Source organism: Spirochaetota bacterium, from assembly GCA_004297825.1.
GTDB lineage: Bacteria > Spirochaetota > UBA4802 > UBA4802 > UBA5368 > FW300-bin19.
Genome location: SCSX01000089.1, coordinates 1 through 57,671, shown reverse-complemented (window position 1 = coordinate 57,671; position 57,671 = coordinate 1). Strand labels below are relative to the sequence as shown.

Below are 57,671 nucleotides of genomic sequence, written 5' to 3'. Positions count from 1 at the left end.
GCGGGGATCGGTGAAATACCTGGTCGTCCGATCCAGGGGAGAGCTCAGCGACATGCTCTCGCTGGCACCCTCGCAAAAACTCAGGATTCCCTCCCTGTGCCGTTCTATCAGCGTGTGGGTGTACGGCATGAACACGGGCGGCGTTCTCTCCATGATCGTGCGCGACAACCGGGACGCGCGCCACAGGATTTCTTTCGGAACCCTGAATTTTCTCGGATGGAAAGAGCTCACGGCGGCGATCCCCGACGAGACCCGCCAGACCAGCGACGCGCTCGGCCAGTCTCACGAAATCGAGATCGAGCGAATCAACTACCAGAGAGGCTCCGGCGTGCAGCGGGACGAGATTATCGGCTTCTTCCTGGACGAGATCACCGCCCTGGTGCGCGAGGAATACAAGGACCTCAAGCGCAAGGAGTGGTAGCCGTCAGTTGCGCACCTTGATGTATTCCATTTCGGCGACGGCGTCGCTTTCCCCCGCGGCGAAGAGGCAGTACACGCCGCGCTCCGGGAAGAGTTTCGTTTCGGCGGGGGGAATCCTGTTGAGGACCACGTCGCCGTTCACGAGGAGCTTCGCGTGCCGGCCGTCCTCGCTCTCAAGCGTGAACTCGTTCCAGTCGGAGGATTTAACCGGCACACGCCTCCCCGAGAGGTCGAGCTCACCGTCGCGCAGGCGCAGATAATACGCCTTCCCGTTTCTGAGCGCGTATGCGAAAACGACGACGGACTCCCCCGCTTTCAGCCTCGCCCGGGCGCGCAGGGTGAAAGCGCCCCCGGAGTCGAAGCGGCGGTAGAGGCCCGCCAGTTTGTCCGCCGGGCAGTCGATTTTCATGATCTTCGAATCTCCCTTGACCGCGAATGAAAGCGCTCCCTTCTCGCCGCCCGGAACGTGCATCCAGTTTTTGGGCGTGTTGGAATCTTCCCAGTCCTTGAAGTAGTCCTCGATCGCCCAGGTCTCCTTGCGCGCCGCGGGCTCTATCTGGGCGACGTCCACCGGCGCCAGGAACTTTCCAAAAATCCAGCCGCGCAGTCCGGCAAGGCTCGAGACGCGATACCAGTGATCGCGCACGTCGCCAACCTGCGCCGTGTCCATGGATTTTTCTATCTGGATGAGCAGCTCATCCTTCTTCACCTTCCCCACCACGCCGCCGCTCGTCGCCGGGGAGTTGCGCAGGTTAACGTCGTTTCCGGCGCAGGTATATATCTTCTGGATTTCCGCGCTCGTCGGGTAGCGGCGCGCGAATTCGAGCACGAGCCCCTTCACGAGGTCCTCGCGGCCCTTCACGCTCACGTTCCCGTCGTTCAGGGCGCGGAATATCATCTTCACGATGTGGGAAAGGTAATAGGTGTTCGGGTATTTTGCATAGAAGTTCGCGACCGCCGCCAGCAGCTTGTCGTGCTCGGTGCGCTCGATCTTCTGGAGCTCCTCGAAATCCAGGTCCTCGATGAAGCGGCTCCCCTTGTAGCGCGCGATGAACTCGTCGTAAAACCGCCCCCGCGAGACGATGCGCCCGGCTTTTTTATCGGCCATGAGCTGGAGGTCGCCTTCGATTTCCTCGTTTATGGATGCCAGCTTTTTTTCCAGGTACCGTGTTTCCTTCTCGCGCGCGTGCGCGTTTTCGTTCTCGGTCCCGATCTCGCCCAGCTCGTCGGCGTACTTGCGCTCGAGCTGCGCGGCGAGGGCGTTGATGGCGCGCGCCTTGTAATAGCAAATCTTCTCGCCGCCGTCATAGTCGGCCGTTTTCTGGAGCTTGTTCAGGAGCACCAGGGCCCCGCGGTAGTCTCCCCCGTCGTACCGGTCGATGGCGTTTTCGATGTCGCCCTTTCGCATAACGAGCGAAACCAGGAAGACTATGAGCGCAAGTCCGCCTAGTACGCCGCCGGCTATCTTGAGATACAATAAAAAGCCGCCCCTTCTCTCGTCGTTAAATCCGCCCATGCAGCATGACCTCTAGTAATCGGTGTCCTTCTTCGATGAAAATTCCCGTGGCCGCCGCGCGCTCCTCGCTGAAGGCGGTCGCGGCGGGCGAGCCATATGCCCCGCCGGCGAACCCGTCCCTGCCGCATATGCAAAAGGGAACAGGGTCCGCGGTATGCGTGCGCAACGACACCGGGGTGGGATGATCGGGCATTACGAGCAGCGCGTAGTCCGGGAAACGCGCGAGCCCCTCCATCACGGGCGCGACCACCCGCGCGTCGAAATCCTCTATCGCCTTGAGCTTGTGCTCGAGGTTTCCCTCGTGTCCCGATTCATCCGGGGCTTCGATATGCAGGAACACGAAATTGTGGGACCCGAGCGTTTCGAAAAGCGCGTCCACCTTCCCCTGGTAATTCGTGTCCAGGTAGCCGGTCGCGCCCTGAACGCGCATTGGCTCTAGCCCGAGCGCGCGGCCGATTCCGTGTATAAGGTCAACCGCCGAGATGGTGCGGCCCTCCAGCCCGTAGCGCTCGCGCAGCGTGGGCATGGAGGGACTGCGGCCCGCCCCCCAGAGCCAGATATCGGTGGGGTCTCCCTTGAGTGTGGCGCGTGCGTCCCTGATCGGGGCTGAACGCGCGATGATGTTCCGGGCCTTGTTCATTATTTCATTGAGCGTATCGGCGCCCTCGCCGCGAGGGAGATGGGCGTCGATACGCTTCCCGTGGATATCGTGCGGCGGTGTGGTGGAGGCGATGTCCCTGAACGGGTAGTTCCTCCAGAGCATGATGTTGCGGTACGAGACCCCCGGGAAAAATTGTATATCGGCCCCCCCGATCTCCTTTCCAACCTCCCCGAGCACGAGCGCCGAGTACGCGGATTCCACGTGGTCCGCGCTGAAGTCGCGCATGATCCCGTCCGTGCCGATATTCACCAGGTTGCAGCGGAACGCGACGTCGCGCGGCGTCATGGGTATTCCCATGTTGAGCGCCTCGAGCGGCGCGCGCCCGGTGTAGTACGTGCGGGGATCGCAGCCGAATATGGAGAGGTTCGCGGTGTCGCTGCCGGGCGCCATCCCCGCCGGGACCGTGCGGGCGAGACCGAGCACGCCGCGCGAGGCGAGGTAATCCATTGCGGGTGTGCGCGCATACCCCAGCGGGGTCCTGCCGCCCAGGGAATCGATGGGGAAATCGGCCATGCCGTCTCCCACCAGTATCGCTATTTTCTTGTGCATCGTGCCGGCTCCCCGCCTCCATTGTCCCGATTCGACCCGGCGCATGGATAGCATTGTATCCGCGGACCGTAAACCAATTTTTATGGGACATATCAAAAAATGCTTGCGCGGGCCGCCCCGCGGGATTACCTTTTTTGCAAGGGAACGGATTCTTCCCCATTCCACCTATGATCACGGAAATCGAACAGAGACGGCAGTTCAGGCTTTCGCAGTGCAGGGACAAGCTGCAGCTCGCGGCGCTCATGATGGCGCAGCATCGCTATAACGAGGCGGTCATCTATTCATACCTTTCCATGTTCTACTCGGTACGCCTGCTGCTTATCGAGCACGACGACGACTCGGACGATCACGATAAAATCCTTGAGCTGGAAAAACGCTATTACGAACCCTGCGGATGGACCGGCATCGACATCATGGCGCTTTTAAAAGATACCAAATCGTTTCGCGACTCGATCTCAAAATCCCCCGGCCACCGGGTGAGCGAGGACGACGCCGAGAAATTCTACAGCAACGCGATGACGGTTATGAACGAGGTGTTGCAGCATTTGAAGATCAAGTCCTGACGCACCGCGCCCGGTTCGGAATCACGAACACCCCCGGGGCGTTTTTCGGAATTGTTTTCCCCGCCCATTTATTTCCCGCCGATCAATCAGTGATTCTCCGGACATGCGTATAGACACTCATGCGGTCGTTTCGCGCGAAGCCCACCAGCGTCATGCCCAGCTGGTCGGCGAGATCGATCGCAAGCGCCGTCGGCGCGGAGCGCGAAACTATCACCGGCACGCCTATCCGCGCCGCCTTCGTCAGCATCTCGGACGCGATGCGGCCGCTAAGCACAACGGCCATCCCGGATGTATCCACCGCATTCCTGAACGCGTACCCGAGAATGCGGTCCAGCGCGTTGTGCCGGCCGATGTCCTCGAAACACGCGACAAGGCCGCCGTGGCGGGCCAGGGCCGCTTCATGGACACCTCCCGTCAGTCTGAACGCCTCCGACGCTTCGTTAAGGAGGCTCGCAAACTGCAGCACCTCCCTCACGGTGAACCGCACCTCATGTTCGATCGGACAAAGCTGCTCGTAATCGTTGAGAAAATGAAGGGCGGGCCTGCCCTTTCCGCAACAACTGGCGAAATTCCTTTTAAGAAAGCCGTCAAGATTCCGGACGCCCCGGGTCGTTACCCATACCACGCCCTGCTCGGGACGGCTGGTTATCTCCAGCAAATCTCCCGGCTCCCGGAGAAGTCCCTCGCTCACAAGGAATCCTGTTGCAAGCAGCTCGAATTCGTAGGGGGAGCAGACGAGGGTCACCAGTTCCTCGCCGTTGAGCATTATGGTGACGGGCATTTCATTGACGACCGGATCCTCTTCGATTCTCCGGATGTCCGGCCCGCACACGGACCGCACACGCCTCTCGTACATGCCGATCGAGCCCGTTTTCATACCACCTTTATCCGCTCAACGCTTCTCATAAAGCAGCGCCTCCGGGTTTCAGTGCAGCATGGCGGATGTAGGGAGACTCACCGGCACAGTTCTTGCAGACAGCGCCGTGATTCACGGGATACGCCTCTCCGCATGCAGGGCACACAGACACAGGCCCCATTCTGTCGCGCTGAAGTTTCGCCGGTTCAACCTTGACTTTTTGCATGCCGAGAAGGTCGTGTCCGGCCTGTTTTATCTGGCTTACGAGAAGGTCGTAATCCTGTTCCCGCTTCGACTTAAGCTTCATGAACCAGGTGTATACCTCCGGCCAGTTTTTCAGCTTTTCCACATCGAGAAATACGCGAATTCCTGCGCCGCTCTTTTTCTCGTAGAGCGTTACGGCAAATCTCCCGAAATCGAGTATCTTGAGCCAGCCGTTGCCGATAGTGCACGGCGTGAGCAGCTGGACGGAATCCGGGAGACACACGGGCGTTTCACAGATCGCGTCAAAGAACTCTCCTTCCGGGAGATTTTTCAAAGCCAGGTCGACGATAAATCCACCTATAAGCAATCCGGGCGCCGGGCTGCCGTGAAACGATGTAACCAAGTGGACATATTCCTCGTACGAATAGGTACCGATATTCATACACAATCACCTCAGCGTGCCTGATATGCCGGGGCGAGCCGCGGTTCACGCGCTGCCCTGGTTGAGCGCCCCGAAGGCATACCCCGCAAGACCGAACACCGCATCCAGGGCCGCGGCGGACGCGAATGGTTTCTCATGCGACGGCTCCGGTTAAAAAAAGCATACCATCTATTATGTCAGAAATGACATAGTAAATGCTCGTGTCAATCTCTTATCGCCGTGAAGATAATTTTTCATATTCGGGCGGGGGTGCCGATGCATTCGCCTCCGGTATAATGAACGGTGGGGTTCGTGAACCAGTCAACACAATCGCTACACGGGGCGTTTCAGCCTTTCAACCATCGTCACGGCCCTTTTCGATGCGTAATCGGCGACATCGTCATAAAATTTTTTAAATTCTTTCATGAATAGAATTCCGGATTCGGTAAGCTTATATCCTTCCTTGTTGTTCTCCTTGTGAAGGAGCTCCTTCCCTACAACCTCCTCGGTCTTCTTGATTTTCCCCCAGGCGGCCCTGTACGAAATGCCCATTTTTTCCGCCGCAAGCTTCAGAGAACCGAGCGAATCAATGAGACGAAGCAGCTCAAACCTTCCCGGTCCGAAAAACACGCCCTTTTCGTCCTCGATCCAGAGGTGAAGTCGTACCTGTGGTGTGCCTTTTCCCTTTGTGGATTTATCCGCCATATTCCTGTTCGGTACTCTTCAAATAGTGTTGTTCCGATATCGCTTCGGGCAAGGGTCGCCTCTCTGCGACTACTAGATTACCCGATGCTGGACAAGTAAAGAATAATATGCGTCCGGACCGATGCCATCATGCCCGGCGCGGGTTGTATGCACAAGCACCATGCCGGGGAACCCGGGCTGCGCATGCTTCCCTCCGGCAAGACTTTTTTCCTGCGGGGAGACTCAAGTCAAGGACTAATCTGCCGGCCGAACGGACGCAGCCTACCCAGCCCATACCGGCAGGTAGTTCAAATACCGTCCCCGCCCTGTCCGCGCCGGCGTGCAGGCCAATAGCGGGTATTTATCAACATTTATCCAAATATAGATATTATAAAATATTATGCTAATAATAACACATAAAAAGAAATGTATATTAAAATAAAAACTATTGACATCGGCTATTCTGTTTTTATTTTGTAGTTAATTCCTTAATAACGTCACGATGATCTCCAGGAGGAAAAGGATGCAAATATCACGCCGGGATTTGCTGAAAATTGCCGGGGCCGGGGCCGGGGCAATAGCCCTTGGCGGCATTGGCGTTAACTACCTGACTTCGAAAGCGTACGCGAAGGACCTGAAAATAAGCGGCGCCAAAGAGGTCATATCCATATGTCCCTTCTGCGCGGTAAGCTGCCACTTCATTGCACACGTCAAAGGCGGTGAAGTCATCAGTACCGAAGGCGATCCCGGCTACCCCGTCAGCGAAGGCGCTTTGTGCGCAAAGGGATCGACGATGCTTTCAATGATCAACAGCGATCACAGGGTACTTAAGCCGATGTACCGTGCGCCGTACAGCGAAAAGTGGGAGGAAAAAAGCTGGGGCTGGATGATCGATACTGTTGCGAGGCGAATAAAAGACACACGCGATAAGAATTTTTTGGAAAAAAATGCCGAGGGGCAGGTTGTTAACCGCAACGACAGGATGTTTCACATGGGTTCTTCCCAGATGAGTAATGAAGAGGCATCCGTTGTTGTGCAGGCTATGCGCGCAATGGGAATCATGAGTATCGATCATCAGGCTCGAGTTTGACACGGTCCCTCTGTCGCCAGTTTGGCGGAATCGTTTGGCCGTGGAGCAATGACTAATCATTGGATCGATATCAAGAATACCGACTGTTGTATCATAATCGGCAGCAATGCCGCGGAACACCATCCCATCTGCTTTAAATGGGTTCTGAAAGCCAAAGAGGAGAGAGGGGCAAAGATCATCCACATTGACCCTAAATTCTCACGGACCTCCGCACGATCAGACTTCCATGTACCGCTCCGCTCAGGAACGGATATTGCTTTCATGGGCGGCATGATCAACTACATACTGACAAAAAATAAGTATTTCAAAGAATATGTCGATCTGTATACAAACGCTTCGTTTATTGTCAGTGAAAAGTATTCTTTCAATAATGGACTTTTTTCAGGCTATAATCCTCAAACAAAGAAGTATGATAAATTAAACTGGCAGTTTGAGGCGGATGCCGACGGCAAGATAAAAAAAGATCCCACGCTAAAACACCCCAGATGTGTAATGCAGCTGTTACAGAATCACTACTCAAGATATGATTTAAATAAGGTTTCGTCGATAACAGGGGTGTCGCAGGAAAATCTTCTCAAAACGTATGAGGCTTTTGCCGCAACGGGAACACGCGATAAAGCCGGTACAATTCTCTACGCCCTGGGCTGGACACAGCACACAGTGGGGGTTCAGAATATCCGTACAAGCGGTATTGTCCAGTTGCTTCTCGGCAATGTCGGTATCGCAGGCGGCGGTATTAATGCATTAAGGGGAGAGCCTAATGTTCAGGGAACCTCCGACCATGCGATTCTCTACGATATACTTCCCGGCTACCTGGCAATTCCCAGGGCGAATATGCCTACCCTGGCGGATTACAAGAAAATGACAACGCCTGTCTCAAAAGAACCCGCAAGTCTAAACTGGGCGGGAAACAAACCTAAGTATATAACAAGCCTTCTTAAAGCATATTTCGGGGCAAAAGCAAGAGAAGAAAACGATTTCGGTTATAGCTGGATTCCCAAGGCAGACGTGTCAAAAAGTGAAGAAATAGGTGACCACTCATTTCTTTATACATTTGATAGAATGTATAAAGGAGAGCTGATAGGTGGGTCAATATGGGCTACAAATCCCGCCCAGGGATTCACCAACAGCAACAAGGTCAGGAAAGCCCTGGCGAATCTCGACTTTCTCTTCATGGCGGAAATACATCTGAATGAAACAACCGAATTCTGGCATGGGCCGGGGGTGGATCCTAAAAAAGTCAAAACAGAAATGTTTCTCTTCCCGTCATGCCACCGTGTTGAGAAGGAAGGAAGCATCAGCAATAGCGGACGATGGATGCTGTGGCATCACCAGGCTGTCAAGCCGAAAGGAAAATCCAAATCCATGGGACAGATAATGGTAGAGATCATGAATGAAGTGAAAGATCTCTATGAAGATGAGGGCGGTGTATGTAAAGAACCGATTGTAAACCTGAACTGGTATAAAAAATACGATGCCGACAAGGTGGCAAAACGTATAAACGGTTATTTTACAGACGGTCCCAAAAAAGGCCAACAGCTCACAGGGCTTGCCGATTTCGCAGAAGACGGGTCAACGGCATCCCTATGCTGGATGATGGCCGGAGTTTATACCGACGAGTTTGGAAACAAAATGAAAGCCCGCAGTTTGGAGCAGACTCCCCTGCAAAAACAGATTGGGCTCTATCCGAATTTCTCATGGTCATGGCCGATGAACAGAAGGATCATATACAATAGGGCCGGTGTTGACAAAGACGGACAACCATGGGATCCGGGCCGTACAGTTATCAGGTGGGACGGCACAAAATGGGAAGGAGATGTTGCCGACGGTGCCCAGCCTCCCTTATCAAAATCGGGCGGTAAAAATCCTTTTATTATGACCAAGGACGGTTTTGGACAGCTTTACGGCCCCGGCCTGAATGATGGTCCGTTCCCGGAGCACTACGAGCCGGTTGAGACCCCGGTGACAAATCACGGTTTCTCGGGACAGCTCAGGAATCCATGCGCAAAAATTGTTGTGAGCGATATGGATATACTATCCGCCGCAGGCGATCCTAATTTTCCGATAGTTCTTACGACATACAGCATGACTGAACACTGGTGCGGAGGGAGCGAGACAAGAAATGTTCCCTCCCTTCTTGAAGCTGAACCGCAGTTATATGTCGAGATGAGCCATGAACTTGCGGCGGAAAAGGGGATTAAAAACGGAGACCCGGTTATTGTTGCAAACCTGCGCGGCAGGGTTGAAGCAGTAGCTATGGTAACGGTACGAATAACGCCATTCAATATTCAAGGGAGGACAGTCCATTTAATAGGGATGCCATTCGCATTCGGATGGACGAAAAAAGGTATTGGCGACTCTACAAACAGGCTGACCGTTTCGGCGGGTGACGCAAATACTTCAACACCTGAAACTAAAGCATGCTGCGTAAACATTCGAAAAGCGGATCCAAAAGAGCTGACTGAATTAACTTACGAAGACGCAAACGTTGCAGGAGGAAAACATGTCTAAGACATTTTTCATAGATACGTCGCGATGCACCGCGTGCAGGGGATGCCAGGTTGCGTGCAAGGAATGGCAGGATTTTCCCGCCAATTATACAAAACAGCTCGGCTGGGGAAGCCACCAGAATCCGCCGGATCTGAACCATTTCAATTATAAAATCGTCCGTTTCAGCGAGCATAAAATAAAAAACCGCGTCATATGGAACTTTTTCCCCGACCAGTGCCGCCATTGCACGGAACCCCCGTGCAAGGCCGCGGCGGACGCCCACGTCAAGGAGGCCGTGGTGATTCACCCGGACTCGGGAGCCGTCATTTTTACCTCGCGTACGAAAAAAATTTCCAAAGACGGATTTACCATGATGCGCGAGTATTGTCCCTACGAGGTTCCGCGGAGAAATGAAACGACCGGGGTAATTAACAAATGCGACATGTGCTTCGAAAGGGTTGAGACCGGGCTTCTGCCCATGTGCGTTAAAACATGCCCGACGGGCGCCATGAATTTCGGCGACCGGCAAAAAATGCTTGTAATGGCAAACGCCAGGCTCAGCGTTGTACGCAGCGAGTTTCCCGATGCCTCATTACTTGATGAAGACAGCGTGAGGGTAGTTTACCTGATTACCCACAAGCGCACCCTCTATCATAAAACGGCATCGGCGACGGACGTCAGGCAAAAAGGCACCCCCACCGCATAACGGCAATCATGTTCACCGCTGCGCGGGGGCATCGTCCCTCGCGCAGCGCGTCGATCGCACTGTATCCAACCCCAGGAAAGGCATCGCCATGAATAGCAGTCCCAGTTTTCCGTCCGACGAGATCAGGAACGCGGTCGAAGAGATAACGAAGAAAAAAGCCGATTACCGTCCACTGCTCGACCTGTACGGGCGGATTTTCATCGCCCAGGAAGAATCGAAACCCTCCCTCCGCCTGGATGAATTCCGCATACCTGAAGAAATCCTATCGGTGAAGAAAAGGGGAAACTTTCCGCTTGTCGAGGTGTCGCAATTCAGGGTGGATGGACGGGCGTTCGGGGCGCTCTTTCACGAGATAAGCGGCATCCTGTTGCAGGCCGGGGGCGAACTGTCGGAGTACGTGAAAAAAATTCTGGCGATGATCGAGACCGGGCAAGAGGGAATGAGCGAACTTTTAGCGGCACTGCTCGCGGGTAACGAGTCCCTGTTTGACCGTCTTGAGGATGAATTCCAGGTAGATAAAAAAATGCTCGGCTTTTTATTGTATAATAGCGCGAAGCCCTCCCTTTCACTTTTCTCGATGAAGATTTCGGTGTATCGCGACGGCGAAGTACCGTGGGAAAAGGGTTATTGTCCCGTCTGCGGCTCAATGCCCGAGATGTCGATTTTCGAGAAGGATGGAAAGCGTTCGTTGCAATGCGGTTTTTGCGGACACACCTGGACTTCCAGGAGGGTATATTGCCCGTATTGCGAGAATACCGACCATGAGACCCTGCGTTACTATACTATTGAAGATGAGGAAGAATACAGGGTTGACGTGTGCAATAAATGCAAGACCTACATTAAAACTATCGACCTTCGCTCTGTGTCAAGGACCGTATACCTTCCATTGGAGATAGTATCCACGCCCTATATGAATATCAAATTCGAGGAGATGGGCTACAAGCCCGGCCTCGCGACTCTCGTTCCATAAGGGGTCCCGCATCGACGGCGGGCACCGTGGCGACCATCGCCACGCGCTGCCCTGTTTCCCCTACGGCCTCTCGGAAACCCACATCGACCCGTCTTCGAAGAATTCCTTTTTCCAGATGGGCACCGTCTTCTTGATCGTGTCGATTATGAACTGGAGCGCCTGAAATCCCTCGGCGCGATGGGGGGTCGATACGCCTATGAAGACGCTCGGCTCTCCCAGGCCCACCTCCCCGGTGCGATGCACGATGACGCAGTCGGAGAGCGGCCACCGGGAACAGGCTTCGTCCGCGATCCTACCGAGCTCTTTCATGGCCATGGTCTCGTAGGCTTCGTAATGCAGGTATAACACCGATTTCCCCATGGACCCCCGGCGCGCCGTGCCAATGAACGAAAGCACCGCGCCGTCTTCCTTCGTCCCCACGGTCCGGATGAGCGCCGCGGTATCGAGGGGATTTTCCTGGATGAGTATCTTTTTCACGGTGCACCCCCTCTCACCCGCCGCTCACGGGCGGGAACATGGCGAGAATGTCGCCTTCCGCGAGCACGGTGTCGGGGCGGGCGTACTCCTCGTTCACGGCGTACAGGAGCGAGCCCTTCCGGGCCGCGAGGCCCTCAAAACTTACCGACAGCCTGCGCACAACCTCGTCGATCGTGATTCCCTCCGGGACGATGATTTCCTTTTCATCGAACCCGGCTGCGTCCCGCAGGGAGGCAAATGTTTTAATCGTTATTTTCATCCGGCTTTCCCCCTCCCGCGTCGCCGGGGCCCGGCCCGAGCTCGCGGTATTCCTGCACGGCCTTGCGAATATCAGGCCGCAGGTAAATGAGTTTCTTATACCATTTCCGCGCCTCTGCCGTCCGGCCCTGTTCCCTGAGCGAGCGCGCGAGCGCGAGGTACGAACCGGGGTCGCTGATATATTCCATCGAGTCGGCAAGGTCCCGGACACCCCGGGGATCCCCGCGCGCGGCCAGGAGCACCCCCCTCCCGAGGTACGCGCGCCCGTTCCACGGGTAGTACCCGAGCGCGCGGGAGTACAGGTCCCCGGCCGCCATCCCGCCGGCCTCGGACGCCGCGGCCGCGCGCGCGCTCCAGTAATCAGATGCCGCATAACGATATCCCCACCACCCCCAGGCCGCGAGCACCGCCGCGAGCGCGGCGGCCGGAACCCGGGACGGGACGCACACGCCTAAAACCGGCCGCGCGGATGACGCGACGAGCGCGAGCGCGGCGATAAAAAGGATCTTGCTGAAGGGAATGTAAAAGGGAAACGACCAGAGGCAAAACGGCAGGTAAATAAGCGGCACCAGCGCGATGAAGGAGGCGTGGTCACGCCTGCGCGCACGCGCGACACCCGCGTAAATCGCGGCCCCCAGCATCGAGAGAAACGCCGCCGCGGCCGGCATTCCCGAGTCGAAGGCTATCTCGATGAGGTCCGAATGGGCGTGGTCGATGTCGACCAGATGAGAAAGCTGGAAGCGGTCCAGGGGGACGCTGTTGATGTAGCGGCCCTGGTATTCCAGGTACCGGTACCCGAACATGCCCGGCCCCTTCCCCGCGACGCCCGCGTCCCCAAGCATGGAAAAGCCGGTCGCGTAGAGGACCCTGCGCTCGAACAGGGGTGTCGTGCGGGAGAGCGTAAAACTGTTGAGCACACGGTCCGATTGCGTCGAACCGCTCATGAAATGAAACGCAAAGAATGCGCCCGTGATGAGCACGATAGCGCCCAGGGATCCAAGGAGCCATGCGCGGGCCCGTTTCGGGGAAAATGGAATCATGAGCAGCATGGCGCACGCAAGCACGAACCAGGCGAGCCGGGAATAGGTAAAGTACACCGCGAGCCCCATGATCACGAGGGAGACGAGCATGAGCCGGTAGCGCCGGAGCGCGGTGAAGAAGGAAACGGAGAAAGGAAGCGCGAGCACCAGGAATTCCGAGAGGTAGTTCGGATTGTCCATGGACGCGACGACAGGATAATGGTACGTCTTGAAGAGCTCCCTTACTCCCCGGGGAACGTCGAACTCGAAAAAATACTGGAGCAGCCCCCAGCCGGCGAGCACGAGCGCCGCCGCGGTCACCGCCCCCGAGAGCGCGACGATTGGCTCGCGTGCATCCCCTTCCCCGTCACGCATCACTACGCGGCAGAAGACATAGAGCGCGGGGAACGCTGCCTCCAGGAGGACCGCGGTCGATGAGACCGCGCGGTTGGACGACACGATCCAGGAAACCAGGTAGAGCGAATAGAACAGGAGAACGAGAACGTCCAGAAGCGCGGGGCGCAGATAAATCCTTGAGCCGCGGTACAGCCCCCGGGCGCACCACCACGCGCCCGCCGCGAACATCACCCCGGCCGCGAGCAGCCTGGGGCCGTCGAATTCCGGGAGCCGATCCCATCCCACGAGGGGAACGAGCATGAAAACGACAAGCCCCGCCGGGAGGACCAGCGGGTTTCTCAGATAGACTTCGGGTTTGAATGAACGCAGCCGGGAAATGAGCGTCACCTCACTTCGCGCCGCGCTTCACCATGAAGATGTAGTGCTTTATATAGGGCTGGATTCCCTCTTCGTAGTCCGCTATGTCTATTTCAAGGGGATAATGGAGCACCGCGTCGAGCGACGATTTCGTGATTTCCTCGGCGCTGGTATCTATGAGGGTCTTGAAGCGCTTCACCACTTCCTTGTCGACGGCGTCGTGCACGCGCTTGTTCATGTCGGAATAGAGCTTGTAGAGATTCGTTTTCCGCTTGTTCTTTTTCTTGCTCACAGGCTTCGCGCTTTTCGCGGGCTTCGCGCTCTTCGCGGGTTTCGCGGGTTTCGCGCTCCGTGAAGCCTTTGCATCAATCTTTTTCTTTTCAGCCATTACGTGTTATACCTCAAACCGAAATAATCGGAGAGAATAGTTACCCGCCCCCGAGTTGTAAACAACAATTTTTCGCGGCAACTGCCTCCCCTTCGGGGTCCCCGCGGGCCCTGCGCCGGACGCATGGTCCGTGAAAGTGAGCCATTTTTTTCTTTCGGGCCTTCATGGTCCTGCCGACACTGTAATAGACACATCCGGTACAGGTACGAGGTATCATCATGAAATGCTCTAAATGCGGGACTTCGCTCAACAAGCTCAACCACTATTTCGTTCCGTCCCCGAACGGGAAGGACGGGCGGCGCTACTGCATCACGTGCGCCCGGGAAGAACGCATAATCACCCTGGTGTGACTCGTGCTCAGCCCAACAGGGCGCGCATGACCGCCAGGCTCTCCTCCACGGCGTCCGGGTCCCCCGAATCCGGGAGGCGGGAGCCGGTCATGACCGCGTAAGGCACCAGTTCCCTCACCACTACCGCGGGAAGAACCCCATCCGCTACCACGCCGCGCACGAAATTCGCGAACACCCGCACGGCGTCGCACAGCGCCGCCTCATCCGCAACCCTTGATCCGTCAAATGAATACGCGTCGATCACGTGCGGCAGGAGCACGTCGATGCCGCCCCAATCCAGGTGCGCGTGCAGTGCGTTCCCCGACCCCGCGGCGTTCATGATCTCCATAATGCCCACGGTCGCGGGGTCCAGTCCCAGATCCCCGGAGAGTATGTCCTTCTGTTCGTATGCAAGCGTCGACGGGTAACGCGAAATATACACCCGGGCTCCCGTAACCCGTGGTACGCAGGCGGGAATGATCGACCCGGCCTGCCTTGATCGGGACGGGAAGACCTTCACCTCCATCTCTCCCTTCCCCGTACCGTAAAAGCCGAAGCGCCTGAGCGACAGGCTCGTATAAAAGCCCATGGGCTCGAAGAGCGCAAAAAGCGTTTCCCTGACGAAGTCGGTGGCGTAGGAATGCGCGGCATGCGTGACCCCGCGCAGATCGAGCGCGCTGCGGTACGGGCGCGCGGAGAGGGCCGGCGCCATGAGGAGCGCAAGCTCGACCGCCGAGCTGTAGGGATTGGTTTCGAATGAATATATCCCGTGGCGCACCTGCCCGGGTGTGAACACGAGATCGTCCCCGTTTATGTCGAACGCCCCCAGCCGGAAGGAGTCTATGAATTTCTCCCAGTCGGAAACCAGGGGCTGGACCTCGGGCGTGGAGTCGATGAAGGCGGCGCCCCCCCGGACCAGGACCTCGCGCTCCGCGAGGAGCGCAGCGGCCAGGACCTGGCGGAGCAGGACATGATCGCAGCGCCGGGGTGCTATCTCTACCATGTCACCGGAAGTACGGCTTGAGCGCCTCGGGGATGTCGATGTTCCCGTCGGCGGTCTGGTAGTTTTCCATTACGGCGGCAAGCGTTCTCCCGGCAGCGAGACCGGAGCCGTTCAGGGTATGCAGGAAGGCGGCCTTCTCGCCCTTGGCCTTCCGGTAGCGGATGCGCGCGCGGCGCGCCTGGTAGTCGATGAAATTGGAACAGGAGGATATTTCGACGTAGCGGTCCAGTCCCGGCATCCACACCTCCAGGTCGTACGTCTTCGCCGATGACGCGGAGGTATCGGCGCTGCAAAGGAGGGAGACGCGGTAGTGGAGCTTGAGCCGCCTGAGGACCTCCTCGGCCGCGGCGACGAGGCTCTCAAGCTCGTCGTACGAGGTTTCGGGCTCCACGAACTTCACGAGCTCGACCTTCTGGAACTGGTGCACGCGGATGAGTCCGCGGGTATCCTTGCCGGCCGAGCCCGCCTCCCTCCGGAAACAGGATGACTGCATGGTTACATATTTGGGCAACTCCTCCTTGTCCAGGATTTCGTCGCGGTAGAGGTTCGTGAGCGGCACCTCGGCGGTGGGAATGAGGGAGAGCCCGTCCCGCTCGATGCGGTAGTACTCGTCCTTGAACTTGGGGAACTGGCCCGTCCCTATCATGCTCTCGTCATTGACGATGAACGGGCCGAATATCTCCGTGTAGCCGTGCTCTTTCGTATGGAGGTCGAGCATGAAGCTGATGATCGCACGCTCCATGCGCGCGGCCAGTCCCCGGTACACATAGAAGCGCGCCCCCGCGAGCTTCACGCCGCGCTCGAAGTCGAGAATGCCCAGGGTAGTGCCCAGGTCGTAATGCGGCTTCGGGACAAAATCGAACCTCGGCTTTTCCCCCCAGGTGCGCACCACGACGTTGTCGTCCTCGCCCTTCCCCTCCGGCACCGATTCGTGCAGCACGTTGGGAAGCGAGAGGAGCATATCGGTAAACCGCGCCTCGATCTCCTCGACCCTGGATTCCAGTCCCTTGATCTCGTCGCCCGCGCCGCCTATCTCCTTCATGAGCGCCGAGGCGTCCTCCCCCTTGCCCTTGAGCCTGCCTATCTCTTTCGAGACGCGGTTGCGCTTCTCGCGAAGCTCGTCGATCTTCTGGATGACCGACCGGCGCTCCTCGTCCACCTGTGTGAACGATGCGAGGTCGACGACCCCTTCCATGTTGCGCTTTTTTAGAATCGCGCGGATGTAATCGATGTTCTCTCGGATGAGCCTGGCGTCTATCATGGTCCTTACCCCCGGTGCGTTTTTGGGCACGCCCACGCTATCCGCGCGGACCGTTTTGTCAAGAAATGAACGGAAATTATTTTCGCCGTCCGGGAGGGTGTGAATTAATTTCGGATGTTTCGCATTGATAATCCATGAAAATGCTCATATTTTCATCCCCTCCTTCGTATCTATTTCATACGCTCCACGTTTTTCCTGGAGGAATATTGAATGCTGCGAACGAGCATCAACATGAGAAACGACATCTTCTTTAAGATTGGCATCGCTGCTGTCCGGCTCGGAATATCCCAACGCGAGGTCGTGATTATGCTTCTTAGCCGCATACGGGGCGATATCGATCACTTCCAGGGTGGCTTTACCCTAGTGAAGTACCAGCCGCGCGATCCCCGGAAGCTCTGGCACTGCTTTCCGATTTGCTTCAGGGAGGCGGAGAGTGAGCTTGTTGCGGATTTTCGTAAGCTCAGTAGGTTTTCTGTCTCCTATCTGGTGGCGATCGCCACGGATAGATATATGGAAGAGATGTTGCAGGGAAAGAAAAGCAGACATAACTATGTAAATTTTTCTCACTATGCCATCGGCCGGAGGATCGAAAATGGCATCATTTGCTGGGAATTGTACTGGGGAGACCCCGGCGACACGCCGAAGGGGAAAATACACCGCCGCACATAGTACTCATTTTCTCAAATACAAAATTCACACCCCGTCCGTGACGTGCGATCTCGGTCAATACGCCCGTGAAAGCTCCAGGCCTCCCGAGCGCCGCACGAAACCGTAATCGATGAAAGCCCGTGCGTAACCGCTCTCCTGCGAAGGGAGGGAATTGATGGTCGTCACCAGGACTGTGCGCACCGGGTTGAAATCGCGCGAGAGGAGCGCGCGGAACAGGCCCAGGTACCGGGGGATGGCCGGGGAATCCGGCGGCGCGTCAATCTCGCAGTCGCTGCCGTTCTTGCGCGCGGTGAGGACCAGGCGCGCGCCGTGAAACACGAGAAACGTGGAGGCCAGGCGCGGGGGCAGATTCCCCTTCAGCGCGTCCAGGCGCAGTCCGCAGGGGGATGCGGGATCAGCGGCGCTCATCCAGTAAACCGCGTCGTCGGGAAGCCCGGATGCGATCTCCCGCACGGCCTCCGGCGAGGCGAACTGCAGGCCGGGAACGCCCTCGAAAAACCTTCCCGACACGATCTCGCCCGAAAGCTCCATGAGGCGCAGCGCCCGGAAGACGCGCCCCCATTGCATGCAGGGAAGCTCGTGCGCGAGGAGCTCGCGGAATATCACCCCGTAGCGCGCCAGGAGCGTCCGCGCGCGGTCCCGCGCGAGCTCGTGCTCCTCCAGGGCATCGCGGTCGCGGCGCGCGGGAAGCGCGTACCAGCTTCCGGTCACGGGCCTCGTGGACGACCAGCGCCCCAGGCCCGCCCTTCTCCCCGGCCGCCGCCCGTGTGCGGTCGCGGCGTCCTCGGGGGTGAACTCGGTGAGGATGCCGCGGCGCAGGGTCGCGAAGGCGTCGTTGGTGACCTCCCCGCGCCACGCCGCGTCCCAGAGCTCCGCCGCGGCCCGCGCGGTGGGAAGTCCCATATTTCGCACAACGTCGAAAAACCCGTGGCGCCCCCCGCCCGGGGGCAGTATCGGAGCCCGTGCCTCGACTCCTTCGCTTCGCGGGACATCTTCCATAAACAGGTCGAGGTCCTCCGTGAACGCGAACGAGGCGCGCCTGTTCCCGCACCCGAACCAGACGAGCCCGCTCGAGGCGCACAGGCTGTCGAGCCAGGCCTGGTGGTACACGGAGAGCCGCGCGGGAAGGATGTGCTCCTCCCACGCCGCGGCGGGCGCGGGAAACCCGAAGAGCGTCTCGATATCATCCTGTAAATCCTCGATGCGCCCGCCGGGCGAGGCGAGGCCCTGCCAGGAAGCGAGAAAAAGGGGAAGCTGGTCGATCGGCCGCGCCTCGATGCGGGGCTCGCGCGCGCGTCGTGCCATGCGCAGCAATATTTCGAGATTGTCCGATACGCATACCTCCGTTTCCCCGGACTCCTCGCTGAACGAATCGATCACGACCTCGCCCCGTTCCGCGAGGGACGCGAGCAGCGCATCGAGCTCGCCGGACGGAAGCCCGAATATCGCGCCCAGGCGCCCCGGCCCGACCGGCCCGCAATACGCGAGCCATTGCGCGATGAGCTCATCGGGCCCGGTGGGCTCGGGGGCCGCTTCGCCCCGGGACGCGCGCGACTCCACGAGGGAGAGCGCCTCCCGCATGCGCGAATCGGTTTCCATGCCGCCAAAGGCCGTGAGGCACGCGGCAAAGTCCGTTATGCGCAATGCACCGGCGACGCGCGCCGCCGACTCCACCGAGATTACGGACCGCATCGGCGCGCCGGGCGGCGTAATCCACGCGAGCTTGTGTTCCTGTCCTTCGAGCATCGCGGGGAGCGCAATCCCGGAATCGCGCGCAACGGCCGCGTCGAGCGCCTCCCACTCGTCTTCGGGAATGAGGGTGCGCTCCTTCACCCAGTCCAGCGCCTCGTCGGCGGAACGCGGCGCGTACCCCTCCTCCGTGCGCGCGAGCCTTCTTGAAAGCAGCGCGATGATCTCATTGGGAATCCTGGGGCGCAGGGAGGACGAGTACAGTATCTCACGGATGAGATCTCCCCTGAGGCTCGAGGTTTTTCCGCCCGCGGGGGCGTCGTCCTGGTACATGTAATGGTTCGTCTCGCGCCATATCACCCCCGAGGCGAAGGGGGAGGCGCTTTTCGTGAACGCCTCACTCACGCGGATCGTGCCATTCTGCACCTCTGCGAGCAGCTCTTTGAGATGCTCCAGGTCGAACTCGTCCCCCATACAGGAGCGCCAGGTTTCGATGAGAACGGGAAAATCCTCGAAGCGCATGGTCGCGTCCAGCACCCGCTTCGCGCGCAGCCTTGTGAGCCACAAGGGCACCCTTTTCCCGAAGCCCGCACGCGGCAGCACGAGGGCGCGTCCCGCGTTTTCCCTGAACTGCGCCCCGAAGAAGCCCGTGTGCTCGAGCTTCGCGCGCAGCAGCCGTTCAAGGTTCTCGGGGGTGACGAGGGAAAGCATATCGGCAGCCGTGGTCTTATGCGGCAGTATTACCAGGATGCACTCGTTTCCGGGAAAGGTCTCGAGCGCGTAGCCGAAGCGCTCCTCCCACGCGGCCGCGAGCGCGAGGGCGAAGGGGCGCGTGAGCCTTCCGCCCCAGGGCAGGTGAAGGACGACCTGTCTCCGCTGGAGCGATCCCATCGTATCGTCCAGGTGCTCGGCCACGATGTGCCTCCGGTGCGGCAGCGGTGTCCCCGTGGCCTCCCGCTGGCGTTTCAGGAACGAGACGAGGGTTTCGGCCGCGCCAGGGTCCATCGCGTATTCCGATTCAAGCTCGCGGGCGAACATCGGGTCTTCGAGCGCGGAGTCGGCACGCTCGAGGAATGTCCCGATGCGCTCGGACGCGTGAAAGTCACGGTTCGCCTCCTCGGCCTTCCAGAAGGGCATGATGCCGGGCTGGACGGCGGCGGGCGCCACCTCCACGTCGCTGTGCGAGATCTTCATGATGCGCCAGACCTGCGTGCCCAGGGCGAAGGTGTCTCCGGGCTTGCGCTCCCACACGAACTCTTCGTCCAGTTCGCCGATCTTCGCGCGCGTGTCCTGTGTGCGCAGGTCGAAATAGCCCCGGTCCGGAATGGTGCCGCCCGACGAATAGATGAGGCGCTGGGACCCCTCCCGCGCACGCACCGTATTGTCGACGCGGTCGATGTGGACGCGGGGTGCGAGGTCCGGGAGGCGCGTTCCCGCATAACGCCCCGCGAGCATCTCAAGCACGAGGTCGAACTGGCGGCGCGGGAGCTTCCGGTACGGGTACGCGCGCGTGATGAAGGCGAACAGGGCGTCCACGTCCCAGGGCTCGACCGAGGTCATGGAGAGCAGCACCTGGGCGAGCACGTCCAGCGGGCATTCCACGGGGCGGACCGGCTCGATGTCGCGCGCGGCGATCGCGCGCGCGGTGACCGCCGCGGCGACCAGGTCCATGCCATGCAGCGCGTAGATATCGCCCGCGCTCTCCTCCCCCACCCGGTGCCCCGCGCGCCCCACCCGCTGCAGTGCCGAGGCCACCGAGTAGGGCGTGCCCGCGAGCACGACCCTGTCGAGCGCGCCGATATCGATCCCGAGCTCGAGCGAGCTCGTCGCGACGATCGCGCGCAGCTCCCCCGCCTTGAGGCGCTCCTCCACCGCGAGGCGTATCTCCCGGGAGAGGGAGCCGTGGTGCGCGTAGGCGAGGTCCTCCCCCGCGGCCTCGTTCATGAGGCGCGCGGCCTTCTCGGCGTGGCGGCGGCTGTTGGTGAATACGAGCGTCGAGCGGTGGGCGCGCGCGATCCCGCACAGCTCCTCCGCGAAACGGGGCCAGAGCCCCTCGTCCCCGGGGGCGTCGCCGCCCCGGGCGTCGTGCACCGTTATGCGATACTTCTTGTCGTCCCCCGCGCCCGCGACGGCCACGCGGCGCGGCGCTCCCCCCTCCCCGAATCCCCCCACGAAGGCGGCGACCGTTTCGACCGGTCTCACGGTCGCGGAGAGGGCGATGCGCTGGAACTCCCCGGCGAGCGCGGCCAGGCGCTCAACCGCGGTCACCATGTGCGTCCCGCGCTTGGACCCCGCGACAGCGTGCACCTCGTCCATGATCACCGTGCGCACCCCCGCGAGGATCCTCCTGCTGTTGGGCGAGGTAAGGAGTATGTTCAGGCTCTCGGGCGTGGTGATGAGTATCTCGGGGGGCTTCCGCAACATGGCGCGGCGCGCGTCGGCCGGGGTGTCGCCGCTGCGCGTCAGGGCGCGGATATCCGGAACGGGAAGGCCGCCCCGTTCGAAACGTGAGCGTATCTGCGCCAGCGGGGCCTCGAGGTTTCGCCTTATGTCGTTGTTGAGCGCCTTGAGGGGGGAGATGTAGAGCACCCTGGTCTCCCCGACGGGCCAGGCGCCCGTAACCAGGCGGTCGATCGCCCACAGGAACGCGGCCAGGGTCTTTCCCGTCCCCGTGGGCGCGGTGACGAGCACATGGCCGCCCGCCGCAATTTCGCGCCAGGCGAGCGTCTGCGCCGCGGTGGGTTTGCCAAGGGTTTCCGCGAACCATTCTGCAACGAGCGGGTGGAAGCGGGAGAGTGAATTTTTCTGTCCGGCGGATTTCGTCATGGTATGGCAATCCTGAAAATCATGGATTCGTATCGGCGAAGCCGCGCATGGTCACTTTTTTCTGAACCGTATCGTGTAGGTCGTGCCGCCCTCGCGCGAAAGCTCGATGGTCCCGTCTATCTGCTGCACGAGCAGCGGCGCGAGCGACAGGCCGAGCGATTTCGTCTTCGATAAATCCACATCCACAGGAAGACCGATCCCATTGTCGGACACGACGAGCTCCAGGGTGTCGTCCGGCAGGTTGTGGAAACTCACCCTGACGAACCCCCTGCGGGTGAGACCGCGGGGAAAGGCGTACTTGAAGGCGTTTGAAAGGAGCTCGTTGACAATGAGCCCGCAGGGTATGGCCTGCTCGATCGTGAGGTTCACCTGTTCGCAATCGACGCTGGGCGGCGGGACGTCGCCGCGCGCCGCGCTCCTGAAAAGCTCCCCCGTGAGGGAGTTGATGTACGAGCTGAAATCGATGCGCGAAAGGTCCCGGGACTGATAAAGCTTTTCGTGTATGAGCGCCATCGACCGTATGCGGTTGCGGCTGTCGTTGAAGTGCTCCCTGACCTCCGGGCTGTTGATCGTGCGCTCCTGGAGGTTCAGCATGCTGATGATGACCTGGAAATTGTTCTTCACCCGGTGATGGATCTCTTTCAGCATGATCTCCTTTTCGCGCAGGGAGGCGACGAGCCTCTCCTCCGCGTCCTTGCGCCCGGTGATGTCCTCCTTGACCGCGACCATGTGGGTGATGTCCCCGGACGGACCCCGCACCGGCGAGATGAGGGCGGATTCCCAGTAAAGCTCCCCATTCTTTTTCCTGTTCCGGAATATCCCCTGCCAGGTCGCCCCGGAAAGGATGGTCATCCACAGGGTCCTGTACTCGTTCGGGGAGGTAAATCCCGATTTCAGGATGCGGGGGGTTTTCCCGACGACCTCGTCGGGGAGGTACCCGGTAATCTTCGTGAATTGCGGGTTGACGTATTCGATGCTTCCCGATGCGTCGGTTATGATGATAGCCGTGGGGCTCTGCTCGACAGCGCGGGAGAGCTTGGCCAGGTCCTCCTGGGCCTTCCTGCGCGCGGTGATGTCCACGCTGAAACCGATATAGGAATCCCCGTTCAAACGCACCGCCTCGACCGCCACGTAGATGTGGGTGCCGTCCCTGCGCGCGACGGTGAAAGAACCGGACCCCGTTCCCTTCGACCCAAGCTCTACGAAGCTCATGACGCCCGCCTCGCGCGACTCGGGGGCAAGCAGCTCCGTGAACGACATGGAGAGCATTTCGTCCCTTGTGTAGCCGGTGGTCGCGCACGACGCGGGATTCGCCTCGATGAACCGTCCCGTGGTATCTATCACGAACACCCCCAGGGGCGCGTTTTCCAGGTAGGTCCTGTACCGTTCCTCGCTCTCCCTGAGCACCGTGAGCGCGGCCTCCCTCTGGGACTCCGCGTGCTTTTGCCCCGTAATATCCGTGAACATGCCGAAGGAGCCCATGAACTCGCCATTCTTGCTCTTCAGCGCGCGGCCCGAAACGCTCAGGTGCACCACGCCCCCGTTCCTGTGGAGGAACCGGCGCTCGTATACATCGTGCATACCCTTTTCCCGGCGATCCATCTTCGCGGCATGATCGCCCAGATCGTCGGGGTGCATGAACGCGGTCACCTTCTTCCCTATCATTTCTTCGATGGAATAACCCAGCATCCCGGCCATGCGCGGGTTCACGAAGGTGGTCAGCTGGCCGGCGTCTATCATCCAGATGCCCTCCTGGCTTGTCTCGACCACCCGGCGGTAGCGCTCCAGGCTCCACGCCAGCGCCTCCTCCGCGCGCCGGCGCTCGGAAATATCCTGCGCCATGGACAGGTAGCCCAGGAAGACGCCCCCCTCATCCATAAGCGGCGTATTGTGCCACTCGCAGCAGATGGTGCGTCCGTCCTTCGTCACGTTTTCGTTCGTGTTGTGGGCGGACATGTCCCCCTGGCGCATCCGCCGCTGTATTTCCCTGACCCGGTCGTGCACCCGCGGCGGCACGAAGAGATCGATGGGGCTCTTCCCCATCACCTCCTCGCGGGAAAACCCGAAAATGCGCTCCGCGGTATTGTTCCAGAAGCTCACGTTGAAATTGACGTCGTGAAGCACGCAGGCCAGCGGCATCCGCTCCATAATGAGCATCAGCCGCCCGAGCAGCGCGTCGCGCTCGACGGTGATGCGCCGTTCCTTTTCGATCGCGGCCTTCTGCGCGGTGATGTCCCGCGCGGCGCCCACGATCCCGGTCACTGCCCCCTTTTCGTCCCTCACCGGGGACTCGTTTATTTCGAGCCACAGCCTGCCGCCGTTTTTATGGTAAACCTCGAGCTCGTAGGGCCGCTGCCGGTTCCCGGTACGGATCGCCTCCGCGGTGAGCGTGACCCCCTCCGCGTTCACCGGGTTATCGGTAAGTATCTCCGTCCATTGCCGCATCATCTCCGCCGGTGTCCAGCCGAGGATGGGAAGACTTTGCGGGCTCACGTACTGAAAGCGGTTGTCCGTGTCGTGCAGGTAGAAGAGATCGATGCTATGCTCGACGATGTGCCGGACCTGCCGCGCGCGCTCCTCCAGCTCTTTTTCCGCGCGCAGGCGCGCGCCGATATCGCGCGTGGCCCCCTGGAGGCCTATTATGTTCCCCCGCGCGTCCGTGAGCCAGGAAGTGATCACCTCGACGTCTATGAGCGCGCCGTTCTTCGTAAACTGCTTCACCCGCACCGTGCGGTGGAGCGCCCGCGCCTCCGGCGGGAGCGCGAGCTCTTTCAGTATCTCCTCACCCATTTCCTTCGCCTGTTCGGGCGGGATGTAGCGATCCAGGGGAATGTCGAGCACCTCCTCCGGGGTCCAGCCCGTGAGCGCGGTGACTGAGGGGCTCACGTAGGTGAAGCGCCCGTCCAGCGTCATGGTCCAGATGACGTCGCTCGAATTTTCCGCGAGCAGGCGGTACCTGCGCTCGCTCTCCCTGAGGCGCGATTCCATGGAGTGGCGGAAGAGCGCCGAGTCGATGTTGGAGTAGAGCTCGCGCTCGCTCACGGGCTTGCAGACATAGGAGTGCGGCCTGGTGTCGCGCGCCCTCCCGACGGTCGCGTCGTCGGCGTTCGCGGTGAGGTAGATCACCGGCACATCCTGTTCGGCACGTATACGCTCGACGGCTTCGATGCCGTCCATGCGGCCCGCGAGCTGGATGTCCATGAGTATGAGGTCGGGGCGCTCGGCGCGGGCTGCGGTTATGGCGGCCTCACCGGTCGTGACGGGCGGCGCCACGCGGTACCCGAAATGCTCGAGCATCATTCGGATTTCGGAGGAGATGATGAGCTCATCCTCGACAATGAGAATCTTTGCGGGATCCATGTTCAATTGGAGGCGCCAGGGCGCAGATATCACCCCCGGCAGTCTTATATAAAGTGTATCGCAGAACCCGGAAATGTCAAGCAGGGGCGCGGCGCGGATAATGCTTGCGGGCCGGGCGGAAAAGCTATATATTGAACATACGATCACGAAAGGACGGCTGACATGGAAGATACCTCGTACGATCTCATCATCATCGGCGGGGGCCCGGCGGGGCTCTCGGCGGCGCTGTACGCGGCGCGGGCGCGCCTGAAAACCCTGGTGCTCGACCGGAACCCGGCCGCGGGGGCGCTCGGCTCCGCGGACAGGATCGAGAACTATCCGGGCATCCGCGGTCCCGTCCGCGGGGACGAGCTGCTCGGGATCATGCGCGCCCAGGCGGAGTCCTTTGGCGCCCGGATAGAAAAAGACCAGGTATACGGTGTGGATGTATCGGCGCAGCCCATATCGGTCTTTACCTCCGGGGCGACGCTCACCGCGCGCGCGCTCGTCATCGCGACCGGGTCCATGGGGCGCGCCGCGTCCCTCAAGGGCGAGGCCGAGTTCACCGGCAAGGGCGTGAGCTACTGCGCGGCCTGCGACGCCGCGTTCTACAAGGACCGGCCCGTCGCGGTAGCGGGCGCCTCCAGCGAGGTCATGGACGAGATCGACGCGCTCGCGAAATTCGCCCGGCCCATACACTTCATCACGCGCGAGAGGGAACTCCCGGCGGAATTACGCGAAGAGCTCGGGCGCGCGGGGGACGTGCGGGTCCTCGCGGGCGCGCGCATCGAGGATATCCGCGGGAACGAATCGGTCCGCGAAATTTCCGTCGTGCTCCCGGAGGGAAAACGCGAGGACATCGCCGTGGACGGGGTCTTCCTCTTCCTGCACGGCAACAAGCCCATCACCGATTTTCTCTATGGCGCGATCGAGACCACCCCGGAGGGATGCATTCGCGTGGACCGCGAGACCATGGCGACATCCGTACCGGGCGTCTACGCGATCGGGGACGTCACCTGCAAGAGGGTGCGGCAGGTCGTGCTCGCCTCCGCGGAGGGCTGCCTCGCCGCGCTCGCCGCGGAACAATACCTCAACCGCGGCGCGCGCATGGCCTCGCAGTGGAGCCATTAGGGGGCGCGATCGTGCGCTAATAATGCACGGAGAAGCCCGTTTCCACGCCGGAAAAGCGCTCACGCGTTTCGCCATTATCGATTTGATACGATCTCCAGCCAAACGAAACGCGGACCGTAGTCATGTCGCAGGTGAGCAAGGCGTTGTACTCGAACGCCCGCGCGAAATCGCTCCTTTTCATCACCGGAACGAAATTAATTCCGCCCTCCACCCCCATCGGCTTCAGGAGATCGTTCTTCCAGAATCGATGAAACAAGGGTTCGGAAAAGAAGAATCCGACCAGCGGACCATTCAACTCCCTGAAATAATACGCCCCTTCCGTGTTTCTATTTTGGAGTAAAAACAGATGATACCCGGCGCGCACCCCTACCACGAGCGGGCGGCCGTATCCGCCGAAAAAATCCTCCCTTCGGGCCACGGTCACGTTTAATCTGTGCACCAGGATATCGATTCTGGGATCCCCACGAGTTTTAAAGAGGTATCCGGTGTAATCGGCCGACAATCCGAAACTCGGGCCGGCGTTTTGAAAATAATACCCCGCCTCCGCCCGTCCCCCGAGAAGCCTCACCGTGCTGTCGACGTAATCGAGATAATCGCTTTCGCCTTGTGCGTATAAAAATCCCAGCTTCACATACCGGTCGCCGGATGCGGGGGCCCGTACGTCAACCGCCGGAACGGTGACGGTTCTAACCCCCGGGGATTCGATTTTCGGTTGAGCAACGATCGCCGAATGTTCCGCTCTTCGCGGTTCGGGCGTTTGAATCACCCTGTTCTCCGGATCGTCGATCAGCTCGTACAGGCTCATGTAGAGGTCTTTTGCCTCACTGTTGGCCGGATCGAGCATTACGGCCCGCTGTACCAGGCGGTAAGCGTCTGCGAAACGATGCCGGCTCAATTCCTCCTGCGCCTGAAGGGTCAAACGGTGTGACAATTCCACGGTCTCATCCGCCCCGGCCGGCGATATCCCGCCTATCGCGCTAAAGCATATCAAAACCCCTATGACGCGCGCCGTCCAGCTTTTCAATTCTCATCCGCTCCCTGCTGTCACGTGAAAATTTTTTCCCGCGTGTGCTGCGCCGGCATTACCGCGATCACCTTACCAATGAAAAAAGCGCCGCGCCGACCCTTTTGCCGAACAAGCCTTCCATGATCGGGATCAGGATGTCGGATTGATTCATGCCGGCCTGCCGGCATTCCTCAAGGTACTCCGCGGCGCCGACTATCATCGCGATGGGCGGAATCCTTTCGCCGCGTAATTTGCCCGGGTAACCGCTTCCGTCGTAACGCTCATGATGATAGAGCGCACACTCCGAAATATCCTCCGGCAAACCCGCGTCGCGCAGAATTTTTGCGCCGTGCGCCGGATGCGTCTTGATGATTCCAGACGCCTCCGCGTGATCATCGATGAGGCCGCAGCTCCCCTCCATGTCGATCCGGCCCTTTACGAGAAAGAACCCTATATCGTGTACGAGAGCCGCTCTTTTCACAAATACGGGATCGCTCTCGCCGATAATCGAGGCCATGCGATACGCGTTGTCCGCCACCCGAAATGAATGGCCTTTTCTTCCTGTCTTCACATCGATGATTTTCGCCAATATAAGGAAGATGCCGTCGGGATCGCCCCCGCCCTTGTGCTCCATTATCATCCCGGACGCGCCTCTCACTTCCGCGGGCAGCCCGTCCGCATGCGTTAGCAGTGGAAGGTCGAATTCACCGGTACGTTTTTCAACGTCGAATTTCCCTTTTCCGGTTCCTTTCCTGATCGCGGCCTCGATGTTCGTTTTAATCTCTTCATTCAGGTAGCCGATATAGCCTTCGAGAATCTCCGCGGTCAGGGAGCCCCTGGCGATAGCGCCCAGGAGCTCCCGCAGCCTGTTGGCGCGCACAATTTCCGGATAAAAATCCTTGTCCATGTTCCGGTCCTCATCGATCAGGGGCATGTCGGCGAGAAGCTCCTTGAATAAACGCCTCCTCTTTCCGCGATAGGAGACGAATGCAACGATTCCCATAAAGAGGAACGCGACCGCGCCCCCCGTGATCAACGCCGTCCGCAAAAATCCGTCCAGCCTCGCTTCGCTTCTTTGCGCCTCACCGCGCACGTGCGCGTTGATTTCGTCGATCGTCCTGAGCTTCCGGAGCAGGGCCTCATCCTCCCCCCCAACGGTCAGCGCCCGGGCATAGAGCCTTCGCGCCTCCGGCAGGTCGTCGCGCTCGTATTCGATATCCCCCTGGCGCAGCAGCGCGTTGTAAAAAACCTTTTTCAGCTTTTTATTGTTCTTATCGTGAGCGTACGACTTTTCGAAATCCTCGATGGCCGCGCGGTAATCGGACTGGATATATTTTCGCAGCCCTTCCTGAAATATCGCGTCATCCACCTTTTCATGGCCACTCGCGGCGAAAAGGGCGCATGCCGTCGCAATGACGAAAACGCCCCCCATAGCCCACCGCAACAATCCCCCTTTCATGAAACAACCTCCCCGCATTGAATCCCGATTCTATCTGTACGCGAATTTGCAGACCGTAATTCTCCCCCTTGAATTCCAAAAAAGGCGCTCACTACCTCAATCACGCATCCGAACCCTTCATCTACCTGGGCGGGTTATTGATGAGATACGGAAACCCGTTATTGACGTCGGGATCGACCGCCCAGATTGCCGGGTCCCATCCCGAATACGTCGTCCACTCTTTCATCTCCGCCGGCGTTTTTCGCGTGCCGAGGGCGTTATCTGTCAATCCCAGTCCAGTGGCGGCATCGAGGAGTGTGCCGCTGTAATAGCTTGCAATAATTCTATCGGAATTGTTCACAGAGCCAAGAAGTCCTCCAATATTGGCAGAGGTGCCGCTGGTTCTGGTAATATCACCCGTTGCATAACAATAGCGGGTATAATTGGTAGTACCTCCTGTAATTCCACCGCCATTTGCGATGCTTTTAATATTTGCTTTTGAATAACAATTCTCAAACGGGCTATTCGAGGAGCCTGCAATGCCGCCGACATAATATCCTCGTGTGGCGGAAATATCACCTTCAACATAACAATAAAAAACCGACCATTGAATCTCTGCGCGGCCTGTGATTCCACCTAAATAATATGCCAAGGTTGCTGAAGTATTGCTTACGGAGGCTTTTACACTGCACTTAACGACATTACTATGGGTAGTAGGAGTCGTATTAGGACCAAGCCATCCTACCAGGCCTCCCGTAAATACAGCTACGCTGGAGGTCGAAATTATCGTTCCGGAAACATGGCAATTACTGAGCATTGCCTTTCCTGTGCCATCCTGATTAAACTGCCCGGCAAGAGCGCCAATATACGCGCCGCCTGTTATAGCGCAATTCGAGATGGTAAGATTTCTAATGACACTGGTTCCCTTGATAAATCCGAAAAGACCCTGATAATTTGCGGCGGTGTTTATCCTCAATCCTGAAATTGTATGCCCGTTACCATTGAAGTTACCGCTGAAAAAATCAGTGTCCGATGCGCCGATCGGAATCCATGGAGAATATCCCGAAAGATCGATATCGGCCATCATACTATATGATTTTGTTTTATCCCATCCGTTATATTTCGGATCGGCGCTTCCTCCCCGAACCGCATTAAGGTCGTCCGCCGTATAAATCAGAAAATTTTCGATGGAGCCAACGACACTTGGTATCGCTTTGACAACGAGAGCTGAGGAGCGGTTGCCGGCGGTATCAACACAGATTATTGAAAAAGCATACTCAGTAATTATATATATATTACCATTCGTCTGCACGTACGGATTGACGAGACCGGTCGCGGTGAAAGTCCGCACTCCCGGATCGATGGAATTTACCGCCGCCCCGTCGGGCGTCCAGCTTATCTCGATATGATCGAGGTCCGGATCGGACGGATCATCCCAATTCAGGGTAATCTGCTGGTTGTCTTCAATGATACCGGTGATCTCCACCGGCCCGGGGGGGGTCTCATCGATTCTTTGCGTTACGGTGACGGGCGCGGATTCATTTCCGGCCTCATCGACGGCGATGAGCGTAAACGTATAATTAATGATGTTATTCAATCCGGTTGCGCTGAAGGTCCGGACACCGGCCGCGACTATCCGTTCGGTCGCGCCGTCGGGCGACCAGGTGATCTTGATATGATCAAGGTCGGCATCGGCGGGATCGGTCCAGTTAAGGATTATGCTTCCGTCGCTCGTGGCCACGGAATCGATCATGATCTCGGACGGAGACACTATATCGATATGGGGAACGAGGATCGAGATGGCGGTCTCGTTTCCGTCATCGTCGACGGCCGTTAGGGTGAACGTATAATCGGTATCATAGATACTCATGCCGTCCGCCGTGTACGTCTCCTGGCCCCCGGCGACCGTCACCCCTGTCTCTCCCCCGGGCTCCCAGCTGATTATCACGTGATCGAAATCGCCGGTTGGCGGGTCGGTCCAATTGATGGTGATCTGGTCCGGGCTCGACACCGTGCCGCGGAAGTCAAGCGCAAGCGGGGGTACAAGGTCCCGGGGTCTTGCCGTTACCGCGACGGGGGCCGCTTCGTTCCCGGAATCGTATACGCCGGTCAGGGTAAAGGTATAATCGGTTCCGTTGGTCAGAGCCGACGCGATGAAGGTTTCCGTGCCCTTAGGTACGGTCTGCACCGACGTTCCATCGGGCACCCAGCTTATCTTTACATGATCGAAGCCGGCATCGGCCGGATCGGTCCAATTGATTATTATCTGTGTGTCATCCGGTGTGATCGAATCAACGTGAACCGGGGAGAGGGTGCCCGGACCCCCAGGGGTCGTATCGGCAAGAATAATCGGATTGGTCTCATGTACATACCCGCACGATGTGGATAAGGACGATATCGCTGCGAGCGAACACAGGTAAAGGGCCAGGTATTTCGCTTTCATGAAGCACCTCCACGGCTATCACGCAACCGTCCGCATTTCGAGCGGAGATCGTTCTGGAAAGCCCCTTTAGAAGAGGATTATCCAGGTTGCGACAGGCTTCAATAGCGCGTTTGCTCCATTCCCCGAACAGCGATGGTTTGTATTTGTTACTTTATGTTCGCTATGTTTATACCATTTGACTGCGGCAAAGTGAAAATGCGCCGTAATCGGGCGGGGTAAGACGGAGACAAAGGGAGGGACCATGACACTTTTTGCTCTCGTTGAGTCCTCCGTACGCTATTTTTTAAGGTGATAATTTCCTTTCCATAACATCCTGTACCAAAATAATCCAACCGGGCTTTTTTTGCAAGTGGAAAAGCAATTTTTTCAAAATTATTTAATGAGTGTGACATTTTACGGGGAGATAGGCGTAAATGGGCATACCTCGCCCCTGGTTTGGTGTGCGCGCGGATGATAGATGCCTAATGCGAGGCGGTGCGGCGGAGTATTTTTGTGGGTGAGGCTCTTGTAGGGGGGTTTTCGGTGTCCCCCCAGTAGAATTCCCAGCACAGAATTCCCCCTGTGCTCCTTTGGCCGATGGCATAATGGGGGAACCGAACATAATTATGCCTTCCGGCCGAATCGCGCAGCAGCTCGTGCAAGTAGCGCTTCGTCGCGATGGCAACCAGATACGAGACCGAGAACCGGCTCAACTTACGGAAATCCGAAGCGAACTCATTCTCATTCTTCCTGAAGCGAATCGGAAAACAATGCCATCGTTTCCAGGGATCACGGGGCTGATACCTCACCAGAGTAAACCCTCCCTGAAACCGATCTATATCGCGCAAAACGCGCTTCAGGAGCATAATGACGACAGCCTGGCGGCTTGTTTTGAGCTTTGCCGCGGCAAGGGCGATATTCACGAAGACGATGTGGCTCATGTTTATAGAAGTGCGAAGCATTCCGTATCCTCCGGGACAAAACTGAGCGTCCGGAGTGAATACGAACGGGGAATGAAAAATATGAACTGTTTTCCCGGCGGGGATCCTGGCGCCCGAAAAATAATTCACACCCGATTTAATTGGCCGTTCAATGGTAGCGTCGACACCGATATTCCCCTCCCTATGTGAACCACCGGTGCGATTCCGGTCGTTTTTCGATTGCATTCAGACTTTACCCCGCTATCCTGTCCCCATGCCGAAACACCGTAAAGAGAGCGCTCCCGCACACGACTGGACCGTACACGCCGCCCGTGCCGCGCGCGGCATCCGCAGGCGCGTGCTCGCGCACACCGTGAAGAACAACGGGGGCTACCTGAGCCAGGCATGCTCCTCAGCGGAGCTCTTCGCGACCCTGTATCTCAGGGTGCTCAACCTGGGACCGGTCGCGAAACCCATCGTGCCGCCGCGCTTCCCGGGCGTGCCGGGACCGGGCAATCCGGACTACCGGACCGGGGCCGCCTTCCACGGCGCGCGGGCGCCGGAACGCGACCGCTTCTACCTGTCCCCTTCGCAGTACTCGCTCGTCCTCTACGCCGCGCTCATCGAGGCGGGGCGCATGGACGAATGCGGACTTGACGAGTTCAACAAGGACGGCGGCGTCGTCGAGATGATCGGCGCCGAGCATTCCCCGGGGATGGAGATCATGACCGGTTCCCTGGGACAGGGACTCAGCCAGGCGGCCGGGATCGCGATGGGCCGCGCCCGCGCGGGCGAGACCGGGCGCACCGTGGTCTTCATGTCCGACGGCGAGTTCCAGATAGGCCAGACCTGGGAGGCCGTGCAGGCGATGTCTTTCCACGGCCTGGGCTCCATGCTCGTATTCGCCGATATCAACGGCTACCAGTGCGACGGGAAGATGGACTCGGTCATGAACATCGAACCGCTGGAGGGGAGACTCGCGTCGTTCGGGGCGCGCGTCCTGCGCATCGACGGGCACGACATCGAGGGGATCGCGCGCGCCAGCTCCCTCCCGCCCGACGGCCGCCCCCTGTTCGTCCTCGCCGACACCGATCCCTGCCGGGGGATCGAGCTCCTGCGCTCCCGGTATCCAAAGTTCCACTACCTCCGCTTCACGGGCGACGATGAGCGGGAGCGTTATGCGCACGCGCTCGAAGAGCTTTTCGGGGAGGGACACTAGGCCATGGAAATTCTTTCCCGCGTGCACGCGCGTCACCTGGTCGAGTGGGCCAAGGACAGGCCGGATGTGCTCGTCCTCTCGGCCGATCTCACGAGCTCCACGGAGATAGACCTCTTCCGCGACGCGTACCCGGACCGCTTCCTCTCCATGGGAATCGCGGAGCAGAACATGCTCTCCTTCGCGGGGGGGCTCGCGCGCCAGGGATTCACGCCCCTGATCCACACCTTCGCGGTCTTCATTTACCGCCGCGCCCTGGACCAGATCGCGATGTCGGTCGCCTACCCGAACCTCCCGGTGAAAATGTTCGGCTTCCTCCCGGGCATCACCACCCCCGGCGGCGCGACGCACCAGGCGATCGAGGACATCGCCGTGATGCGCGCCCTTCCTAACATGACGGTGCTTGAAGCGGGCGACGCGACGGACGTGAAGAGCGTGCTCGACGCCGCGTACGGGGTGCCCGGCCCGGTCTATGTGCGCATGCTCCGCGGGGAAATCCCCCGGCTCTTCGACGAGACCAACCCGCTGCGCGTGGGCGAGGCGCGCGTCATAAGCCGGGGGACCGATATCACCCTTCTCTCGTCTGGAATCTGCACCGAGGAGGCGATGCGCGCGGCAAAAGCGCTCGCCGCGAAGGGCGCCTCGATCGAGCACCTGCACGTCACCACCCTGAAGCCCTTCGACGATCCGCGCGTGCTCGACTCAATAGCCAAAGCCGGTCGCGGGGTCATCACCATGGAAAACCACACCGTGATCGGGGGCCTGGGCACCGCCGTCGCCGAGCTCATCGCCGCGCACGGTCTCGCGAAGAGGCTCGTGAAACTGGGCCTCAAGGACACCTTCGCGCACGGCGCGAGCCTCCCCTATTTAAAGAAGGAATACGGGCTGGACGCGATGAGCCTGGTGCGCGCCGTGGAAACGCTACTGGACGCGCGCTTCGCCGTCACCGAGTCCGACCTCGCCGGAATTTACCTGGCCCCCGTGCACAGCGCGGCCAAGGCCGAGGCCCTCTAGGCGGCGCGCGATGATACGCGAGCTTGTGGAGTTCCAGTCGCCGCCCGGACTCTCCTCCGGGGAGCGCTTCCGGGTGATCTACCGGCTGGAAGGCAGTGAGGACGAGGCCCTCGCGCGCGCGAGGGACATCTGCCTGGAGCAGACCGTGGAATTCCCCGACGATCTCATCCCGGAGGGCTTCATACGCGATTCGGTGCTCGGGCGGATAGAATCGTTCGGGAAGGGGGCGCACGGCTCGTTCGAGGCGGTCATAGGCTTCCCCGTGGAAACGGCCGCGGGCGAGCTCACCCAGCTCCTGAACGTCGTCTTCGGGAATATCAGCATCAAGCCGGGCATTTTCGTCCAGGCTCTGGACCTCTCCGCGTCGCTCTACGCGCGCTTCACGGGTCCGCGGTTCGGAATCGCCGGCCTGCGCCGGGTCCTGGGAGCGGAGAATCGGCCCCTGCTCTCGACGGCGCTCAAGCCCATGGGCCTCACCGCGCGGGGGCTTGCCTCGCTCGCCGGGCGGTTCGCCCTGGGCGGCATCGATCTCATCAAGGACGATCACGGCCTCACCGACCAGCCCTTCGCGCCCTTCGAGGAGCGCGTCGCGCGGTGCGCGCAGGCCGTCATGGACGCGAACCGCGAAACGGGGATGCGCTGCCTCTACGCCCCCAACGTCACCGCCCCCGCCCACCTGGTCGTCGCGCGCGCCCGTTATGCGAAAGAAGCGGGCGCGGGCGCCCTGCTCGTCGCGCCCGGCATCACGGGACCGGACGCCATGAGGCTCCTCGCGGCGGAGAATGATATCGGACTCCCCATCCTCGCCCATCCCGCCCTCCAGGGGAGCTTCGTCATGGGGGGGAACGGCATTTCGCATTACTGCATTTTCGGCCAACTCGCGCGCCTCGCCGGTGCCGACGCCTCGATCTTCCCCAACTTCGGGGGACGGTTTTCCTTCAGCCGTGACGAATGCGGCTCGATCGCCCGCGGCTGCAGGGAGCCCATGGGTCCCCTTGCCCCCATCTTCCCCTCCCCCGGCGGCGGCATGACGCTCGAAAACGTCCCCGAGATGCGGGAATTCTACGGGAACGACGTGGTCTACCTCATGGGGGGCGGACTTTTCCGCCATTCCGACGACCTGGCCGAAAACTGCCGGCATTTCAGGAAGCTCGTCGGGGGCTGAGCCGCGCTCACATGGACGGAGATATCCGCACTACAATGTCGCCCCCGGGAAATGCGCTTCGCCGCTATATCTCGAATGAGTACACCGCGGAGAAGGTTATCCCGTAGAACGCGTCCATCGTATTGGTAAATCCCAGTTTTGAAAAGCTGTCATCCGAAAACTTGTACTTGATGAACTGCCCCCGCGCCCCCAGGCTGAAGGTAGTGGACCAGGATTCCACGTAATAGGCAAACGCCAGGGTCCCGTTGCCCCCCCAGCTTCCCGAGGTGCCGGTCGTTAAATCCTTTTCGGGGCGTACGATTTGGATAACCGGTTCGGCCGGTATTGCCGAATAATTCTTTTCCTTGTATACAAAATCCCCTCCAATAAGGTTTGCCGAAGCATTTGCAAGGACAAATAAGTTTCCCACCAGCCTGAACGATACGCCGATTCCCAGCCCCAGCGCACCACCATTCATTTCGCCTTCCACCCCGTACGTTACGCGGTCAGGGCCCACATCGATGACCCTGGTTTCCTCGAATCCATAGTTGAAAACCTTGATCCCGGCGAAAATCTTGAATGTCTGGTTAATATTGAAATTAACAGTGCTGTCCAGATCGAACTTGGTCGCCTTGATCTCATTTTTTCCCGAGAAAGCCGTCCCCGCGCTCAATCCGGAATATTTTTTTTCCACGGTATCATATTTCCCAACCGTTCCCGTGGCGGTAATTCCCCAGCGGGGGGAGAAGTTTATGCCGATCACTGGTCCCACGAGCGGTTTGGGTCCCCCCATGGTTTTCCCATCGGATGCGTCAAGCGTGTCGTAAGTCGCGAAGCCCGGCTTGTTGAATTCCGGGAAGAAAAACGGGCGCCATTCGCTTATCCATCCTATCGCGCCCACGCTCATATCGAGCGCCTGCGCAGGGGCGGATACTAACGCAATGCAGAAGAGCATGATTACCGCGATTCCGCGACTCGATGATTTCATACGCGACCTCCAGCGTTTAATCTTATGTCGTACGTATCGGCAGGGTATGTCCCTCCCCTGCGAATCCGTTACCTTTTCAGTTATCCGCGGCCCTTCCGCCAAAGCGCGCCTGAGCCCGCGCGACGAGCTTCGCGTAGATCCCGTCGAAGCCCCCGTTGGACATGATCACGACCACGTGCTCGCGCGCGCCGTCCATCGCCTTGAAGAGCGAATCCAGGATGTCCTCCACGGAACCGAACTCCGCGGCGTCCGTCCCGCACGCGCGCAGCGACGCGACCACCCGCCCGATATCGATGCGCTCCTTCTCGGGGATGCCTTCCAGCCTGAAGGGGGACTTCACGAGCACCGTATCGGCCGCCGCGAACGCGCCGGGGAGCTTATCCTGGAACACGTTCCTCCGGCTCGTTGCGGAACGGGGCTCGTAGACGGCGTGAACTTTCGCGCCCGGGTAGCGGCCCCGCAGCATGGCGAGCATCCCCGCGATCGCCGTGGGATGGTGCGCGAAGTCCTCGAATACGCGGATGTTCTCCCGGGAATAGATGAGCTCCTGCCTGCGCCGGACACCCAGGAATCCCTGGACGCCGCACTGTACGTCCTCGACGCTCACGCCCAATAAAAGCGCCATGGAGGCGGCGGCCGCGATGTTCTGGAAATTGAAATCCCCGAAGAGGAGCGTCGTGAGCTCGAACTCGCCGTGGGTAGGGGACTTGAGCGCCAGGCGCGCCGTGTCGCCCTCGAAGCGTATCAGCCGCCAGGAGAAATCACTTCCCCCGGTTCCATATGTCGCCACCGGCGCCCACGACCGCTCCGTCACACGCGCGAGCGTCCCGTACGACGCGGCGCGCACGATCTTCCCCGCCGCGGGCACTATGTTGACGAGCCTCCTGAACCAGAGCATGATCTCGTCCAGGTTGTTGTAGATGTCCGCGTGGTCGAACTCGAGCGAGGTGAGCACCAGGTGGGTGGGCCGATACACCATGAACTTGGGGATCTTCTCGAAGAAGGCGGAATCGTACTCATCGCCCTCGATCACGAAGTGCCTGCCCATGCCTAGGCCGAAGTTCGAATTGTAGTTCGCGGGGACCCCGCCCACGAAAAAGGAGGGCGAGAGCCCGGCGCTGTCCAGGATGTACGCGAGGAGCGCGGTCGTGGTGGTCTTGCCGTGCGTACCCGCCACCGCGATCACCTCTTTCCCCTCGAGGAAAAACTCGTGGAGCGCCTGCGCCATCGAGCGGTAGGGAATGCGTTCGTCCAGGATGTACTCGGCCTCCGGGTTTCCCCGGCTTATCGCGTTCCCGATCACCGCGAGGTCGGGCCTTCCCACGTGCGCGGGATCGTACCCCTGCATCACCTCGATCCCCCACCCGGCGAGCATGTCGCTCATGGGTGGGTACACGTGCTCGTCCGATCCCGTGACGCGGAACCCGCGCGCCCTGAGCATTCCCGCGAGGCTGCCCATGGCCACCCCGCACACCCCGGTCATATGGATATGGTGTATTCGCTGCGCCGATATTTCTTCTGTGGTCATGGGTACCGTCCGGGGGTGGGGGATAGTTAGTCCGCTGCGCCGATATTATCAAGTGAAATAAGGGCGCCCCCCGGTGAAAAATTCCCACCGCACGCGATGAATGCACGGGTCATTCCACGGGATCGCCCTTGGGTTTGACGGGGGCCAAACGGCCCCGATGCTGTCAGGGCGAATCGGCGCCCGCACCTTAAAGGAAACATTCACCGTGAAGGCCCCGGACCATGGGAAAAGCCCGCGAAGTTCGCGCCCCGGCCTATTTTCTGCAATACGATTCGGTGAGGACCTGATACTTGACGAGTAAAAACCTGCTCTCCTTCATCACAAAGCTCGCATCCGCAATCTGGCAAATCTCGACGATCGTTTTGTCCGCGGCCGTGCCGTCCTTTTTCAGGAATTGCGAGGCGTCACCGTAGAAGAGCGTGATCTCGTTCCAGCCCGACTTAATCTGTACATGATCCGCTCCCGGGTCTATCACGAGCCCGGAAACCCTGGTCGCGGCCTCCTGGCCGCCCAGCATGGACGGCGCCGCTATCAGTACGCATACCACCACGCCGAGAATCGCCCGTTTCATAATTTCCTCCGCACACGCGTTCACCCCGTTGTAGCGAGGCGTATCGATATCAGAATAATCCCGGATCGGGGATTTTCAAGGCTTTTACACGCGCCCCCCGCGCTTTCCCCGGCGCCGTCCGGACCGGAATGTACCCGCCCGCATCGTCCGCCGGTTTCGTAAAACGATTGACATCCCCGTCTTCACCGGTAATATACTGATAAACTTCGGGCAATGGAAGCTGAAACGTGCGGCACTATATCACGATTATAGCCATCGCACTGGCGGGATCGTTCCTGGCAGGGGCAATGCTCGTCACGCCCGGCCCCGCGCGCGCCGGCGACTACGACATTTGGGGAACGCAGAAAACGGACGCCCTGGGCGCCCTGGCCGCGGGCGCCCGATACCGTGAATTCACCCCCTCGGCCGAGCCCTCCTACCAGAATATCATCATGAATTATATCCTGATGATCAACAAGGACCTCTCGGAGAGCATCGCCGTCGTCCGCGTCGCAACCCGGCCCGAAAAGGACCTCCTGTTCATAAACGGCAAACTCTACTCCGTAACCGAAAACTTCGGCGCCATCGCGCGCGATGCGTTGGACGCGCAGCTGCGCAGGCTCTCGTCGGACTACGGCTCCCCCGTCGTGCAGGCGGATCCCGCGCTCACCACCTATACCTTTACCACAAGCGCCACAAAGGTGATCGTCTACGCGTACCCCAGGCCCCAGGCGGTCGACTGCAGGGTGTATTTCTACAGCGCCTCCCTCTTCAAGATGCTCATGAGCGAGTAGAGTTTTTTAATATTTATTCTTGACACAAAGCGGACCGCCTCCGATAGTTGCGGTTCATATCATTCCATGTCTATGAAGGTGATGAATTGGCAAACATCAAGTCTGCACAGAAGCGCATCAAGACCAGCGAGAAAAGGCGCCAGAAGAACGTGAGCATAAAGACGGCCATCCGTTCGTCCGCGAAAAAAGTGATCAAGGCCGTCGAAACCCCCGGCTCCATGGAGCCCGCGGCGCTCACCGCCGTCTTCACCGACTTCGTATCGAAGATCGATAAGGCCGCAAGCAAGAGCACCGTTCACTGGAAGACCGCGGCGCGCAAAAAATCAAGGCTCGCGAAGAAGGTGAACAAGACCGTCGCGGCGAAGTAGCTCATTTCCGCCCCCCGAGGATTTATTGACCAAGCACGAGATTATCGACCAGATCACCCGGCAGAGCGGACTCAAGCGCCGGGAGATCAGCTACATAGTCGACAGCTTCCTGGGGGGCGTCCTGAACAGCCTCGACGGCGATGACAAGGTGGAGATACGGGGATTCGGCGTTTTTTACCGCACGGTGAGAAAGAGCCGGACGCTCTACTCCCCCATCGCGAAGAGGAGCCTGGACATTCCTGCCCGATCGGTGGTGCTGTTCAAGGCAAGCAAATCGACGGAACGTGAGATTCAATAAGGGCGCTTAGCTCAGCTGGGAGAGCATCTGCCTTACAAGCAGAGGGTCGGCGGTTCGATCCCGTCAGCGCCCAAATCGCATAAAAGAGATGCCCATCAGGGTGTCTCTTTTTATTAATGCCTTCTCCTCCCAGAATTATATTGACTTTCTCCAGTAAGTACAGTATTATTGTACTTACTGGAGAAAATAATGTATAAGGATCATATGCTTCTCATGCATGAATTGAGAAGTTATGCCTCGCCAAAGGCCCGAATAACCCGAATGCTGAATGCTGGTGATTTAATTCAGGTCCGTCGCGGCGTTTTCCTTGACGCGGGTAATCACGACTATTCAATAATGAGCCTAGCTGCCGTCATTTACGGTCCCTCCTACATTTCTTTTGAATACGCCCTGGGATATTATGGTTTGGTTCCCGAGAGGGTGGAAGCGCTCACATCCGCGACCTATTGTAAAAACAAAAATCGCACATTCCAGACTCCTTTAGGGAACTTTCATTATTATTACCTTCCTGCTTCCATATATCCCTATGGGATCCTGCGCAAGGAAGAACAAACCCAGGGTTATCTCCTGGCGACTCCGGAGAAAGCATTGCTTGATACCCTCTACAAAGCCAAAGGAATATCAAGCGTGAAGTCGCTCACATCGCTGCTCTTTGACGACTGGCGGATGGAATACGAAAGGATTGCTTCGATGGATTCAGAAGGCATCGCATTCATGGCGCCACGATATAGAAAGAAAGCAACCACGCTGTTTTTCGAATGGTTTAAAAGGGAGGCGCTCAATGCATAGCGCAATCCAGAGTATGATCGAATCCTATCACTGTAAGACAATTACGGATTATAAGAACGCCTTGAAGGAAATCATCCAGGAGATCGCACTTCTGGGACTTTATCGGGGCGGATTTTTTAATGAAGCGGCTTTTTACGGAGGTACCTCCCTGCGCCTTTTTTACGGCCTGGATCGTTTTTCAGAGGATCTCGATTTCAGTCTTATAGCCCCGAACCCTCAATTTGACTTATCCGCGTATACCAAGGTCGTACAAGATGAACTCGGCGCATACGGGATGGAGATGACGGTAACGGAAAAGATCAAGCGAAACGATTCAGCGGTAAAATCAGCGTTTATCAAAGGCGGGACCCATATGCATCTTCTCAAGATAGCGCCGATTATGCCGCTGGTAAGCGGCGTCCATCCGGATGAATATCTGCAAATTAAACTGGAAGTGGATACCGATCCGCCAGACGGGGCGCTGTATGAAGTTAAGTATCAACTATTGCCTGTTCCGTATTACGTAAGGATTTACGCACCATCCTCGCTCTTTGCCGGCAAGGTCCATGCCCTTCTTTGCCGTGGATGGCGGACTCGAGTGAAAGGGAGAGATTTTTATGATTATATCTGGTATTTATCAAAAGGAATTCCCTTAAATATCGCACATCTCACCAGCAGGATGAGGCAAACTGGCCACCTGAAATCGGAAGAGGTCCTTGACGAGGCGGACGTTCGAGAGCGACTCGACAGGCGTTTTGATAGTGTCGATTTCCAACAGGCTAAAACAGACATCCGTCCTTTTATTAAAAACCCGGATTCCACTGACCTTTGGTCCAAAGAATTCTTTAGTGCAGTCACAAAAGAAAAATTGACATTTGATCGTCCAAACATATAAATATGCAACGCTCGGGCGAGTCATCAAAGGCGTGGCCGACTTTGTTAATAATAGATATCCCCATATACATCCCCATCATCGATTTCGGGATGGCGACTCCGGCATACTGCCGCTTCCCCCCCTCTACATACTCCTCCTATACTGCCCCCCTACCAGGTAGAGCGCCTTCGTGATCTGGCCCAGGCTGCAGCAGCGCACCGTGGACATCATCTCCTCGAAGACGTTCCCGCCCGCGACCGCGACCGCCTGCAGGCGCGCGAGCGCGCCCGGCGCCTCTGCCGCGTTACGCTCGTGGAACGCGCTAAGGCGCGCGAGCTGGGACTGTTTCTCGTCCTCGGTCGCGCGCGCGAGCGTAACCGAGGACTGGACGCACGACGCCTCGCTTCCGCTTAAAAACGTGTTCACGCCGATAATGGGAAGCTCCCCCGAGTGCTTCAATTTCTCGTAGGTGAGCGACTCGTCCTGGATCGCGCTCCTCTGGTATCCCTTCTCCATCGCGCCCAGCACGCCACCCCGCTCGGTGATGCGCTCGAACTCGCAGAGCACCGCCTCCTCGACAAGGCTCGTAAGCTCCTCCACGATAAAGCTTCCCTGCTCGGGGTTCTCATTCTTCGCGAGGCCCCACTCGCGGTTGATGATCTGCTGGATCGCGAGCGCCCTGCGCACCGACTCCTCGCTGGGCGTGGTGATCGCCTCGTCGTAGGCGTTCGTGTGCAGGCTGTTGCAGTTGTCATACACGGCGCACAGCGCCTGCAGCGTGGTGCGGATATCGTTGAACTGGATTTCCTGGCAGTGCAATGACCTTCCCGACGTCTGTATGTGGTACTTGAGCATCTGCGCCCGCTCCGAGCCTTTGTATTTTTCACGCATGACGATCGCCCAGATGCGCCGCGCAACCCTGCCGATAACCGTGTACTCGGGATCCATGCCGTTGGAAAAGAAAAACGAGAGGTTCGGCGCGAAGCTGTCCAGCTCCATGCCCCTGGACAGATAGTATTCCACGTAGGTGAAACCGTTCGCGAGCGTGAAGGCGAGCTGGGTGATGGGGTTCGCCCCCGCCTCCGCGATATGGTAGCCGGAGATCGATACGGAGTAGAGGTTCCGCACGTCGTTCTTGATCAGGTATTCCTGGATGTCGCCCATCATCTTGAGCGCGAAGTCGATGGAAAAGATGCAGGTGTTCTGGCCCTGGTCCTCTTTCAGGATGTCGGCCTGCACGGTGCCGCGCACGCTTCTCAGGACGTCGCTCTTTATAGCTTCGTATTCGGCGGCGTCGGGCTTCCTCCCGGTTTCGGCCGTGACGCGGTCGACCTTCTGGTCGATCGCGGTGTTCAGGAACATCGCCAGCATGATGGGCGCGGGCCCGTTGATCGTCATCGAGACGGAGGTCGAGGGGGCGCACAGGTCGAAGCCGCCGTACAGGACCTTCACGTCGTCCAGGGTGCAGACGCTCACGCCGGAGGTACCCACCTTCCCGTAGATGTCGGGGCGGATATCCGGGTCCCAACCGTACAGCGTGACCGAGTCGAACGCGGTCGAGAGGCGCTTCGCCTCGTAGTTGCCTGAAAGCAGCTTGAAGCGCCGGTTCGTCCGCGCCGGGTCCCCCTCGCCCGCGAACATCCGGGTGGGGTCCTCGTCCATGCGCTTGATCGGGAACACGCCCGCGGTGAAGGGGAACCATCCCGGCACGTTCTCCTCGCGCATCCACCGGTAGGTCTCCCCGGGATCGGTGAAATCGGGGAGCGCGACCTTGGGGATCTTTTTCCCCGCCAGCGATTTCGAGTACAGGGGAACGCGTATGTCCCTCCCGCGTACCTGGTACACCAGCTCGTCTTTATGATAATCTTCCTTAATTGTCTCCCAGTCCGTGAGCAACCGCGCCGTCTCGGGGGTGAGCGCCTCCTCGCGCTTCTGCTCCTCAATCCGGATCCGCGCAACCAGGGCCTCATCCTCCTCGCGCTCGTCGTCCGCGAGCGCCCTGCCCGTCTCGCGGACGTGCCAGAGCATGCGCACCGCCTCCGCCTGCGCGCTCGTGTGCGCATGGTAGCCACGCACGGTATCGGCGATCTCGGCGAGGTAGCGCACGCGCTCCGGGGGCACGATGATGGTCTTGGATGCGGGCGCCTTGATCGCGGTGCGCGGGTACTTGCTCTCCAGGGCAACGCCCTTCTTTTCCCTGATAAGCTCGAGCACATGATGGTAGAGCGCCGTCACGCCCTCGTCGTTGAAACGCGAGGCGATCGTCCCGAATACCGGCATCTCCCCCGCGTCCTTTTCGAATGCGCGCCGATTCCGCTGGACCTGCTTCTGCACGTCCCGGTGGGCGTCCTCGCTTCCCTGCTTCTCGAACTTGTTGATGACAATCACGTCCGCGTAGTCCAGCATCGCGATTTTCTCGAGCTGCGAGGCGGCGCCGTACTCGCTCGTCATCACGTACACGGGAATGTCCACCAGCTCCGATATGCCCGCGTCCGCCTGCCCCGCCCCGGCCGTCTCCGCGATCACCAGGTCGAACCTCGCGGCCTTCGCGATCTCGATCGCGTCGGCGATCGCGTCCGATACTTCCCGGCCGGACGAGCGGGTGGCGAAGGAGCGCATGTACACGCGCGTCTCGGTAATGGCGTTCATCCGGATGCGGTCCCCCAGGAGCGCGCCGCCGGTCTTGCGTCTCGAGGGATCGCTGCAAAGCACCGCGATGCGGAGCGATTCGTTGTCCCGCAGAAGGCGCACGACGAGCTCGTCTATGAGCGATGATTTTCCCGCCCCTCCGGTTCCGGTGAAGCCGATAACCGGAATGGCCCGCTCCGGTATCCTCGCGCGTATGCCCTCCATGAGCTTCGTGTGACGCACGGGATCGTCGGTGCGCGCGCTTTCGGCGTGGGTGATGAAGCCGGCGATCACCGCGTGGTCCCCGGAGGCGAGTTTGTCGAAATCCGGCTCCCCGTCGCGCGATGCGGGTGTGTCGATCCTGGCGACCAGGTCGTTGATCATGCCCTGGAGCCCCATACGGACGCCGTCGTCGGGGGAGTAAATCCTGGTGACCCCATATGCCTCGAGCTCCTTGATCTCCTCGGGAACGATCACGCCCCCGCCGCCCCCGAATACCTTGATATGCGGCGCGCCCCTCTCTTTCAACAGGTCGACGATATACTTGAAGAATTCCACGTGCCCGCCCTGGTAGCAGGACACCGCGATCCCCTGGACGTCCTCGTCGATCGCGGCCTGCACGATCTCGTTTACGGAGCGGTTATGCCCAAGGTGGATCACCTCGACGCCGGTATCCTGCAAGATGCGCCGGATGATATTTATTGCGGCGTCATGGCCGTCGAAAAGCGACGTTGCGGTCACCACCCTGACATGGTTGGCGGGCGTGTAGATTTCGGTCTCGGTTTTCATCTCGTCTTCCCCATCGTTCTAGTTATGATATATTCCTGCCGCACGCCGGAACTCATTTCCGGAGTATGCCGGTAATGAACTCAGTCTGCACCGACGTGTATTCTTCTATTGAGAATCTCTTCCCGAAGAACCACCGCCTGAACGTCCACATGTGCCCAAGCACCGTCACGTTGTGCGCGATCATCTCGATCACCGCCTCATCCCTTTTCTGCAGCGCGCCCGATTCCATGAGCCCCCGGATGTAGTCGGCGAAAATCCCCGCAATTCTAATGTCGTTCTGGAGCACGCGCTCCCGCCACTGGGCCGGAAGCGATTTTGCCTCCTGGTAGATGAGCAGGATATGGTCGCGCATCCGGTGGCACACCATGAAATATTCCCTGATAATGTCCTCCAGCACCTGCCGGTCCTGCCCCGCGCGCACCATCACCTCGCCTATGCTTCTTTCCATCTCCTCATGGATGGCGTTGCAGACAAGGTAGAGGATGTCCTCCTTGGACGCGACGTATTCGTACATGGACCCGCTCGCCAGTCCCGCCCTTGCCGCTATCTGCCGCGTGGTGGTCTTATGGAAACCCCTGTCGACGAAAAGCTCGACCGCCGCCTCGATGATCTGCCGCCTGCGGCGCTCGATGAGGCCCTGGTTCTTGATCTGGGTCGGGACCCCCAGGTTGACGCTGTTGAGCTTTTCATCCATGTCCATTCCCCTTGCAAAACTGATCGAGCGGTCGATCGGATTTTTTGCATTTTATGTCAGAAAAAGCCTGATACCGCCGGTTCCGGAGCTGATTATGTGCAGTGAACTAATTTCACAGGAGAATTCCGGCCGAGCGCTCGATCAATTGCGGTACAATTTTATTTTACCGCTGGTAAAAATCAAGTAAATATCGACAATAATTTCAAATTCCAGCGACATCGCGAATCGGCCCCCAACCCGCGCCTCGCGTTTAATCACTTCCCTCCATTTCCGGGGTCCGATACGCCTGTCCCCGGATAATGCCGGTACATTTTGAGCCTCGCATTTTACTGATGCTGTCATTTCGAACCCCGCCCTTCAGGGTGAGAAAAATGAAGGGAATCGCACAGCTCCCCGCGCGGAGACGAGCCGATTTCCCGCAATCCGGAATCGTCACGTCCATGACGCGCTGCGCGGCAATATACCCAACCGGCAGGCGGGGTCGCTACAGTATTTTCACGATGTGCGGGGTAACGCGCGGATAGCGCTTCATGATCTCGGGGTCATGCATGGGCAGTATCTCGTTGCGCGGGTCGGTGAGCTTTTCGGCCATCTCGCGCACGATCTTTTCGTTCCTCGCGCGGCTGTCATAGAGCGCGTTCGTCTTCCCCTGACGCAGTCCTTCGAGGAGATAGCTCTCGTCGCCGATAAAATAGTAGGTCTTTCCCCGGGTGAACAGCACCGCCACCTGCGAACCGAAGGTGTGCCCCCCCGAGAGCCGGAGCTCGATATCGTCGCCCAGGGAGGCGTCCCCGTCCAGGAGGTCGAGCATGGCCGGATATTTCTTCATGTACCCGACGGCGGGCGCGAACGAGGGGACGTCGCCGTTCGCTTCCATATAATTATAATCACGCTCCTGGATATGGATCCTTGCCCGTGTAAACTTATGGACCAGCAACACGTGATCGAAGTGCCCGTGGGTAATGATAATGTCCGTGATCTGCTCGGGACGGATATCGAGCTCCGCGAGGAGCGCAACGGGATCCGTGAAATTTTGCAGACGGAACCGCTTCACCAGCCGGGCGTCGTCGAAGCCGGTGTCGACGAGGACGATGCGGGAATCGAGCTTCACGAGGTACAGCAGCCAGGCGAAATCGACGCCCTCACCCGAGCGATCGTCCGCGTACACGCTCCTGGCCGGGTAGACGCTGGTCCCGTACTGGAGGGCGTAAATCTCGCACCCGCTGCTCAGCTTTTTGCCGAACGCGAGGCACGATCCCTGGACCGCGAGGGCAAGCACGCACAGGAGTGCGACGACATAGAAGCCGTGCTTTCTCATTGCCGGTACTTCATAGGTAAGGACGGCCCGTGTCAAGGGCGAATTGCCCTGGGAGGCGCGCCCTTCCCCGGGGGAAAAATTATTGACAGGGCGGGAATCGGCGTGTACAAAACAGGATACTATCAAATCTCCAAGGAGCTAACGATGAAAAAAGCACTCACTATACTCATTATATGCATTTTTGCGGGAATGACCCTGGGCTGCGCATCCAAGCCGCAGGGATGCGTGCAGGGCGACTGCACGAACGGCCCCGGCAAGATCCAGATCACCGGCGGGCTCGAGTACGAGGGGGAATTCAAGGAAGGGAAGCGCGAGGGCAAGGGCGCGCTCATGTATCCCAGCGGCGCGGTCTATAAGGGCGCATTCAAGGACAACAAGATGGACGGTCCGGGGGTTTACAACTGGAAGAGCGGCGAGAAATACGAAGGCGAGTTCAGGAACGACAAGCGCGAGGGCAAGGGCGCATACGTGTTCGAGAGCGGCGCCAAATACGAAGGGGAATACAAGGACAATAAGCGCAACGGCAAGGGCGTGTATACCTGGCCCACCGGGGACCGCTACGAGGGCGACTGGGTGAACGGCAAGATGCAGGGTGCGGGGACCTATGCCTGGAAAAACGGCGCGAAGTACGAAGGCGGCTGGGCGGACGGCAAGGCCCACGGCGAGGGTACCTACCTGAGCAAATACGGGATCAAGACTGTGGGCATTTTCGAAAACGGGAAGTATAAGGGCAAAAAATAACAATCCAGGCGAGGCGGCACCGGCATGGCCAGGTACAAGATTCCGGGGGTGACGATCTGCGACTCGGCGAAGATTTTCGGCATCGAAAAGATTCGATTCGGCGCCGACACCTACGTGGACCATTACTCCATCATCTACGCGAACGCGCCCATGAGCATCGGGAGGAACGTGTACGTGGCCAGCTTCTCGTTCATCAGCGGCGCGGTCGAGGTCGAGATTGGGGACTACGCGGGACTGTTCCAGGGGTGCAGGATCTACGCCGGGGCCGAGGACCTCAAGGACTGGGGGTTCGGAAATCCCACCATTCCCGACAAGTTTCGTAACGCCAAGCGCGCCCCCGTACGCATCGGCAGGTTCGCAACCATCGGGGCGAACTCGGTCGTCCTGCCGGGCGTTTCGATAGGCGAAGGGGCCACCGTGGGGGCGAATTCCGTGGTCACGCGGGACCTCGCCCCATGGGCGGTGTACATAGGGAACCGGAAGGTGGGTGAGCGCAACCGCAAGGGGCTCATGGAAAACTATGAACGATATATGGCAGAGATGAAGACGCGGGAATAATTCCGGGAAAACGCGGAGTTATCCGGATGGAAAAAAGGCGGGGTTCTTCAACCTCGCCTTTTTTATTCACCTGCATACCGCTTACTCCATGCTCATGAATAACAAGTCCTGTTAATGATGACCTTTTTCAATTCATCGGAAAGGTCGTTGAAGTAGGCGCAGTACCCCGCGACCCTGACCAGGAGATACTTGTGCTTTTCGGGGTTCTCGTACGCCCCCAGAAGTATTTCCCGGTTGATGACGTTGGGCTGGAATTGCATGCCGCCCTTGTTAAAATACGTCCCGATAATGCCCGCCAGGTTCCGCACCCCGTCCCGACCCTGGAACAGCGCCGAATCTATGGTAAACGTCACCGTGGTGCCGTTAGGCGCATACTGTGCGAAGTCGACGCCGGCCACGGAATTGAGCGACGACAGGAGATCGGCGAACTCCATTCCGTAGTGCGGGGTGACGCTGTTGGCGAGCGGAACGCCTCTCAATCTGCCCGAGGGCAGCGAAGGCGTTTTCAATCCATAGATGATATTGACGTTCAGGGCATAGTAGCCGGCGGTGTATATGCCGTTGCGCGGACAATTTTCCACCGAATTCAGCGCGTTCACGTAAATTTCGGAGGCCCTGTTCACCCATTCGCGGGCTTCGCGTGACGCGTCATTTCCGAATTTCGGCACATCGAGCAATGCCGATCTGATCCGCTGAAAATATTCCCCCTCGAAATCGTGGTCGAGGGCATCGATGACCTCCTCGATCGAGTACATCCGCTTTCGAAAAACGATCTCGTCCAGGGCGAACAGCGAATCGGCGACATCCGTGATGCCCACCGCCTGGATGCCGCTGCTGTTGAACGTCGCGCCGCCGTCGTAGACGTCCTTTCCGCTCTCGACGCATCCCTTGAAGAGGGTGGAGGCGAGCGGCGTCGTAAAGTCCTGGCGGAGAACCTTTTCGATCTTCTGGTGGTCGGCCAGTATCGACGCCGCCAGGCGATTCAAACGCTCCTGGTAGCGCGAAAGCAATTCATCCATGCCCGAGGGCGGTGCATACGCGGCAAGCCCTCTTCGCTTTTTGAACCTGCCGCGGGCTTTGTGGTACCGCGTGACGACAAATCTCGAGAATTTATTATCGCCGCGAAAGTTGTATTCGACGAACTTGGTGAGTATCTTTTCCAGCTGATCAATTCTGCCGAAGTTCCATAAATCGTGCTCCTCGCCCTTCAAGGCCTGCAGAAATGGCAGCACCACGTTCATGTTGGCGCAGTCGGTGTTGCCGAAATGATCGTCGGAGGCGTTGGGTTCCACGCACCCCACGATCGCGTAATTTCTCGCGTCGCTCTCGGTAGTGGCGTAGTGGCCCCGCAGGGAATCGATGTAGATATGATCATTGTACAACGCCGGCATGGGCGCCCCGTTGATATACACCTCGGCAATCCGGTCCAGGTATGCGGCGGGGCTGTCCTCGTGAATGCGCGCCGTCATGTTGACAGCGAGCGGCTGCAGCTCGCAGATATCCAGGAGCATGTATGTGACGTCATTCGTCGCGTCCCGGCCGTCCCTGCCCATACCGCCCAACGTCACCGTCTGGTCCGTGGACTGGGTCTCGAACAGCCTTCCGATCCTCAAATAGGTATCGCCGTCGCTGATTAAAATGCATTCGTCCATCTTGAGCATGAACAGGGCCAGCAGCTCTTTCGCCTTCTCGTACGTGACGATCCCCGCTTCCATATCCCTTTTATAGTACGGATACAATATCTGGTCCAGCCTTCCAAAAGAGACCGCATTCTCATAGGACTCGATGCAAAGCGCGATCTGAAGAAACAACATGCCCTGGAGGGCCTCATGGTAGGTACGTGCGGGGTGTTTGGGAACATGCCTGCAGATCGCGGCCATTTCTTCAAGTTCCCTCCGGCGCACGGGATCGGCTTCCTTCCTGCCCAGGCTTATCAGGCTGTCGGAATACCGTTGCGCGAAATCCTCCAGCGCCTGGAGGGCGATAAGCGCGCCGGCGTAAAAATCCTTGCTGCTCTCCGGGTTTTCCTTTTGCTTCTCCCTGATCTCATCCGCGATGCCGGTGGTTCCCAGTTCGAGGATTCGTTCGAAGTTGACGACGAAATGCGCGATCGACGCTATGTTATTGTTGAAACCGACATTCATCTCGGAACACCGCGCGACGGTCAGCATAAAATCGGAGAGGGCGGGATTAACCTTCGCCAGGATGCTGTGCTTCTTCCAGAAGGGGAATATTTTGAAATAGAATTTAAGCTTGTCCCTGAAAGAGCATTTGAATGAAACCGGCGTCTGCCGGTTGATCTGGTGAAGAATCGAAATAAGCAGAACGCCGAAATGTTCCTCCCACACCTGGCCCCCGACCCTTTTCGCGGTAAAATTTCCGACAAGCAGCTCGCGGGGATACACGATTATTTCCTTGTGATTCAATACATATGCAAGACGTTCCGACCGGTGGATGGGGGTCGGCTTTTTGAAACCATTCTTCCTGTAATAATCCGTTTTCAGTCCGGAGGCCTCGAAGCAGAGATGATAGTCGCTTTCCCGGATTTCGTTCCGTATCTGCCCGACGCGATCGGTAAAAACGGCCTTCCCCCTGGAATCATCCAACTCATGGCACACGGCATTGATACCAAGGGATTTAAATAACCCGGCCGCATTTTCGACCGCCGTACGGCTCTGTTCCGGGGAAATATTCAGCGATGTACGCACAAGCCCCATGCGCCGTTCCTTATCTTCATACATGTTGTGGTATTTCAGCAATTCCAGCGATCCATGCCCTATCGACTTCAGAAAATCCGCGGCCGCTTTTACCTGGCCCTCGCCGTCATTGTAACCGGGGACCATGACCATGCGGAACTTCACGGTGGCGTTGAGAGCGACGAGTTTCCGGATATTGCCGCGTATCAGGGCGCTGTCGTGACCGGTGAATTTCACATGGAGGTCGTCGTCGCCCACGACCTTGAGGTCGACGAGAAACAGGTCGATGTACGGGGCGACCGCGCCAATATTTTTCCAGGGCGCGTGAAGCGTCGTTTCCGCGGAAACATTCACCCGTTCCTCTTTCAATAATTTCAACAGGCGCACCATGCTGTCCGGCTCCTGGAGGAGGGGCTCGCCGCCGCTCAGGGTCACGCCGCCGCCGGTTTTGTAATAATACTCTTTATCCCTCGAAACAACTTCCATTATATCGGAAATCGAGTACGCGCGCCCGGGCGCCGATTCGCCCTTGAAAGACAGCGCCTCCGGGTTCTGGCACCATGCGCATCGAAGGTTACAGCCCTGGAAGAATATCGTCGTGCGAATCCCCGGGCCGTCATGGACGCAGGTTCGCTGTATTTTCAAGACACGGAGCCTGTCGAAAGCCGTGTTCCGGCCCTCTTCAAACGACAGATCGATATCGCTGTGATTCAAGGGTTCCTGGGTCTGTGTTATCTGCACATCGAGCTCCTTGCCACATGTATGATAGTATACTTTAATTTGTATATACTTCAAGTATATATTACATCCTACTACTACCTTCCAGCCGGTTGTCAAGCCTTATTTAGATAGAGAAGATAAATTTTCCGTTTAACAGCGGGGCAAGCCCCGACGGCAGCGACGGGGTTGATATTTGTCCATTATTCCCTTAAATTTTTCTAAGGGCCGGAAGGGGGATCATGAAAAAAATACGCATTATCGGCATTCCCATGGACCTTGGACAGTCACGGCGCGGGGTGGACATGGGACCGAGCGCCATGAGGTATGCGTGTCTATCCGATAAACTCTCCTCCCTGGGCTACGAGGTGGAGGATATCGGCAACATCCGCGTGGACGATCGTGACTCGCTCCACATACGCGGCAACATAGAGTACGCCGATCCAATAGGCCGCGCCTGCGCCCTGACGTACGACGCGGCCAGGAAGGCGGTAGCGGAGGGGTATATCCCCGTCTTCCTGGGGGGCGACCATTCCATCGCCATCGGATCGGTGGGGGGCGTGACCCACGACTCCGAATGCGGCGTCCTGTGGGTCGATGCGCACGGGGATTTCAACGTACCCGAAACCTCGCCCAACGGTAACATCCACGGCATGCCGGTCGCCGTGCTTACCGGTTACGGCATTCCCCAACTTGTCAACCTTGGGAGACCCGGGCCCAAGATTACGCCCCGGGACATAGTCCTTTTCGGCATCAGGGACCTGGACTACGACGAGAAGACCCTGCTGAAAGAGAGCGGGATAAAAATTTTCACGATGAGGGATATCGACGAAAAGGGGATCGCCCATACGGCCATGGACGCATTAAAGCTTCTTGGGCGGCACCGGCGGCTTCACGTGAGCCTGGACATGGACGTCCTCGATCCCGCCGACGCGCCCGGTGTCGGAACCAAGGCCAGGGGAGGGACGACCTACAGGGAAGCCCATCTCCTTATGGAAATCCTCGCCGACACAAACATGGTGGGCTCCCTGGACATCGTGGAGATAAACCCGATACTGGACCATCGCAACCAGACCGCGACACTGGCGGTCGAACTGGCTGCATCGCTCTTTGGGAAAAGAATCGACTCAAACAGGTAACAGAACGGCCTTTCAGGCTCTCCCGGTCTTTTGTTCGTCTTCACAACTGTCTTCCATATCACACAGGTGGAGGTCCAGCGCCCGCACTGAAATCTGTATCTCCCAGATTGACCCCGCGAGCGACAGGATGAGCAGGACCAGCGCCAGGCCGAACAGAAGCTCCGCGGCCGTCATCTGCCGTATGTAGATCAGGAACATCGTAACCACGCACAGGAGCAGGCTTCCCATTCCCGTGATCTGCATGGTCCGGATAAGGTAGACCCTTTTTCGCAGGTTTCGTATCTGGCCCAGGGTTCTCGCGTCCTTCTGGGCCATGTACTTGTCATGCAGGGTGCGGACGAGCTGGGCGATCGCGAGAAACCTGTTGGTGTAGGCCAGCAGCAGCAACGATATCGCCGAGAATAAAACCGCCGGCGTGGTGAGAGTCAATTCCATGACGCCTCCTGCTATACACAATGTACGGGTTTAAGGGTGTCTTTTTCAAGCGCGGTGCGCATCATCGCGGTGGAGCGATACCCGGATTCAGAAGGAGGAGAAATGCACACAATCGTACACACGCTTCACTTAAATGCAACCGGAACCCTTCGCAAGCTCGGCGCCATCTACCGTCAGGAATCTTTTAACCAGATAGACATCCGTAGGGCTGCATGCAAATGTAAGCGGGTGTTTGCCGACATGGACCCGCACGACAAGCGTATTAAGCATGGTCATTGCCTGCTTCATCTCCGGCGTAATTCCGATAACCCCCACGGTCGAGTGATATGTTGAAGTGACTTGTTCCGTCTTCTGTTTCCCTGGTAAGTCACGCCATGCAGAACCGGTGTACACGGTGTCGGTATGCTTCACCTTCTCATGGTCCCTGTCGGCGATGACAACCTCATAGGGCCTCCCATTGATCTCTATCACCGCTTCTTCAGCGAGCACCCCATGATACTTTTCCATTCTAATACTCAATGACAACGTAATCGATTCTTCGCCCCCTCTGGTTTCCTCGCGAAGGAAAACCATATTCCCGGAATACGGCCCTGCCAGCAAGCCGGGCTGGCGCTCCCTGGACGGGCACCACCGATTATTCAGGACTGTGCACTTCGAACCGCTTTTCTCATCGATATAATAACGGAAATTGCTGCTGGAACATCCCGCGAACAGAAGTGCCAAGACGAAAAAAGTCATTATTGTGCGCATAAATCGTCCCCTTTATTATTCATTCCCTTCCGCCATGTTCCCCTGATCGCCTCCCCCGGGCTCCCTCTTTCTGGGAGGCAGGGGTCCGAAATACTGGTAGAGGTAGCACAGTATTCTTCCATTATAGAGCTTCCGGTTCTTGTGGGAATGCTTCCCGAAGTGCTTCTGGAACTCGTCGTGCGACGAAAGTATGAAATAGGACCATGAATCCAGGCGCGCGAACACCTCGCCCATTTCACGGTACAGCTTTTCGGCGGCCTCGCGATCGCCCATGCGCTCCCCGTAGGGGGGATTCGTGACGATGCACCCGAATTTTTTCTTCGAGCCAAACTCGGCGAGGGGCTTGTGCTGGAAGGTGATCGCGTCGTCCACGCCCGCGTGCGCGGCGTTGGCGCGGGCGCTCTTGAACACCCCCCAGTCGCTGTCCGAGGCGAGGATGTTCATCTCACTCTCGCGCTCCAGGTCGCGCGCCTCCTCCCGCGCCTCCTTCCATATTTTCCCGGGAATGTGCGGCCAGGTCTCGGCGACGAAGGAGCGCTTGATCCCGGGCGCCCGGTTCCTGCCTATGAGCGCGGCCTCGATGGGTATGGTCCCGGAGCCGCACAGGGGATCGGCGAATATGCGCGAAGGCTCCCACCGGCTCATGAGCACGATCGCGGCGGCGAGCGTCTCACGCAGCGGCGCCTCGCCCCGCTCCTCCCGGTAGCCGCGCTTGTGCAGGCCCGGCCCGCTCGTGTCCACGGTGATGGTCGCGATGTCTTTGAGCAGGCCCACCTCGATCTTGTACACGGGCCCGTCCTCCCGGAAGTATTCACGCCGGTACTTCGTCTTCATGCGCTCGACGACCGCCTTCTTCACGATGGCCTGGCAGTCGGGGACGCTGAAAAGCTTCGAGCGCACGGATTTTCCCGTGACGTGCATCTTCCCGTTCTCGGGGATTATAGTTTCCCAGGGGATGGCCTTCACCCCCTGGAAGAGCTCCTCGAAGTCCATGGCGCGGAATTCGGCCATGCGCAGGAGAAGCCTGTCGGCGGTGCGCAGCCACAGGTTGCAGCGCGCGATATCGCGGTCGTCGCCCTGGAAGGCGACGCGCCCGTTTTCCACCGCAAGGCCCTGGTATCCAAGCGCGGTGAGCTCGCCCGCGACGATCGATTCGATCCCGAAGGCTGACGTGGCGATAAGCGTCCTGAATGGCATGGGGGAGTATCAGACCCGAACGCCGTCGCGGAACATTTCCGGAACCGGCATGAGGGGCGGCAGGGAAGCGCGCGCGGGAATCGTTTGGAGACGGGGGGTGCCGATGCGCATCTAGATGTCCAGGGTGACGCCCTCGCGGGCGATGTCGATCTCGAGGGAGCCCTTGCGCTTCGCGTTCATGCTCATGTAGGTCTTCGCGTTGGAAAGCACCAGCTCGAGCTTCTCGTCGCTGTAGTCGGGCTCGTGGTGGAAGAGGAAGAGCTTCTTGACGTTGAACTTGAGCGCGATGTCGATCGCGATCGACGCCGAGGAATGGCCCCAGTCGACCTTGTCGATCGCCTCCTCGAAGGTGTACTGGGTATCGAAGACGCAGACGTCGGCCCCCCAGAAAAACTCCTTGTAGGACTCGATGCGGTCGATCTCGTCGATGTTGAATTCGCAGTCGCTCGTAAAGACGAACGATTTTCCGTTCTCCTCGATCCGGTAACCGAACGCGCCGCCCGGGTGGTGCATGCGCTTGTTGATGATCTTGATATTGTTGAGATGAAACGCGGCCTCTTTCTCGAGTATGAAGAATTCCTTGGTCGCGAACATGTAGTCGAGGTTCACCGGGAAGTGCGAGAACACCTGCTGGTACTCGATGCGTTCCTTGATATCGTTGAACGGGGAATAGATGTTGAAACGGTTCCCCTTGATGTAAAACGGCACGAAAAAGGGAATGCCCTGGACGTGGTCCCAGTGGGTGTGCGTCATGAGGATGGTGCCCACCCCCTTCCCCTTTCCGAACTCGGTCTTCATGAGGCCTGCACCCAGATTCTTGATGCCCGTTCCGCAGTCGATAATCACGATATCCCCGTCCTCCGTGCGGACCTCCAGGCAGGTGGTGTTGCCGCCGTAGGTGCCCTTTACCGAGTGGGGGAGCGAATCGATGTAGCGGTCGATGCCTTCGTCGGAGGAGAGATCGCCGGGCGTGGCCAGCCGCAGCGCGTGCTTGAGCTTATCGCGAATTATCTCCCCCGTGGAGGGGGTCGGAATGGAGCCCCTCACGCCCCAGAAGCTTACTTTCATAATTATTTCCCGGCCATGGGCCTGTTTATCTTTTTACGACTCGACGCGGCATCAGTATGAGACGTTAGCGCCGGGGCGTATATTACGCAATATTTTTTCTGGGGCGCGCCGGATTTTAGCGGAAATTTTCCCGCAAATAACTTGACACGCCAAGTGCGGTATGTACTTTCGGATGGGTCTCGTAGAGGGAATACCCCGCAGCGCCTCACTACTCATACTCCCCACACGGATCCACATTTGCACGACACGGCACCGGTCCCGTACGCATGCCCTCGGGATGAAGGGGAGGTACTCCATGCAATTCTCGGAACGCATACTCAGGGTGAAGCCCTCGGCGACGCTCGCCATTACGGCGCTCGCGAATTCGCTCAAGGCGAAGGGTATCGACGTGATAGGGTTCGGCACGGGGGAGCCCGACTTCGACACGCCCAACTTCATCAAGGCGGCGGCCATCCGGGCCATCGAATCCGGGAAGACCAAGTATACCCCGGCGGGGGGCATTCCGGAGCTCAAGAAAGCGATTTGCGAAAAATTCAGGCGCGACAACGCCCTGGACTACGAGCCCTCGCAGGTCACGGTGAATTGCGGCGGCAAGCACTCGTTCTACAACCTGATCCAGGTCCTCATCGACAACGGCGACGAGGTGATCATCCCGGCCCCGTACTGGGTGTCCTACCCTCCCATCGTTCTCCTTGCGGGGGGCGTCCCGGTGATCATCCCCACAAGGGAGGAGAACGGCTTCAAACTCACCCCGGAGGCGCTCGAAAAGGCCATCACCCCGAGGACCCGTGCGATCGTGTTCAATTCGCCTTCCAACCCTACGGGCGCGACCTATTCCCGGGAAGAGCTCGGCTGGCTCGCGGCGATACTCGAAAAGCGCGGTATCCTGATAATCAGCGACGACATCTACGAGTCCATTCTCTACAGCGGGCGCACGTTCAGCAATTTCGCCAATCTTTCGGAGAATCTTAAAAAGCAGACCATCGTGCTGAACGGCGTCTCGAAGGCCTATTCAATGACCGGTTGGCGTATCGGCTATATGGCGGGGGACAGGGAGATCATCTGCAAGGTAGAGATACTACAGAGCCAGTCGACATCGAACCCCACCTCGATCTCCCAGTGGGCCTCGGTGGAGGCGCTCCTGGGCGACCAGGGGGTGATTCGCGACATGGTCGAGGCCTTCGACAGGCGCAGGCAGGTGATTGTCCGGATGCTGAACGAGGCGCCCGGCATGCACTGCATAAGCCCCGAGGGCGCGTTCTACGCGTTTCCCAATATCAAGGGCGTGACGAAGCTCCCCGGCTGGGCGAAGCTTGCCGAAAAATACACCGATCCCAGCGTCTCCGCGGCGATCACGGCCTACCTCCTGGAGGTGGCGCA

Annotated in this window: 47 protein-coding genes and 1 tRNA gene (1 of these 48 running past the window's edge); 20 read left to right on the top strand and 28 right to left on the bottom strand. The window is 58.7% G+C overall.

Annotated features, from left to right (window positions below; genetic code table 11):
• On the top strand, positions 1-421 hold the 3' portion of the coding sequence (locus tag EPN93_19880) for a hypothetical protein (protein TAL30379.1). 338 nt of this gene lie to the left of the window's left edge; the window shows 421 of its 759 coding nt (coding positions 339-759); its start codon lies beyond the left edge, outside the window; its stop codon occupies positions 419-421.
• Between the two features lie 3 nt (positions 422-424).
• On the opposite strand, the gene EPN93_19875 is transcribed toward EPN93_19880, so the two are convergent.
• Positions 425-1,936 carry an SH3 domain-containing protein gene (locus tag EPN93_19875; protein ID TAL30378.1) on the bottom strand — a complete coding sequence of 504 codons (1,512 nt, stop codon included), beginning with the start codon at positions 1,934-1,936 and terminating at the stop codon, positions 425-427.
• A complete protein-coding gene (locus EPN93_19870) occupies positions 1,923-3,146 on the bottom strand; it encodes a cofactor-independent phosphoglycerate mutase (GenBank protein TAL30377.1) in 1,224 nt (407 codons plus the stop codon). Before EPN93_19870 ends, EPN93_19875 begins: the two co-directional genes overlap by 14 nt.
• Positions 3,147-3,313: 167 nt before the next feature.
• Here EPN93_19870 and EPN93_19865 point away from each other — a divergent pair, with 167 nt between their 5' ends.
• Positions 3,314-3,709 carry a HEPN domain-containing protein gene (locus EPN93_19865; GenBank protein TAL30376.1) on the top strand — a complete coding sequence of 132 codons (396 nt, stop codon included), beginning with the start codon at positions 3,314-3,316 and terminating at the stop codon, positions 3,707-3,709.
• Between the two features lie 82 nt (positions 3,710-3,791).
• On the opposite strand, the gene fdhD is transcribed toward EPN93_19865, so the two are convergent.
• The 3 genes from fdhD to EPN93_19850 all read right to left on the bottom strand — a co-directional run bounded on the left by fdhD (position 3,792) and on the right by EPN93_19850 (position 5,895).
• Positions 3,792-4,586 (bottom strand): formate dehydrogenase accessory sulfurtransferase FdhD, encoded by a 795-nt coding sequence (gene fdhD, locus EPN93_19860; GenBank protein TAL30375.1) that lies wholly within the window; start codon positions 4,584-4,586, stop codon positions 3,792-3,794.
• A 25-nt stretch (positions 4,587-4,611) separates the two neighbouring features.
• Positions 4,612-5,211, bottom strand: a complete 600-nt coding sequence (locus EPN93_19855) for a tRNA CCA-pyrophosphorylase (GenBank protein TAL30374.1) — start codon at positions 5,209-5,211, stop codon at positions 4,612-4,614.
• A 312-nt stretch (positions 5,212-5,523) separates the two neighbouring features.
• Positions 5,524-5,895 carry a LysR family transcriptional regulator gene (locus tag EPN93_19850; protein ID TAL30373.1) on the bottom strand — a complete coding sequence of 124 codons (372 nt, stop codon included), beginning with the start codon at positions 5,893-5,895 and terminating at the stop codon, positions 5,524-5,526.
• Between the two features lie 502 nt (positions 5,896-6,397).
• On the opposite strand from EPN93_19850, the gene fdnG reads away from it, so the two are divergent.
• The 3 genes from fdnG (at position 6,398) to fdhE (ending at position 11,130) form a co-directional block, all read left to right on the top strand.
• Positions 6,398-9,475, top strand: a complete 3,078-nt coding sequence (gene fdnG / locus EPN93_19845) for a formate dehydrogenase-N subunit alpha (protein TAL30372.1) — start codon at positions 6,398-6,400, stop codon at positions 9,473-9,475.
• The gene (locus tag EPN93_19840) at positions 9,468-10,160 is read left to right on the top strand and encodes a formate dehydrogenase (GenBank protein ID TAL30371.1); all 693 of its coding nucleotides are present in this window, start codon (positions 9,468-9,470) and stop codon (positions 10,158-10,160) included. The genes fdnG and EPN93_19840 overlap by 8 nt, the downstream gene beginning before the upstream one ends.
• A gap of 88 nt (positions 10,161-10,248) precedes the next feature.
• Positions 10,249-11,130: a formate dehydrogenase accessory protein FdhE gene (gene fdhE / locus EPN93_19835; protein ID TAL30370.1), complete on the top strand. Its 882-nt coding sequence runs from the start codon at positions 10,249-10,251 to the stop codon at positions 11,128-11,130.
• Positions 11,131-11,190: 60 nt separating this feature from the next.
• Here the strand turns inward: fdhE and EPN93_19830 are convergent, their stop codons facing one another.
• The 6 genes from EPN93_19830 to EPN93_19805 form a co-directional block, all read right to left on the bottom strand.
• A complete protein-coding gene (locus tag EPN93_19830) occupies positions 11,191-11,607 on the bottom strand; it encodes a molybdenum cofactor biosynthesis protein MoaE (protein TAL30369.1) in 417 nt (138 codons plus the stop codon).
• A 13-nt stretch (positions 11,608-11,620) separates the two neighbouring features.
• Positions 11,621-11,866 (bottom strand): MoaD/ThiS family protein, encoded by a 246-nt coding sequence (locus EPN93_19825; protein ID TAL30368.1) that lies wholly within the window; start codon positions 11,864-11,866, stop codon positions 11,621-11,623.
• Entirely contained in the window at positions 11,850-13,628 is a 1,779-nt protein-coding gene (locus tag EPN93_19820; protein ID TAL30367.1) for a hypothetical protein, read from the bottom strand. The genes EPN93_19825 and EPN93_19820 overlap by 17 nt, the downstream gene beginning before the upstream one ends.
• A 1-nt stretch (position 13,629) precedes the next feature.
• Complete coding sequence (locus EPN93_19815; protein TAL30366.1) at positions 13,630-13,986, bottom strand: hypothetical protein; 357 nt, start codon at positions 13,984-13,986, stop codon at positions 13,630-13,632.
• A gap of 357 nt (positions 13,987-14,343) precedes the next feature.
• Complete coding sequence (locus EPN93_19810; GenBank protein TAL30365.1) at positions 14,344-15,318, bottom strand: hypothetical protein; 975 nt, start codon at positions 15,316-15,318, stop codon at positions 14,344-14,346.
• Between the two features lies 1 nt (position 15,319).
• Complete coding sequence (locus EPN93_19805; protein ID TAL30421.1) at positions 15,320-16,579, bottom strand: serine--tRNA ligase; 1,260 nt, start codon at positions 16,577-16,579, stop codon at positions 15,320-15,322.
• A gap of 231 nt (positions 16,580-16,810) precedes the next feature.
• Between EPN93_19805 and EPN93_19800 the strand changes: the two genes are divergently transcribed.
• Positions 16,811-17,248 (top strand): hypothetical protein, encoded by a 438-nt coding sequence (locus EPN93_19800; protein ID TAL30364.1) that lies wholly within the window; start codon positions 16,811-16,813, stop codon positions 17,246-17,248.
• Positions 17,249-17,302: 54 nt separating this feature from the next.
• On the opposite strand, the gene EPN93_19795 is transcribed toward EPN93_19800, so the two are convergent.
• Together EPN93_19795 and EPN93_19790 are read right to left on the bottom strand one after the other, a co-directional pair.
• Positions 17,303-21,763 (bottom strand): DEAD/DEAH box helicase, encoded by a 4,461-nt coding sequence (locus EPN93_19795; GenBank protein TAL30363.1) that lies wholly within the window; start codon positions 21,761-21,763, stop codon positions 17,303-17,305.
• Positions 21,764-21,814: 51 nt separating this feature from the next.
• Complete coding sequence (locus tag EPN93_19790; GenBank protein ID TAL30362.1) at positions 21,815-25,123, bottom strand: PAS domain S-box protein; 3,309 nt, start codon at positions 25,121-25,123, stop codon at positions 21,815-21,817.
• A 162-nt stretch (positions 25,124-25,285) separates the two neighbouring features.
• On the opposite strand from EPN93_19790, the gene EPN93_19785 reads away from it, so the two are divergent.
• Entirely contained in the window at positions 25,286-26,233 is a 948-nt protein-coding gene (locus tag EPN93_19785) for an FAD-dependent oxidoreductase (protein TAL30361.1), read from the top strand.
• 16 nt (positions 26,234-26,249) lie between these two features.
• Here EPN93_19785 and EPN93_19780 read toward each other — a convergent pair whose 3' ends face one another.
• The 4 genes from EPN93_19780 to EPN93_19765 all read right to left on the bottom strand — a co-directional run bounded on the left by EPN93_19780 (position 26,250) and on the right by EPN93_19765 (position 32,061).
• Positions 26,250-27,257 carry a hypothetical protein gene (locus EPN93_19780; protein ID TAL30360.1) on the bottom strand — a complete coding sequence of 336 codons (1,008 nt, stop codon included), beginning with the start codon at positions 27,255-27,257 and terminating at the stop codon, positions 26,250-26,252.
• A 67-nt stretch (positions 27,258-27,324) separates the two neighbouring features.
• Complete coding sequence (locus EPN93_19775; protein TAL30359.1) at positions 27,325-28,716, bottom strand: HD domain-containing protein; 1,392 nt, start codon at positions 28,714-28,716, stop codon at positions 27,325-27,327.
• Positions 28,717-28,819: 103 nt separating this feature from the next.
• Complete coding sequence (locus tag EPN93_19770; protein ID TAL30358.1) at positions 28,820-31,120, bottom strand: DUF4959 domain-containing protein; 2,301 nt, start codon at positions 31,118-31,120, stop codon at positions 28,820-28,822.
• A gap of 461 nt (positions 31,121-31,581) precedes the next feature.
• Entirely contained in the window at positions 31,582-32,061 is a 480-nt protein-coding gene (locus EPN93_19765; protein TAL30357.1) for a hypothetical protein, read from the bottom strand.
• A gap of 232 nt (positions 32,062-32,293) precedes the next feature.
• On the opposite strand from EPN93_19765, the gene EPN93_19760 reads away from it, so the two are divergent.
• The 3 genes from EPN93_19760 to EPN93_19750 are packed head-to-tail and all read left to right on the top strand — an operon-like array spanning position 32,294 to position 35,414.
• The gene (locus EPN93_19760) at positions 32,294-33,238 is read left to right on the top strand and encodes a transketolase (GenBank protein ID TAL30356.1); all 945 of its coding nucleotides are present in this window, start codon (positions 32,294-32,296) and stop codon (positions 33,236-33,238) included.
• Between the two features lie 3 nt (positions 33,239-33,241).
• Positions 33,242-34,249 (top strand): transketolase, encoded by a 1,008-nt coding sequence (locus EPN93_19755; GenBank protein ID TAL30355.1) that lies wholly within the window; start codon positions 33,242-33,244, stop codon positions 34,247-34,249.
• Between the two features lie 10 nt (positions 34,250-34,259).
• Complete coding sequence (locus tag EPN93_19750) at positions 34,260-35,414, top strand: ribulose 1,5-bisphosphate carboxylase large subunit (GenBank protein ID TAL30354.1); 1,155 nt, start codon at positions 34,260-34,262, stop codon at positions 35,412-35,414.
• Positions 35,415-35,478: 64 nt separating this feature from the next.
• Here EPN93_19750 and EPN93_19745 read toward each other — a convergent pair whose 3' ends face one another.
• The 3 genes from EPN93_19745 to EPN93_19735 form a co-directional block, all read right to left on the bottom strand.
• A complete protein-coding gene (locus EPN93_19745; GenBank protein ID TAL30353.1) occupies positions 35,479-36,381 on the bottom strand; it encodes a hypothetical protein in 903 nt (300 codons plus the stop codon).
• A gap of 76 nt (positions 36,382-36,457) precedes the next feature.
• A complete protein-coding gene (locus EPN93_19740) occupies positions 36,458-37,909 on the bottom strand; it encodes a UDP-N-acetylmuramate:L-alanyl-gamma-D-glutamyl-meso-diaminopimelate ligase (protein TAL30352.1) in 1,452 nt (483 codons plus the stop codon).
• A gap of 253 nt (positions 37,910-38,162) precedes the next feature.
• Complete coding sequence (locus EPN93_19735) at positions 38,163-38,480, bottom strand: hypothetical protein (GenBank protein ID TAL30351.1); 318 nt, start codon at positions 38,478-38,480, stop codon at positions 38,163-38,165.
• A 227-nt stretch (positions 38,481-38,707) separates the two neighbouring features.
• Between EPN93_19735 and EPN93_19730 the strand changes: the two genes are divergently transcribed.
• The 6 genes from EPN93_19730 to EPN93_19705 all read left to right on the top strand — a co-directional run bounded on the left by EPN93_19730 (position 38,708) and on the right by EPN93_19705 (position 41,582).
• Positions 38,708-39,253, top strand: coding sequence for a hypothetical protein (locus tag EPN93_19730; protein ID TAL30350.1), 546 nt, complete (start codon positions 38,708-38,710; stop codon positions 39,251-39,253).
• Positions 39,254-39,339: 86 nt separating this feature from the next.
• On the top strand, positions 39,340-39,621 hold the full coding sequence (locus tag EPN93_19725; protein TAL30349.1) for a 30S ribosomal protein S20: 282 nt from the start codon (positions 39,340-39,342) through the stop codon (positions 39,619-39,621).
• A gap of 25 nt (positions 39,622-39,646) precedes the next feature.
• A complete protein-coding gene (locus EPN93_19720) occupies positions 39,647-39,919 on the top strand; it encodes an HU family DNA-binding protein (protein ID TAL30348.1) in 273 nt (90 codons plus the stop codon).
• Positions 39,920-39,992, top strand: a tRNA-Val gene (locus EPN93_19715).
• A 116-nt stretch (positions 39,993-40,108) separates the two neighbouring features.
• Entirely contained in the window at positions 40,109-40,708 is a 600-nt protein-coding gene (locus EPN93_19710; protein TAL30347.1) for a hypothetical protein, read from the top strand.
• Complete coding sequence (locus EPN93_19705) at positions 40,701-41,582, top strand: nucleotidyl transferase AbiEii/AbiGii toxin family protein (GenBank protein TAL30346.1); 882 nt, start codon at positions 40,701-40,703, stop codon at positions 41,580-41,582. Before EPN93_19710 ends, EPN93_19705 begins: the two co-directional genes overlap by 8 nt.
• A 123-nt stretch (positions 41,583-41,705) precedes the next feature.
• On the opposite strand, the gene EPN93_19700 is transcribed toward EPN93_19705, so the two are convergent.
• The 3 genes from EPN93_19700 to EPN93_19690 form a co-directional block, all read right to left on the bottom strand.
• Positions 41,706-44,978: a methylmalonyl-CoA mutase gene (locus EPN93_19700; protein TAL30345.1), complete on the bottom strand. Its 3,273-nt coding sequence runs from the start codon at positions 44,976-44,978 to the stop codon at positions 41,706-41,708.
• Between the two features lie 52 nt (positions 44,979-45,030).
• The gene (locus EPN93_19695; GenBank protein ID TAL30344.1) at positions 45,031-45,672 is read right to left on the bottom strand and encodes a TetR/AcrR family transcriptional regulator; all 642 of its coding nucleotides are present in this window, start codon (positions 45,670-45,672) and stop codon (positions 45,031-45,033) included.
• 484 nt (positions 45,673-46,156) lie between these two features.
• Positions 46,157-46,990 (bottom strand): MBL fold metallo-hydrolase, encoded by an 834-nt coding sequence (locus tag EPN93_19690; GenBank protein TAL30343.1) that lies wholly within the window; start codon positions 46,988-46,990, stop codon positions 46,157-46,159.
• Positions 46,991-47,134: 144 nt separating this feature from the next.
• On the opposite strand from EPN93_19690, the gene EPN93_19685 reads away from it, so the two are divergent.
• Positions 47,135-47,731: a molecular chaperone Tir gene (locus EPN93_19685; protein TAL30342.1), complete on the top strand. Its 597-nt coding sequence runs from the start codon at positions 47,135-47,137 to the stop codon at positions 47,729-47,731.
• A gap of 24 nt (positions 47,732-47,755) precedes the next feature.
• Complete coding sequence (locus EPN93_19680) at positions 47,756-48,289, top strand: acyltransferase (GenBank protein TAL30341.1); 534 nt, start codon at positions 47,756-47,758, stop codon at positions 48,287-48,289.
• Positions 48,290-48,381: 92 nt separating this feature from the next.
• Here EPN93_19680 and EPN93_19675 read toward each other — a convergent pair whose 3' ends face one another.
• On the bottom strand, positions 48,382-51,822 hold the full coding sequence (locus EPN93_19675; GenBank protein TAL30340.1) for a radical SAM protein: 3,441 nt from the start codon (positions 51,820-51,822) through the stop codon (positions 48,382-48,384).
• A 122-nt stretch (positions 51,823-51,944) separates the two neighbouring features.
• On the opposite strand from EPN93_19675, the gene rocF reads away from it, so the two are divergent.
• The gene (gene rocF / locus EPN93_19670; protein TAL30339.1) at positions 51,945-52,841 is read left to right on the top strand and encodes an arginase; all 897 of its coding nucleotides are present in this window, start codon (positions 51,945-51,947) and stop codon (positions 52,839-52,841) included.
• A gap of 12 nt (positions 52,842-52,853) precedes the next feature.
• Here rocF and EPN93_19665 read toward each other — a convergent pair whose 3' ends face one another.
• From EPN93_19665 to EPN93_19650, 4 genes are all read right to left on the bottom strand, one after another.
• Complete coding sequence (locus EPN93_19665; GenBank protein TAL30338.1) at positions 52,854-53,276, bottom strand: DUF2721 domain-containing protein; 423 nt, start codon at positions 53,274-53,276, stop codon at positions 52,854-52,856.
• Between the two features lie 129 nt (positions 53,277-53,405).
• Positions 53,406-54,026 (bottom strand): hypothetical protein, encoded by a 621-nt coding sequence (locus EPN93_19660; GenBank protein TAL30337.1) that lies wholly within the window; start codon positions 54,024-54,026, stop codon positions 53,406-53,408.
• 15 nt (positions 54,027-54,041) lie between these two features.
• A complete protein-coding gene (locus EPN93_19655) occupies positions 54,042-55,223 on the bottom strand; it encodes a class I SAM-dependent RNA methyltransferase (GenBank protein TAL30336.1) in 1,182 nt (393 codons plus the stop codon).
• A gap of 111 nt (positions 55,224-55,334) precedes the next feature.
• Complete coding sequence (locus tag EPN93_19650) at positions 55,335-56,291, bottom strand: MBL fold metallo-hydrolase (GenBank protein ID TAL30335.1); 957 nt, start codon at positions 56,289-56,291, stop codon at positions 55,335-55,337.
• Positions 56,292-56,451: 160 nt separating this feature from the next.
• On the opposite strand from EPN93_19650, the gene EPN93_19645 reads away from it, so the two are divergent.
• A partial coding sequence (locus EPN93_19645; GenBank protein ID TAL30334.1) for a pyridoxal phosphate-dependent aminotransferase occupies positions 56,452-57,671 on the top strand: 1,220 nt, incomplete at its 3' end.

What these genes read in the sequence shown, in the direction of transcription:
- EPN93_19650 (TAL30335.1), bottom strand. Translation starts at nt 56,291, where the DNA reads ATGAAAGTAAGCTTCTGGGGCGTGAGGGGCTCCATTCCGACCCCCTCC.
- fdhD (TAL30375.1), bottom strand. Translation starts at nt 4,586, where the DNA reads ATGAAAACGGGCTCGATCGGCATGTACGAGAGGCGTGTGCGGTCCGTG.
- EPN93_19690 (TAL30343.1), bottom strand. Translation starts at nt 46,990, where the DNA reads ATGAGAAAGCACGGCTTCTATGTCGTCGCACTCCTGTGCGTGCTTGCC.
- EPN93_19850 (TAL30373.1), bottom strand. Translation starts at nt 5,895, where the DNA reads ATGGCGGATAAATCCACAAAGGGAAAAGGCACACCACAGGTACGACTT.
- EPN93_19865 (TAL30376.1), top strand. Translation starts at nt 3,314, where the DNA reads ATGATCACGGAAATCGAACAGAGACGGCAGTTCAGGCTTTCGCAGTGC.
- EPN93_19775 (TAL30359.1), bottom strand. Translation starts at nt 28,716, where the DNA reads ATGCGGGGAGGTTGTTTCATGAAAGGGGGATTGTTGCGGTGGGCTATG.
- EPN93_19695 (TAL30344.1), bottom strand. Translation starts at nt 45,672, where the DNA reads ATGGATGAAAAGCTCAACAGCGTCAACCTGGGGGTCCCGACCCAGATC.
- EPN93_19765 (TAL30357.1), bottom strand. Translation starts at nt 32,061, where the DNA reads ATGCTTCGCACTTCTATAAACATGAGCCACATCGTCTTCGTGAATATC.
- EPN93_19755 (TAL30355.1), top strand. Translation starts at nt 33,242, where the DNA reads ATGGAAATTCTTTCCCGCGTGCACGCGCGTCACCTGGTCGAGTGGGCC.
- EPN93_19870 (TAL30377.1), bottom strand. Translation starts at nt 3,146, where the DNA reads ATGCACAAGAAAATAGCGATACTGGTGGGAGACGGCATGGCCGATTTC.
- EPN93_19815 (TAL30366.1), bottom strand. Translation starts at nt 13,986, where the DNA reads ATGGCTGAAAAGAAAAAGATTGATGCAAAGGCTTCACGGAGCGCGAAA.
- EPN93_19705 (TAL30346.1), top strand. Translation starts at nt 40,701, where the DNA reads ATGCATAGCGCAATCCAGAGTATGATCGAATCCTATCACTGTAAGACA.
- EPN93_19740 (TAL30352.1), bottom strand. Translation starts at nt 37,909, where the DNA reads ATGACCACAGAAGAAATATCGGCGCAGCGAATACACCATATCCATATG.
- EPN93_19700 (TAL30345.1), bottom strand. Translation starts at nt 44,978, where the DNA reads ATGAAAACCGAGACCGAAATCTACACGCCCGCCAACCATGTCAGGGTG.
- EPN93_19790 (TAL30362.1), bottom strand. Translation starts at nt 25,123, where the DNA reads ATGGATCCCGCAAAGATTCTCATTGTCGAGGATGAGCTCATCATCTCC.
- EPN93_19785 (TAL30361.1), top strand. Translation starts at nt 25,286, where the DNA reads ATGGAAGATACCTCGTACGATCTCATCATCATCGGCGGGGGCCCGGCG.
- EPN93_19745 (TAL30353.1), bottom strand. Translation starts at nt 36,381, where the DNA reads ATGAAATCATCGAGTCGCGGAATCGCGGTAATCATGCTCTTCTGCATT.
- fdhE (TAL30370.1), top strand. Translation starts at nt 10,249, where the DNA reads ATGAATAGCAGTCCCAGTTTTCCGTCCGACGAGATCAGGAACGCGGTC.
- EPN93_19665 (TAL30338.1), bottom strand. Translation starts at nt 53,276, where the DNA reads ATGGAATTGACTCTCACCACGCCGGCGGTTTTATTCTCGGCGATATCG.
- rocF (TAL30339.1), top strand. Translation starts at nt 51,945, where the DNA reads ATGAAAAAAATACGCATTATCGGCATTCCCATGGACCTTGGACAGTCA.
- EPN93_19735 (TAL30351.1), bottom strand. Translation starts at nt 38,480, where the DNA reads ATGAAACGGGCGATTCTCGGCGTGGTGGTATGCGTACTGATAGCGGCG.
- EPN93_19760 (TAL30356.1), top strand. Translation starts at nt 32,294, where the DNA reads ATGCCGAAACACCGTAAAGAGAGCGCTCCCGCACACGACTGGACCGTA.
- EPN93_19750 (TAL30354.1), top strand. Translation starts at nt 34,260, where the DNA reads ATGATACGCGAGCTTGTGGAGTTCCAGTCGCCGCCCGGACTCTCCTCC.
- EPN93_19810 (TAL30365.1), bottom strand. Translation starts at nt 15,318, where the DNA reads ATGGTAGAGATAGCACCCCGGCGCTGCGATCATGTCCTGCTCCGCCAG.
- EPN93_19660 (TAL30337.1), bottom strand. Translation starts at nt 54,026, where the DNA reads ATGCGCACAATAATGACTTTTTTCGTCTTGGCACTTCTGTTCGCGGGA.
- EPN93_19855 (TAL30374.1), bottom strand. Translation starts at nt 5,211, where the DNA reads ATGAATATCGGTACCTATTCGTACGAGGAATATGTCCACTTGGTTACA.
- EPN93_19710 (TAL30347.1), top strand. Translation starts at nt 40,109, where the DNA reads ATGTATAAGGATCATATGCTTCTCATGCATGAATTGAGAAGTTATGCC.
- EPN93_19800 (TAL30364.1), top strand. Translation starts at nt 16,811, where the DNA reads ATGAGAAACGACATCTTCTTTAAGATTGGCATCGCTGCTGTCCGGCTC.
- EPN93_19805 (TAL30421.1), bottom strand. Translation starts at nt 16,579, where the DNA reads ATGATAGACGCCAGGCTCATCCGAGAGAACATCGATTACATCCGCGCG.
- EPN93_19655 (TAL30336.1), bottom strand. Translation starts at nt 55,223, where the DNA reads ATGCCATTCAGGACGCTTATCGCCACGTCAGCCTTCGGGATCGAATCG.
- EPN93_19685 (TAL30342.1), top strand. Translation starts at nt 47,135, where the DNA reads ATGAAAAAAGCACTCACTATACTCATTATATGCATTTTTGCGGGAATG.
- EPN93_19825 (TAL30368.1), bottom strand. Translation starts at nt 11,866, where the DNA reads ATGAAAATAACGATTAAAACATTTGCCTCCCTGCGGGACGCAGCCGGG.
- EPN93_19875 (TAL30378.1), bottom strand. Translation starts at nt 1,936, where the DNA reads ATGGGCGGATTTAACGACGAGAGAAGGGGCGGCTTTTTATTGTATCTC.
- EPN93_19840 (TAL30371.1), top strand. Translation starts at nt 9,468, where the DNA reads ATGTCTAAGACATTTTTCATAGATACGTCGCGATGCACCGCGTGCAGG.
- EPN93_19680 (TAL30341.1), top strand. Translation starts at nt 47,756, where the DNA reads ATGGCCAGGTACAAGATTCCGGGGGTGACGATCTGCGACTCGGCGAAG.
- EPN93_19795 (TAL30363.1), bottom strand. Translation starts at nt 21,763, where the DNA reads ATGACGAAATCCGCCGGACAGAAAAATTCACTCTCCCGCTTCCACCCG.
- EPN93_19770 (TAL30358.1), bottom strand. Translation starts at nt 31,120, where the DNA reads ATGAAAGCGAAATACCTGGCCCTTTACCTGTGTTCGCTCGCAGCGATA.